The following is a 55,290-nucleotide window of genomic DNA, read 5'->3' on the forward strand; positions in this document are numbered from 1 at the left end:
AAACGGAAACCCTTATTCGGCTTTCTTGTGTTAAGCAATCAACAGCCTTAATGAGAAGGCCATAAGCAAAACAGCAAGTGCTTTTTCAACCAGATTCATCTTGTTCAAGAACCAAGCACGGGAAGATGAGGCTGAGAATAATAAGCTGACACAGATAAACCACAAGGCGTTAACACTGCACATCCAAGCGCCGTAAAAAAGTTGAATATGTAACGGAGTTCCTTGGCTGACGACATTGGTTACCACGGCTAAGAAAAACAGGGTTGCTTTTGGGTTGGTTGCATTAGTTAAAAAACCAAGACTAAAGGCTTTTTTGAGCGACTGTGAGCTTACATCAGCTTGGGCATTTTCTGCATCCAGTTGAATCGCTCCTGCACTTTTGAGCAGTTGAATAGCAATGTAGATAAGATACGCAGCGCCGATTAATTTAGCTACTTGTAAAACCCAAGGTGAGGCCTGCATCAGTGCGCCGACACCAAGTAAGGTATATAAGATATGAACACTAAGTCCAGTGCCAATCCCCAAGGCGGTCATTGCGCCATGTAGTCTGCCGTATTTTAAGCTCTGTCTGACTGTAATAACAAAGTCGGGGCCCGGCAAGATGACTGCAACAAAATGAATGATGGCTAATGACAAAAACTCTGGCCAATACTGCACCATAATAAGCTCCCAATATAATATTGAACAATTGAGAACATTGTATTTTCATTCTCCTAGGAAGATAATAATCTAAGAATAGAAATAACTTTTGCGTATAGCGCACAAATGGGAAGGTTATGACGACCAGTAAACATATTGAACTACTGCAAGAAATGTCGATTTTTGTTTCGGTAGTGAATACTGGAAGCTTCTCCAAAAGCGCTCGGCAATTAGGTGTCTCGCCGTCATCAGTGAGTCGTGCCATAAAACTACTTGAACAGCAATTGGGGGTGTGTTTACTTCAACGTACCACACGTAGCTTAAGATTGAGTGAAACAGGAAGGGCTGTGTATGAGCACTGTACTCAATTGGAACAAGCCGCCAAAGACGTCATCTCGCTTTGTGAAAGCTATCATCAAACGGCACAAGGAACAGTAAAAATCGCAGCGCCAAAAGCGGTCGCACATTCACTAATTCACCCAAATGTGATGGCGTTTCTAGGCGAATTTCCAAATATTGACGTTCATTTGGTGCTAGACGACAACGCGTTGGATTTGATCCGGGATGAAATAGACATTCTATTTAAAATTACCAACGAGCCTCCACAAGGCTTAATAGGTAGAAGTGTAATGACGATAGAACATATAGTGGCGGCATCACCAAAATACCTTGCGACCCACTCAATTCCTACTCACCCTAGAGAACTAGTACAACACAGCTGCATTGCTTTGGGGGAAACGGATGCCGATGCTAAGTGGCGATTCAGAAAAGGCACACAAAAACACACAACCCCAGTTAACGGGCGCTATAAGGCAAATCACACTAGAGTAAGGTTAGATGCTGCGCTGCAAGGGCTTGGGATCACAAGCTTACCTATGTTTGTAGCTAAAGATGCGTTAGCGTCAGGGGAGTTGATACAGGTATTACCTGAATGGCAATTTGATACTCACTATTCAGGCGAGCTGTGGATGCTATATCCTGCAACTCGCCATATCCCCGCAAAGGTGAGTATTTTTGCTGACTTTATTGTACAGCGACTTACAAAGACTTGTTGATCTTTGCAGTGTCTAGGGCCTGTTGACCTTTGATTTTTGTTTCCCCTGAGTGGGGTTTGGTCGCGGCGCTCGACTTGCCGCTTAGTAATCTAAGCAAAAGTTGAGCAACAATGAACAAAGCACACTCAGGGAAACCCAAGGGCAGCGCTTGATTGGCATTTCTACTGCGTTATCGCCTGACTCACATAGAATAACTATGCTACGCAGGCTCTGCCTTGTATAAATACCATTCAAACTGCTGCAAAAACAAACTTGAAAGATAAACAGGCCCTAGTTCTAACTATTAGAGCGAAAAGCGATAACTTAATGTTGCGCTCGCTTGATATTGGCTCATTATTTCGTCGTCGAAGTGCCAGCTACAGGTATTTTGGGTTTCTGGATCGACATCGCAAGTGACTTTAGAGTTGTTGTTGAGGATAGTTGCAATCCATCGTGCTTCAGCACCAAGATGAAAACCTGCGCCAAGGTTATATTCAAAACCTGTGTATAACCCTGATGCAAAGAAAGTGTCAGAGTCGATAAAATTAGGGTCAACAAAGGTCGCACCAATTTGTAAGCCTAGATAAACATCTAAGTTGTCTGTGAGAGGGCGTACCACTGCACTTTGAAATAATAGATATTCCATTTCCACTTTATTTAGCGGATAAGCGGTAAGTTGGGTCTCAGTTTTTCCGTAGTAGAAGCCATAACGGCCTTCAGGTACATATTTATCGATACTTAATCCAAAGTGCGAATCGTCTTCTAATTCATACTTTTGGTGACGAGAAGTTTCGATATCACTGCTGTACGTTTTGCCACCATAAATAGAGACACCAAAGTCTCCAAAATCTGCAGCACTGGTTTTGCACGATGCTGCTAAAGCTAAAATAGTAGCCACTGTAACTAATTTCATATAGTTCATTTCCTTGAGTTGGAAGAGTTTTTTGATTTGGGCTCTAGTATATCAATGATGAAAGAAAATAATAATGAGGTGGGCCTATTTACTTGCATTTCTTTGGTTAGGTTTTTATTATTACTTCGCTTATTTGATTTGGAAAAGTACCTTGCAAGTATTTTTACGTTTACTTATCACATTGTTCGTGGTGGCTACACTAAGTGGTCAAAACGCGGCTGCCTCTATGGCAGCATGTGAAATGCATGGCGCTACCAGTCATGAAACAAGTCATCAAATGCTTCAAAGTAACGTGCAATCGGCAGAGCCTCATCATCATGAAATGATGGTTGAGATGGATTGCTGTGACCCTCAAAACACAACACAATGCAGCGATTGTACTTGTCCCACACATATGTGCTCCACAAATCTTGCAGCGTTTTCGCCAAGAGAGTGGGTAGCGCCTATTGTACTGAAAAACGATAAATTAAGTTTCACAAGTGGCCAGCTTAGCGACTATCCTCGCTCTCTTTATAAACCCCCAATACTTGCCTAACCTCAGGGCAGATCTGCCTTAATTTCAAAGTTTTGTACGATTAATCGTCTTTTTTGGCGTAATTTTCAACGAATTGATTGATACCTGTTGCACTAACGTAATTGGTATTGCATGCGAGGTTAGCATGAAAAAGTTTTATTTAGTGATGTCGCTATGGCTTATGAGCGCCATGGCATATGGTAAATCCAATATAGAATTGGAAGTCTTTAAATCCCCAACCTGCGGCTGTTGTGAGCTGTGGTTAAACCACTTAACTGCGCAAGGTATCGCGCACAAAGCCACCGATTTAAATTATCTTGGCTCACTTAAGAGTAAGCTTGGTATTAAGCAAAATTTTCAATCTTGTCACTCCGGGGTTTCTAAAAATGGTTTTATTTTTGAAGGGCATGTTCCTGCCAAGTTTATTAAACAGTTTTTGCAAAACGAAACGTTAACTCAAGACACACAAAATATCGGCTTGAGTGTGCCGGCTATGCCACTTGGATCGCCTGGTATGGAAGCTGGCGAGCGTTTTATGCCCTATCAAGTATTGCTACTTAAAAAAGATGGGAGCTATGAGATTTTTGCTGAAATCGACAGCTATGAGGAGCAGTTCTAATGACAATTAAAGTTTCCCTGTTTATCACAACACTGATACTGCCACAGATAGCACAGGCCAATATTGCAACGTTAGAGCAAGCGATAGATGCCGCTATCAGTAACGATCCTTGGCTTAAATCTAGCCAATACAAGCGTTCTGCGATGCAATCTATGAGCCGCGAAGCGCTAAGCTATCCTGATCCTCAGGTGTCCATCGGTATGATGAATCTGCCTGTTGATAGTTGGGAGTTTAATCAAGAAGGGATGACTCAGCTTAAAGTTGGCGTGATGCAGATGTTACCGCGAGGAGATAGCCTCGAAATTAAGAGCCAGCAATTGGCACTTGACGCTAAAAAGCAACCGATTTTACAAGCGGATAGAAAAGCGCAAGTGCGCCGCGATGTTTCTCAGGTGTGGCTTGATATTGTGCAAGCCAAAAAGACGTTAGAACTGATTGAACGCGATAGTGTGTTGTTTGACCAAATGGTAGAAATAGCCAATGCTAGCTACTCCAATGCGCTGGGGGCAACACGCCAGCAAGATGTGATCCGTGCTCAACTTGAGGTGATGCAATTAGACGACAAGCGTTCCGCGGCTTATCAGCAGCTTAACACCGCTAAAGCAAAGCTTTCGCAATGGCTATTAAATGATGCATTCACTAATTCAAATGCACTGAGTGTCCTTGAACAAAACGAAGTGACACTGCCGTTGATCCGCTCAATTGCGCCAAAGTTGATGCAGCAACGTCCAGTTGATAGCCAAGCTGTAGTACAACATTTGACTCATCACCCGTTGGTTGTTGCAGCCGACGTTGATACATACCGCGCCAATCAAGGGGTAAAGTTAGCTGAGCAGGCATATAAACCACAGTTTTCCGTCAATGCGAGTTACGCATATCGGGATGATGCGCCGGATCAGATGTCTCGCACTGACTTTTTCAGCGTTGGTGTGTCATTCGACGTTCCGTTATTCACAGATGGAAAACAAGACCAACAAAAAGCGGCAGCGACCGCACAAGTTGAGGCGAGTAAAACCGATCGGTTGCTGGTGCTAAAGCAGCTGTTTTCAAACTTAAATGGAGAAATTCAAACTATCCAACGATTGCAAGAAAGGCAATCGCTATACGCAAAATCAATTGTGGCACAAAGCGCTGAACAAGCCGAAGCTGCATTGACCGCTTATACCAATGACGATGGCGACTTTTCCGAGGTAGTGAGGGCGCGCATCGCGAAACTGAATGCGCAGTTATCAGCGCTTTCCATTGATATTGCATTGTTAAAAGCGGTGGTGCGCAGTAACTATTATTTGGCTCAAATTGAAGAGGGTGCAAGCGATGAATAACAACTTAAAAATGACGCTAGTTGCCGTCACGACATTAACGGCCGGCGTGCTAGTTGGGATTAACCTCTCTTCAAGTAACGAGTCTGCGGTGCCGAAAAACGCTGAGAAAGCGCCACTTTATTGGGTCGCGCCTATGGATCCGAACTATCGTCGTGATAAGCCAGGTAAGTCTCCGATGGGAATGGATCTTGTGCCTGTGTACGAAGATGAGTCTGCGAATGAAAAATTTGGTGAGGGGGTTGTGGAGATAGCGCCTCACGTTGAAAACAACTTGGGCGTTCGCACTGCGTTGGCCATGCGTCAAGCGATGTCTCACCAAATCCGGACTGTTGGGTATGTTCAGTACAACGAAGATAGCTTAGTTCATATTCACCCCCGAGTTGAGGGTTGGGTTGAAAAGCTCTACGTGAAAGCAGCAGGAGATCCGGTGAAGCAAGGCGAACCTCTGTACACCTTGTATTCGCCGCAATTGGTCAATGCGCAAGAAGAATATCTTATTGCTAGAAAGCGTAATAATCAGGCGCTGATAAACGCAGCGCACGAAAGGCTCAAAGCATTGCACCTGAGTGATGACTTTATCAATACGCTTAAAAAAACGGGTGAAGTGCATCAAAGCATTACCTTTTATGCGCGTCAATCTGGGGTGTTGGATGGACTCCAGATCCGAGAAGGGTTTTACGTAAAACCAGGTACAACGCTCATGAGTATCGCCAAACTTGACGAAATTTGGGTCGAAGCTGACGTATTTGAACGTGATGCTATGTTGGTCGCTCAGGGGCAAGCGGTTTCTATGAGGTTAGACTTTTTACCCGGCAGAACGTGGCGAGGGCAAGTCGATTACGTCTACCCCTCACTCAATGAAAAAACACGAACACTTAGAGTAAGGCTCAGGTTTGACAACAGTGATGCGCTGTTAAAGCCGAATATGTTTGCGCAAGTGAACATTCATGCCGACTCTCGTGACGACGTATTGCAAGTGCCGAGTGAATCTGTGATCCGCACCGCCAAACAAAACCGTGTTGTCGTTGAAGTTGCACCCGGTAGCTTTAAATCGGTTGCCGTTGAACTGGGTCAAATTGGTGATGAAAACATTGAAATCCTCAATGGCCTTAACGAAGGAGACAAGATAGTTACGTCAGCCCAATTCCTGATTGATTCTCAATCGAGCATTACTTCTGACTTTATGCGTATGGCGCCAGTTGCAGAGGCTAAGTCAGTTTGGATTGAAGGAGAAATTCAAAGCGTGAACTACCAAAGTCGAGTGGTAAATATCGATCATCAACCCGTACCCGAGTGGGAATGGCCTGAAATGGTGATGGATTTTTCAGTGGCTGACAGTGTCGATGTTGACGAATTAAACGCTGGACAGACTTTGCATTTTGAAGCCACTAAACAAGATGATGGCAGCGTATTACTGACAGGTATTCACATTATGTCTGAAGGCAGTATGACCGAAAATACACTGCCTACAGCAACAGTGGGTGGCGTGATAAACGCCATCAACCCTGACAACCGAGTGCTTAATATTTCTCGCGACGCCATTGAAAAATGGGACCGTCCCGCAACAACGATGGACTTTGTTGCAGCTGAGCACATTGATTTAAGCCAGCTTATGACAGGAATGAAGGTGACTTTCACCTTTGAAGTGGGTGACAAATTTGTGGTGACTGATATCAAACCTGCAGGTGAGATGTCGATGAATATGCACTCAGGCCACTAAGGAGCGTTCGCAATGATCCAAGCAATAATTCGCTGGTCAGTATACAACCGCTTTTTTGTGGTATTGCTGACACTTATGCTGGTGGGGGCTGGGCTATTTACCCTTAAAAACACGCCTGTCGATGCCATTCCGGATTTGTCTGATGTACAAGTCATTGTCAAAACACCTTATCCAGGACAGGCACCACAAGTGGTGCAAGATCAGGTGACATTTCCGCTGACCACGGCAATGCTCTCCGTCCCGGGCGCAAAAACCGTACGTGGTTATTCCTTCTTTGGGGATTCCTATGTTTACGTTATTTTTGACGATAAAACGGATCTTTACTGGGCGCGCAGTCGTGTGCTCGAGTATCTAAGTCAAGTCGCACCACAATTACCTGATGCGGCAAAACCGCAGTTGGGCCCTGATGCCACTGGGGTGGGTTGGGTGTATCTTTATGCATTAGTCGATAAAACCGGCAAACACGATATTAGCCAACTACGCAGCCTACAAGATTGGTTTTTAAAGTTTGAGTTGCAATCGGTTGCCGGTGTGTCAGAAGTAGCGCCGATTGGCGGTATGGTGAAACAGTATCAAGTACAGGTTGATCCCAATAAACTGCGCGCTTACGGTATTCCGCTTACGCATGTGCAGCAGGCGTTGCAACGCGGTAACCAAGAATCTGGTGCTTCTGTGATTGAGATGGCTGAAGCCGAATATATGGTGACAAGTACGGGATATATTCAAAGCGTTAAAGATATTGAAGCTATCCCACTTGGGCAAGCTGTCAAAGGCACGCCATTAACGATAGCAGATGTTGCGTCTGTCAATATTGGACCGCAAATGCGTCGAGGCATTGCCGAGCTTAACGGCGAAGGAGAAGTTGTTGGCGGTGTTGTAGTCATGCGCTTTGGAGAAAACGCGCAAAAAACCATCGACGGCGTAAAACAAAAGCTTGCTGAGCTACAACACGGCTTACCTGAAGGGGTGGAAGTGGTGACGGTTTACGATCGCTCCGAGCTTATCACCAAAGCCATTGATAATCTTTGGTCTAAACTGCTCGAAGAGCTGGTGGTTGTGGCCTTAGTGTGTGTGGTGTTCTTATTTCATATTCGCTCTTCCGTGGTTGCCGTGATCACTTTGCCACTTGGCATTCTGGTTGCTTTTATCGTGATGTATTTTCAAGGGGTGAACGCAAATATCATGTCCCTTGGTGGCATAGCCATAGCTATTGGGGCGATGACCGACGGTGCAATCGTGATGATTGAAAACATGCACAAACACATGGAAAAAACGCCACTCAATGATGAAAACCGCTGGGAAATCGTCGCTAAGTCGGCTTCTGAGGTGGGTCCTGCACTGTTCTTTAGTTTGTTGATTATTACCGTAAGCTTCTTACCTGTGTTTATTCTTGAGGCGCAGGAAGGACGTATGTTTGCACCGCTGGCATACACTAAAACGTATGCGATGGCCGCATCGGCAGGGCTTGCCATTACGCTTATTCCTGTGCTGATGGGGTACTTTATTCGCGGTAAAGTTGTGCCTGAGCATAAAAACCCAATCAATCGAATGTTGGTTGGCGCGTATACGCCCTTGTTGAAACAAGTATTACGCTTTCCCAAGCTGACGTTGTTAGCCGCTGCAGCTATTACTGTCGTTGGCTTTTATCCAATGGATAAAATCGGCAGTGAGTTTATTCCGCCTTTGGATGAAGGGGATTTAATGTACATGCCGACTACATATCCAAGTATTTCGATTGGTAAAGCCAGAGAGATCTTACAGCAAACCGACAAGTTGATAGCGACGGTGCCCGAGGTAAAAAATGTCTTTGGTAAAATCGGTCGCGCGGAAACCGCAACCGATCCTGCCCCGTTGACGATGATTGAGACCTTTATTCAATTAAAACCTACAGATCAGTGGCGTGAGGGAATGACCACTGAAAAGCTCAAAGCAGAGCTCGATAAGCTAGTGCAGTTTCCGGGCTTAACCAATGCTTGGGTGATGCCCATCAAAACGCGTATTGATATGCTCGCGACGGGGATTAAAACGCCTGTTGGAATTAAAGTCGCAGGTCCAGATTTAGATACTATCCAAAATATTGGTCAAGATCTTGAACGTATTCTGAGTCAGGTAAAGGGCACCGCTTCGGTCTATTCAGAGCGAGTAGCAGGGGGACGCTATATTAAGGTCGATATTCAACGTGATAAAGCCGCGCGATTTGGGCTAAATATTGCTGATGTCCAGCAAGTGGTCGCAACTGCAATTGGTGGAATGGATGTCACGCAAACCATTGAAGGACAAGAGCGCTATCCGGTTAGTTTGCGCTATCCGCAAGACTTACGCGATTCTCCCGAAACGCTGCGGAAGCTTCCTATAGTCACCGCCGAGGGATTAAATATTGCCCTAGGTGATGTGGCAACTATCTATATTGAAAACGGGCCGCCGGGCATTAAAAGCGAGAACGCTCGCATTAATGGTTGGACGTTTATTGATTTAGATGGTGTCGATGTTGGCAGCTATGTGGCAGCAGCTAAACAAGTACTGAGCGAGCAGCTGGAGTTACCTGCAGGTTACTCCATCAGTTGGGCTGGTCAATACGAGTATATGGAGCGTGCTAAAGCTAAATTGACTTATGTGGTGCCGCTCACGCTTGGGATAATTATTGTTTTACTCTATTTGAACTTTAGGAGTTTTAGCGAAGTGGCAATCATCATGGCGACGTTACCTATGGCGATGATTGGTGGACTGTGGTTACTATATCTTGAGGGGTTTAACTTTTCGGTCGCGGTAGGCGTTGGTTTTATAGCGCTTGCAGGTGTTGCGGTTGAAATAGGCGTGATCATGCTCGTGTATCTCAACCAAGCCATTAGTGAGCTTAAAGATAAACCGCAAGCATTAACAGTTGAGGCCATTAATAATGCCATTTTAGAAGGCGCGGGCAAGCGTATTCGTCCAGTCATGATGACGGTGGCAACGATTATTATCGGGTTATTGCCAATCCTTTACGGTTCGGGCACAGGTTCTGAGGTAATGAGCCGCATCGCCGCGCCTATGGTGGGCGGCATGGCAAGCGCGCTATTACTTACCTTAGTGGTGTTACCTGTAGTGTATATGTTGATGATCCGTTGGCGTGAGAAAGTTCATAATTAATCGATAGCGGAAAAAGTTTGCCTCAAGCGCAGTAATATTAAGCGCTTGAATGGCAAACTTTGGTTTGGCAAAACCCGATTACATCGAAAAAGTGGTTAAAAGACTCTTAGGACCCTAACTAACCCGAGATCAGGTTAATAACGCTTCCTTGGCGCACTTATTGCTGTACTAGAACAGTCAATGTAACAAGGAGCGAGTATGTACATTCAAAATTCACCCTATTCACAAATGTATGGTTCGAACGATCTTTATAGTCGAAAGAATAATAATGTTGTGAGTGATCAAGACATTTATAATTCGGCGGCAAAAAACTCGGGAACACCTTCGTTTATGGAAGCCGCAAAGGCTGTACAAGAAAAAGCGCCGAACAACACCCAATCGACTTACCTTACCAAACATTTTGAGCAAGCTGAAAAGCTAGCCCATGAATCTTTGGTAAGTTCAAGTCACAAAATAGGCAGCCGTGAATATAACATCGAGATGTATCGTGAAATGATGACGAACATTGTAGAGATGCCGATTGAAGTAGAAATTGCACCAGAAGAGATGAATCAAGCGCTGTTATTTAATCATCTAGGATTAGACTTTAAAGAGTATAAAACCGTTTCAGTGCGTTCAGAGTTGTTAACTATGCTTGAGCAAAAAGTTGAGCAGGACAGTACGCTAATTAGATCAGATAAAGCAAAACTAACCGCAATTATTACCGATACGCAAGATAGGCTAGAAGCTGCGCAAGCCGCGTTACTGGAAGGCGAAGACATTACTCAGCGACTGCAAGATAGCAAAAAAGCTATCTATCATTCTTATGAGCAGCTTAAGCTTGGTAAGGTAAGTCAACGAGATTTGCTTGCGGTTTTATAGTTGACATGAATGTTAATTAAGGCTTGTTGATTGTGCAGTAAAGCGCTGCATAACGACTGAGTCCAGCAAAAAATTGGAATAAATATTTGTATAAATCTTAACTTGTAACAATAATGTGTTAATTGTTACGTAAAGTAGATTTTGAGTATTTATATGGATATTACTGAATTAGATGAAAAGGCATTTGTTGACGTATTTAACCTGCCAGAAAAAATTACCATCAAGACTGCTAGCACCGCAGATATAGAGGAAATGGCATTAGTGACCAAAGTGAGTTGGCAAGCTGCTTTCAGTGGTTTTTTACCAGAGCAAGTGCTAGCAGGGGGAACCGTCGAATTTTTCGCAACCATTTGGTCTGAGATCATTAAGAATTCGGCAACCCAAACGGCTTTGCTCGTGACTGATGGTCGGAAAATACTAGGCTGCGGTGCGGCGGGTAATTACCGTCGAATGTATAATCCAGTTAGCCAAAAAGTATCCAGAATAAATGCGGGTGAACTATATCGCGGTTATATTTTGCCAAGCCATCAAAATCGTGGATTGGGCCAAGCGCTGTTAAAGGCGCGTTTATTAAAGCTTTACGAGCAAGGCTGTCAAAGCGCGTATACCTGGATTTATGAGCAGAACAAACAAGCGAGACGCTTTTACGAAAAGCATGGTGCGGTAAATCTAGACCAAGCTCAAGGGATAACAATGAATCGCTTTATGTTCGAAGAGGTGTGTTATGGCATAGAAGTAAACCGTGTTTTTGATTTTAGCTAAGATTGAGTGAAAGAAAATTCTAAACACGATCCGGTCAAAAGCAATTACCACCAAAAAGTAGTGATCATTGCCTTCATCAATATCAACGCAGATCTGCAGGTGTAGGGTAGTCCGGATGCTCAACGTTTTTGGAGGCCCAAACTGCTGGGATTGCAGGCTCTCGCTTTTGTTTTATAAGCTCAACGAGTGTCTTTAAATCATAGGTGGGGTCACCATAAACGGCTAGCCAATTTTCAGGTATGTCTTCAGGAGCAGCGGCTTTAATAATATGCGCCATCCATTGTTTTCTAAGTTCAGCCCATTCTTTACTTTGATATTGGCTTTCTTCGATCCCTTCAAGCGGCCTAAGTTCTACGTAAATTGTTCTTCTTGGACCGTCGCTACGTTTAGGCTCAGAGCTATGTAAAATCATCATGTCTTGAACGAGAATATCCCCGGCCTTAGCCGGTTGTTGCACGACTCCTGGAATATTCCAGCCATACTGGCTAGAAAGCGAATAGATGTCTACAAGTTCGTGTTGAGAATTTGGTACATAGCGTAAACAACCATCATCTATTTTTGCATCATCAAGATAGATCCCAACATTTAAGTATGCGAAGTTACGTGGGTGAGGTGCACCTTGATGCCAAGCAATGTGCGGGTGAGGATGTGGATATTTGTAGACTAAATCGCACTGCATAGGTACACAACCTATGCCGCAAAATTGATTGCTGATTGCCATCATCGCGGGGCTCGCGAGTAGTTCAATTATCAACTCGGGGGCGTCAAACAGCAAATCGTTGTAACGGAATAATTTTGGTTCGGAAGACTCGCTTGATAAGTAGTATTGGCTACTTATTTTACCTTCACTAAGTTCTTGTTTTGCTGAAAGCTCTAACGTTTCTGATAGCGCAACGAGACGTTTGAGTATCGAATCCGATAGGGCATTTGGTAATAAAACGAAACCATTATCTTTGTAAAAATCGAGATCACACTTGTCTATTTTTCTCATCTGTGCACTTCCTAGTTTTCAAATTTAGTTTGAACGTCGAATAACAAAGTTAGCGAACTTATTGAAAGTTGAGAGCAGAAGTCTCGCTAACAGATTCTGTTCTCGCTTAGTGTTTGTCTCAGTACAGGGTCACGTACTGAAAAACAAATTACATCACTTGCAATTATTTTGAGCTAAAGCAAAGTGTAGAGCAATTACAGGAAGTTACATCACATTAAACCCAGTTTATTTATTCTAGGTCAAAAAGTTGAAAGAGAAACTTCCATTGGCGTGGTCACCCATCCTCAAGTACAATTAGCGTTTTCGTTTGCAACACACCGGAACCTTCCAATGGAAATCAAAGTAAATTACCTCGACAATCTCAGAATTGATGCCAAATTTGACGACTTTTCTGTCATTGCAGATCAGCCAATTCGCTATAAAGGCGATGGTTCAGCACCAAGTCCATTTGACTACTTTTTAGCTTCTTCAGCGCTTTGTGCTGCTTACTTTGTGAAGGTATATTGTAATGCGCGTGAGATTCCAACAGATGGAATTCGTGTGTCGCAAAACAACATCGTTGATCCTGAAAACCGTTATAACCAAATTTTTAAAATTCAGGTGGAGCTTCCAGAAAGCATTTCTGAAAAAGACCGCCAAGGTATCCTGCGCTCAATAGACCGCTGTACCGTTAAAAAAGTGATCCAAACAGGACCTGAATTCCAAGTGGAAGCGGTTGAAAGCCTTGAAGATGATTCTCAGGCGATGTTGATGGTTGATACCAGCGAAAGCGACAGCACTTTTATCCTAGGCAAAGATCTTCCGCTTGAACAGACTATCGCAAATATGACCAAGATCCTGTCGGATTTAGGCATGAAGATTGAAGTCGCGTCATGGCGTAATATCGTGCCACACGTCTGGTCTTTGCATATTCGTGATGCTGCTTCACCAATGTGTTTCACCAATGGTAAAGGGGCAACCAAAGAAAGCGCGCTTTGCTCGGCACTCGGTGAGTTTATTGAGCGTTTAAACTGTAACTTCTTTTATAATGATCAATTCTTTGGTGAAGAAATCGCAAATGCTGAATTTGTTCACTACCCGAACGAAAAGTGGTTTAAGCCTGAAGCTGATGATGCGCTTCCTACTGAGATTTTAGACGACTACACTCGTGAAATTTATGATCCAGAAGGTGAACTACGCGGTTCGCACCTAATCGACACAAATTCAGGTAATGTAGCGCGCGGTATTTGTTCTATTCCGTACACTCGCCATTCAGATGGTGAAACCGTGTATTTTCCGTCAAATCTAATAGAAAATTTATTCCTAAGTAACGGTATGAGTGCCGGTAATAACCTGTTTGAAGCGAAGGTGCAGTGTTTATCTGAGATCTTTGAACGTGCGGTGAAAAAGCAAATCATCGAACAAGAAATCGTGCTCCCTGACGTGCCAGAGTCTGTACTTGCTAAATACCCAGGTATTGTTGAAGGGATCAAAGGGCTTGAAGAGCAGGGGTTCCCTGTGGTGGTGAAAGATGCGTCTCTTGGCGGTCAATTTCCTGTGATGTGTGTGACCTTGATGAACCCTAAAACAGGCGGCGTATTTGCCTCTTTTGGCGCGCATCCAAGTTTCGAAGTGGCACTTGAGCGCAGTTTAACCGAGTTGTTACAAGGTCGTAGTTTTGAAGGCTTAAACGACGTACCAAAACCTACGTTTAACAGCATGGCGGTATCTGAGCCGGAGAACTTTGTCGAGCATTTTATCGATTCAACGGGGGTGATCTCTTGGCGCTTCTTTAGTGCAAAGCATGACTACGATTTTGTTGAGTGGGATTTTACAGGCACGAATGAAGAAGAGTGCGATAAGTTATTTGGCATTTTGGAAGGGTTAGGTAAAGAAGCCTATATTGCGGAATTTACAGACTTAGGGATCGCTTGTCGTATTTTGGTTCCTGGCTTTTCTGAAGTGTACCCTGCTGAAGATCTGATTTGGGACAACACCAATAAAGCGTTGCAATACCGCGAGGATATTCTCAACATCCATTCTCTAGATGACGAAGCATTAGCTAACTTGGTTGAGCGCTTAGAGGACAGCCAGCTTGATAACTATATCGATATTATCACCCTAATTGGTGTTGAGTTTGACGAAAATACGGTGTGGGGTCAGCTTACAATTCTTGAGCTTAAGATTTTAATCTATCTAGCGCTTGGCGATATCGAAGCGGCCATTGAACTAGTTGAGACCTTCTTGCAGTTTAATGACAACACGGTTGAACGTGGCTTATTCTACCAAGCAATGCATGCCACACTTGAAATTGCATTGGATGACGAGCTAGAAATAGAAGATTACATCCACAACTTCACCCGTATGTTCTCGAAAGACGTGATGGATGCGGTTATTGGCTCAATTAATGGTGATGTGAAATTCTATGGTTTAACGCCAACTAACATGAAGTTGGAAGGTCTAGACAAGCACCTGCGTCTTATTGAAAGCTATAAGAAGCTTCATGCAGCAAGAGGGAAATTCGCTTTATAATTGAATGTTGTAAATTAGGGCGCAAAGCGCGCTCTAATTTACACATGATTGCAGGCCAAAGTAAGCTTTTGAGTAAACAGCTCTATTCGGCTCTTTAACCAACTTAAAATCTACCCAAGTCCAAGCTAATTCAAATTTTGACGATGACCATTGTTGTATCAGTGACGACTTCTGTTGAGTAATTAGTCCTGATGATGCGAGCTTCTTACATAGTTTATTCGATAATTCGGCCTTATTCTTTAGGAATGAAAACCTGTTGTTGAGCTCATCAAAATATACGGGGGAGCTGACCAATGCGAAATGGTCAAACAGTGTGTCTCCAATAGCTAAGTCAAAAAATAAGTAGGGGCTATCATTTATATCACGCCAAAACAGTAGCATCTTCTCGACTTCCTTTACATCTCCGGGAAAATGCACTTTTTCCAAGTATTTTATAACCTCATCCTGATGCATAGAAATATATAGTTTTGTTGTGGCGGGCTTACGTTGCTGCATAAATGAGATATGTATGATATGACCCGAAAGCGGTAAGTGTTTGAATAGTCTAGATAGCGTCAAACTCGCTTCTGAGTGATATTGTTGGCACAGACCCATAGAAAAAACATATGGTTTATAGTGGCTAAGCTGTGCATTTTTCTCTGCGAGTTGTTTCGGATAGCCAGATTCTAGACAGTAATGCACACCTGGAGCTGCGATGGTTTCTGGTTTGTTTACCAGAATATTATCAAATTCAAGCCATAAAAATGGAGTAAATGCGTCAAGAGATTTCAATTTAGCGTAGGTGTTTCGTAAATTTTCTATTAAAGGAAGCCAGCGATTATCGAAAATGTTTGTACGTTTTTTAGGGGATTGGTGATCGATAGCGCAGAGTAAATCCAATCGACTAAATTCATGAGTAGCTAGATCTCTTATTTCTAAATAGTAGGATGAAAACAGCTGAGGAAAAAGGCTTGCAATTTCTTGCAAGCCTTCAGTTGTTTTTTTACCTAACAATTCGTGGAGAGATTCATCTAACACTCTGTTAAGTATAGTATTCACCGTATTACCAAATAATATTCGCGTTATCAGCTAAATTTTGCGAGATAATTTTAAGAGAGAATAATTCACGTACAAATTTCTCCTCATTACCTTTTATATCTCCAAACTGAGAGACCAACGAAAGTAGTTCATCTTTAACGTCTGCAGAGAGCTCTGCTTTGGTGTTGTTATACTCTACGCTGAAGTTTGATATATAGTCACTTGGAGATTGAATAAATTCACTGTGAGACGTTTCTTCATATGCTATCGAACGTAAGAAATTAAGTAACGCTACGACTTCAACTCCTTCGGTGATAGAAGCTTTACTGCTTGTTTTCTCACCCTCGAAGTGAGAAAGGTAGTCACTGATAAAATCTTCGTTGTTTAGTGCAGCAGAAAAGTTACTTTTGATAAGTTGATTTTCTTCAGGTTGTTTGCAAAGCTTACTATTACCACCAATAGTCAAGCATTCTTCGGTGATATCTTTGTTGTCTACATAACCATTCAGTGATTTTATTGGGTTGTCCTGACTATTTAATCTGAAGTCTAAATCAATATTTAATCTGTTTAGATAGTCTATGAATGCATTGTTAGCCATTTTACTTTTCCTTAGGGTTTAATGTTATTTCTTTCATTGGTATACCAGGTATTCCACTGTTTATTAAAGTGAAATCTTTGAATCTTTCTGTCCATTTTATTTTATTTTCATTGTAATAATAATTTAGATTGTTATGGCAGCTCGCGCAATCCGACCCTTTATTTCTGATACTTTCAGAGACGGTCCACTGTGATTTGGGAATTTCACATTTGCTATTAACCTGAGCTAGAAAAGGCTCAAAAACCACACTTCTAACATTTTTGTCAAAGCGCTGGTATGACCCTGCGTTATCAATATGTGGATATTGTGAGCCAATAAGCTGGTAATGTTGTAATACAGAGTTTTGTTTTTTTAGTTTAGAGCGGTACTGATCATTATATGTTGCAGCTAGAGTGGGAATTGGTTCATCTCGAACAAGAGGTGTCGGTCTATTGGCTGTATATATATTGGAACAGCTATATTCGTCCTGAGCAATGAAGCTATATTGGATCGTTTTTGGGGTTTCACTTTCAAGCGTATCAACCTGCTCAAATGTCAACCAAGTCCAAGTCGGTTTATCACCTACCAATAGGTTTGAACTGGTACCAACCCCGATATGCATGGCAATAAGACCGAGAGTTTGTTTTACTGCAAAACCATGTAACTTAATGTTTTCCATGGTGATGTATCTCAGTTTATCATCTTTGCTTGTGAGTATGCGCCAACCCAGTTTTAATGCAATCTGAGGCTGTTTAGCGGATGTGTTACCTTGCCCACAACTACCCCACCTAAATGCGAAACCCGCAAGGTCTTTGAGAGCAGGATTGTTATCAATTTCGTTCAGGTTTTCTTTGGTATCCCATAGTGCTTCCATCCATTTACCATTTACCCGCTTTTCAAAAAATACAGGGTTGTTATTTTTATCTCTCAGGCCCAGCATTTTGATTTCGTCGCCATCTAGCTTTAACGACATATCTAAGTCTAAACAACCAGAGTCACATTGCCAGCTATCTGCTGTGGTAATATTTTTTCTGGTATCTTTGCCTTCAACAGAAACGGGCGTGTTGAACTCCTTTAAATAGCCATTTGTGTAGTTGACTTCAGCAAGTGTTGCGGTATTAATCCAGTCAGCCCAAGCGGGTAGTGAAAGCTTACCGAATTGTTTTTGTTGGTTAATCGCAATAAAAGTTTGCCATGAGTATTCGTATAAATGCTCAGGTGTAAGCGTAAAATTGGCAATCGCATTGTTCGTGGCCAAATCACATGAAACGTCCGCAGGAAGCAAAGTTGTTGATGCACTCGCAACCCCTGAACAGCCCAATGCTAACAGTAAGCATGTTCTAGTTATCATTCTTAATTTCCTATTTTAAATACTTGTTGATATATCCAAGTGCCCCTTGCAATTCAGCGACTTCTTTAGCACTTTTTAATTGTTCTTTACGAGCGGATTCTGTAGTACACAGCATACTTTTAAGTCGATAAGCTTCTGGTAAGTAAAACGTATCAAGTTTTTCATTTGCAATATTGATAGCAATATCTAACTGTTCTAAAGCCTCTTGAGTATCTTCTGCAAGCAGTAAGCATTCACCATACATTGTTCGTAGCCAAGCAACATGACCGATAGAGTCCGTTAACAGGTAAGCATCTAAACCAGAACGAACGAGGGGAAGACCTTCAGATACATTGTGATCAAGGCACATCAGCCAGCCTTTTATTACGTTACCAATGGATAACCAAAGCGCGAATCCATGCTTCTCAGAAAGTGAAAGGACCTTTTCAGCGTAATACTCGGCCAGACCGAGTCTTCTGGATATTACTCCAATGTAGGCATGACGGGCGTAAACGTGAACTTGATATGCGGGAATATCATCTAATTCTGTCAGTCTATCAGCTTTAATTCGCTGTTGATCAGAACGTTCGTAATCACCCATGAGCCAAGAAACACCGGCATGAATTGGCAGTGAGGATATTGCACAGTCAAATGGAAATGGGTAGCTTTTGAAGTATTCGTGGTGCTCATCATAGTTATAAAGAGCTAATGCCTGAGTAAAGGTCTTGTCAGCCAATAGCAGATCCCCTTTAGCCCATTCGATCCCGCCTTTTAAATGAAGAGCTGCTATTTCCAAGGCTGCAGAATTTTGCTGCTTAGCCATTTCAAGTAGTTGCTGTATTGTGTTCAATCCTTCGATATGCTCGGCTTTAACGACTTGAATTAATGCAATACTCCAAAAAGCAGAATACAGCTCAGGGGGGTTGTTGAGCTCGCTACACAGTGCTCGGGAACGGTCGATATGTGGTGTGATACTGCTGTTTGCATATCCTAATGTGGTAGCCAAGTGTAGTGCTAGCGCATTTCTTATTAGAATTTCTGTGAGCTTGTTTTCGTAACTGCCTGTACATTGCGTGAGAGTATTAAGTGCGCAAGAGTAATGTTGTATTGCAGAATTTATATCTGCCAACTGTGTACTTTTTTCTGCAGCGAGTTTCCAAAGCACTGTTGCATCAGTGTATTCAAGCGCCTTTTCATGATGAGTTGCTCTTAATGTGTAATCCTCACTTTTGTATGAGTTTAGTGTTTGAGCAACCACTGAATGTAACAAACGTATGCTGGTTTGATTAACACTTTCATAAGCCGCATCCCTCACTAGCGCATGCTTAAAGATATAGCTATCGTTATCAACGCGGCGCTGGTGCACGATAAGGTCGTTTGCTATCAGCTCATTTAGGTCGTTTTGGATCTGGTTTTCGCTTAAAGACGATGCCGCAACGAGTAAATCATATTCAAACTCTCGGCCAATTGTGGCTGCTAGTTGGGCTGTTTCTTTGGCGTGACTAAGGCTATCTAGTTTTTGTTGTAATGACTCTCTTAAACTCGTAGGTACTTGGTCAAGTTTATCTGGTGCGAGGAAGTCAATCTCTCCACCTTTATCTCCAACCAATGCCTTTTGCTTAAGCATGTTGACGAGTTCTTCAATAAATAGCGGGATCCCGTCGGTGCGACTGGTAAGCAACTTGAGAACCCGCTCTGACACTCGGCGGCCATCAAACAGGTTAATGATAAAATCTTCGGTGGCCTTCTCGGTTAGTTTTTTCAGGCAAACATCCACTAAGGTAAGGTCTTTCAACTGAGTTGGCACCGCTTGTCTTGAAGTGCTTAGTAAAACATCACCTGAAGCTAGCGCACCGACAAAGTGATGTAAAAACTCTAAGGTGGTGCTATCTGCCCAATGAATGTCTTCAATAATGTAAAGTTTAAACTTACTGAGCCCGTGACGGTTTGACAGTAACAATGCGCAAAGCCCTTTAAACAACACTTGCTTCTGCTCATCGGGAGAAAGTGTAGAAGGCGTAATTTCATCATCAAGTGAGATATTGAGCCAAACTAGCAACACAGGGATAGCTTGCACTAAATCGAGCTTACTATCCACGTTTGATAATACATAACTAAACACGGTATTGGCTGAATGAGCGTCAAGCTGTTCGGTGTTAAAGAGGTATTTGACCAACGTTAAAATTGGATACAAAGCATTATTTTGGTGCTCTGGTAAACACTGGGCGACTAAATGCTGATATTGCGGTGCATTAGCACGAATTTCTTGCAGCAGCCGAGATTTACCTATGCCAGCTTCACCATGAATATGGGCGATGCGTGTTGCACCTTCGACTTCGTTATTAATGAGTGAAAGTGTCTGTTCAAGCTCAAGGTGACGACCTACAAGTTCATGATGGTTCTTTGTACCACGCATAAAGCCAAATGCTTCGATGCGACGTTCTCCTTGCAAGTTATAAACCGGCGTTAGTTCAAATAACGGGCCTATTTGTACTTGACCGTACAGATTAAATTCTGAAAAAGCATCAAGGAGTGAGCGTGACTCTGCACTACATAAGACTTGGCGCTCGCCAGCTTCACGGGAGAGTGCTGCTGCAATGTTTGCGTGATGACCTTCAGGTACGGCATTGGCGTAGGTAATAAATACACCAGTATGAATACCAATGTGAGCGTTAAGGGCGACTCTGTGGGCTTCTTGCATTAGTGCGTTACGTTTGCCAAGTTCGCTTATCATTTCAAGTGCGGTACGGGCAGACAATCGCGCGTCGTTATCGCTGCTAACAGGGTAGCCAAAATAAAACAAGCTGGTATCGGCGAGGTTACCCACGTGATAAGCGCCGTAACGAGTCGCGATATCAATAAAGTGATTGCGTTGAGATTTATAAACCGTGTCGATGACATCGAAGTCTTTATCTTGATTGTCGAGTGCTTTAACACTTAACCTTACCGCAAGAACGGTGAGCTGTTTGCGTTCAGTAAGCGCCGTATATTCTTGAATGGCACGATGGTTAGGATCGTCATCACGGATCATTACTGTGGTTTCGTCGTAACCATGTTGAGCTTTAACATCATTTAGCACACCAACAAGGTTCGATACGTTCATTCGTGCCAGTTCAGAGAATGCCTCGGTTGCGGTGATCACGCGCTCCAACGCGCTTTTATTGAGTACGCGTCTGAGAAGCCCAGCAAGAGGGTGGCCAAGTAGTGCGCTTGGAATTGGAATATGTACATCGCTTAATTGCTTGTGATAAATCGAGGCGACACTTGTGCCAGTTACCGCAGGCACGCCGGTTAAACATTCTAAAAATACCAAACCCCAGACATAGAGATCCGATTTGGCCGAGGCTGGCTCACCACGTAATTGTTCTGGTGCGCTGTAAGAAGGTGTGCCTAATGTTTCTTGCGTAAGTGTGATCGTTTCAAAGTCATGCTGGCGAGTTTCTTGTGCCAGCGTACCAATACCAAAATCAAGTATTTTGGCATAAGTCTTTGCACCAGACTGGCTAAGCATAATATTGGTTGGCTTTATGTCTCTGTGGATAATGCCTTGTTGATGAGCGTGAATGAGCGCGTCTAACACTTGCAACATGATGTCGGTTGCATACACTGAATCAATTGCACCATTTTGACTTAGATAGTCCCGTAGTGTTTGCCCTTCCACATACTCGAATACCCCGAACATTAAATTTTCATTTAATTGTCCTTTATCTAATAATCGTACGATATTTGGGTGATTTAATTGACTACAAAGCAAGGTTTCGCGATTGAAACGTTCCGCATATCTGTGTTTTTTCGTCGCTTCCAGTTGTGGTTCTAACGCCAAAAATTTTAGTGCAACGATTTGCCCAGTGTTTATTTGGCGTGCTTTGAAAACTTTACCGAATCCACCTTCTCCAATTTTTTCAAGTAGTTGGTATTTGTCAGACTGGAAAACATCGACAATATGGCTATCCGAAAATTGTGTCAGAGACATATGATTACTAATTCTTATTTTTTGTTAATGGTATAGGGTAATTGGAATGTAAATACATGTCTACCATCAAGATTTCAATTATTTAAAAAAATCAAATAGCTATGCGCTTTTTTTGAACAATGTAACAGATTTGAGCAAATCTATGGTTTTCAGAAGCAAGAATTTTTTGTGAAAACGCTATTACATCTTGCTGTAATGTTGTGTAATTCTTTATTCTTCATGTTTTTGGCATAATCAGTGTGTAGTAACAGAAGTGTTATGGTAACTACTTAATATTTCAGATTTTTAATTGTCTTTGGTTTTATTAAATGAGATGTGCAACGTACCGTTTTTTTGTGTTCAACAGATCTCACTTCATTACTACTAAATCGAAGTGATGACCTATTTTTTACGATTTTTACATCGGCCTATCTTTGTAAGCCGAAGTTTTATCAAAAAATTAGCAGATTACTTGTGCTTGACTACACTCATTAGAGAAACAGTTAGGAGACACCGGCTGAGCGCTTAAAAAAGCATCAGCCAAGCCGACATTTAAGGATCTGTGGAGCTAATAATATCTATGGAAAAGCAGCAGTTAGCAAACAATACAAAGGTAGATTTCATTGACCCTCAGGTTGATGATTTATTAAAGCACTCAATTAGAACTCAGCTTCAATCACTTTTAAAAGCAAAACTTTCCGTATGTGAACGTCAAAAGCTGTTGCAAAAGAGCTTTGTTGACGCAATAACATTGGTTTTAACAGATCTTAATACTGTTACACACCAAGAGTTGGTCAGTGCCTTTGAGACAATGTACGATAATGCGGTGCAATCTATGGCAATGGCAGAATTAAGCCAAGAGGTGCTCACTCATCAGTATATTTCTGCGACGGGGTTGATTATGTCACCCTATAACTGTAAGCACACAATAAAGGATGTTTACCGGATCAAGGGATATGCACGCGGACTCGACAAAGCGATTCAAGGTAAGTTAAAAAATAAGCCCTCAATTAATGTGTTGTACCCTGCCTGTGGTCCTTTCGCCCCTTTATTACTGCCTTTACTTAGCTATTACAAAGACACCCAAACCGTCAAGCCGAGCCAAATTCAAGTGACGTTTGTTGATATTCAGCCTGGTGCAATATTAACACTTAAGCAGCTCGTCAGTGACTTGCAGCTTGAAGAGTATGTATCGCTTATTGAAGAGGCTGATGCGACCTTATTTGAGCCCCAAAATGCCATTGATCTTTTAGTGTTAGAAGCGATGCAACATGGCTTTACTAAAGAGGGCCAATTAAGTATTGCCAAACATTTAGTAAAGTACTTATCCCTAGATGGTTGGATGATCCCGCAAAATGTGTCAGTAAAAGGCATGATGGTTGTTGGAGAAACTGAATTTAATCAACAATGGAAAACTCAAGAATATAGTCACTCGAGCAATGTAGGTAGTGAGGCACAACAAGATCGAGTGGAATTAGGCGAAATCCTTAAGATCAATAAATCTACTTTGTTAGAGATGCAAGAGCTTGAACTTGAAGATGGCATTAAAGTGATCCCTGCGAATCAAATTGTACTACCTACGGGCGTTGAAGACATGGGCAAACGTATCTTTGCAGTATATGCCCACATAGAGACATTCGCGCAAGAAGAGGTTGGCCAATATGATTCAGGGATCACACACCCAAGACCTGATATGAGCGTTTATATAGACCTTAAACCTAAAGACATTGAACACACTCACTTTGTTGCTAGTAGCGGGGATACGGTTCAGTTTTACTATCAATTGACTGGATTACCGGGTTTTGTGCCAGTAAAAGTACAGGGGATTGTATAATGCAAAAGTATGCGGTGTTTACTGGCAGCTGTCAGAGTTTATCAGCGATCCAATACCTCCAACAAACCAATAAATTAGCATGTGTAGTTTTAGTGGACGCTGAGCCAAATCCGGATTTAATACAATTGCAGCAGCTACTGCATCAAGCGCAGATCCCCACTTTAAAGTATAACCAGTATGACGATACGACCCTTATCGCGGATTTAGACAGGCTAGGCGCTAATCACGGCGTAATTTACCTATTTAGACATATTATAAAACAAAAGTTGATCAGTTATTTTGATGGCAGCCTAGTCAATATTCATCCTAGTCCTCTACCTGAATACCGCGGACCATTTCCCCTCTATTGGCAAATTAGAAACGGTGAACAAGCCACTAAGCTTACGTTGCACCGTGTTACATCAGAAGTAGATAGCGGAGATATCGCTACCGATATTGACCTTGCTATTCATCCTTTCGATACGATTAGCATAGTAAATCAAAAAATCTCGCAAGCTTTACCTCATTTACTCGACACATTTTGTCAATTGGCAGAGCAAGAAGCTATTACTTGGCGTGAGCAAGACACATGCTTTGAGCATTTTGCACCTATGATCGAACCGCAGCAGCTGGCTATTAACTGGTGTAAACAACCTACGTTGGAAATTGTGAACATGTGCCGAGCTGGCAATGTAGATGTTGGTTGTGCCACCTTTCGTCTAAGAGAAGAGATGTTTCAAGTGTTACAAGCGAGTGAGGTTAGATGTGATGTTAAAGGCGTGCAAGAAGGAACTGTTATTCAACTAAGCCGAAGAGAAGGCTTAGTTATTAAAACGCTGGATGGTGCTGTGTGTTTGGATGTTATTGGTACACAGCAAGGACTCTTTGATGGTTATAGATTTGCTGTGCTTTTTGGGCTAGATGCAGGCTTTTCTTTGATCTAGCTAAGTTGGCTTCACAGTCAACAAGTTAATGATAAAAATAATATTAAAGATGGTGAGCAAAGTCGCATGAAAGGAAATAGAAGTTGGGCTGTTATCGTAATTCCATGTGTGCGGTGCTCTGGATAACACTTCAGATGCGAGATAACAAATGAAGATAAAGATAGAACTTACCAATAATTATGGCTATGACCTAGCGGCATATCCATATAACGATGGCGCCTTGCCTAGCCCCGAATCGGCCCAAACCATCGCCAAGCTTGAAGGTAAAGGAGAGTTAATAGTAGAGCGTGGACAGTCCGCAATTTTAACTGTTCCAGGAATGGGGAGTCTGTTGGTGCAGTTTTTAGGTGAGCAGCGATTGTCTGAATACCACGATAAATTTTGTGAGCAGGCTGATGAATTTGATCAATGTGGGCAAATGGTATTGATTCGCTATAAAACCTCAGAGCTGTATTGGCGGTTTTCCACATCAGATGAAGTGGGCTCAGTAGAACTAACTGTTAATCAAGTAGGAACGGTATGTATTGGTAAGGTATCAAAAGGCAGTGTACGGCAGATTTCTTTGCAAGAGCTGTTTATTCCGCCAGTTTTTTTAGTCAACCCAACTGAAGCCATGCAAGAAGAAAGTGCACAGGAGCAACCAGAGTCATGAGGTGTGATGGTAGTGCGTAAGCGCATCTTTCACCCTCAAAGCAGTAGAACAGTGAGTATATAGTGGCACCCGAGAAAAGTAGTTGCACTTCGATTGCCATACAAAGTAACTAAATAAATATATAAGGACTAATAACATGTCTGCAGATTCATATATCGGTACTATGAGACCTTTTGGCGGTATCTTTGCGATAAGAGATTGGGCGATTTGTCAGGGGCAACTATTAGCAATATCTCAAAATACCGCGCTTTTTTCATTAATTGGTGATAACTATGGCGGTGATGCTCGCACTACCTTAGGTTTGCCTGATATGAGAGGGCGTAGTCCCGTTGGGATGGGGGTTATGCCAGGGGGGAGAGATTACCGGTTAGGGATGCGTTTTGGTATGGAAGATATAGCGTTGACCTCAACTCAATTACCAAAACATACGCATAGCGCAGTTTTTGTCGCCACAGGTGGTGGCGTTACAGGTTCTCTTCAGGCAGCAACAAATGATGCTAACACTGACACTCCGGATGGAACGGCTTATTTAGCGCGTAACCCGAATAGCCAAATATATTACAAGCAGCAAGGTCTCTCACCTGCGCCCACACTAACGGAGCTTGGTGGATTAAGTGTAGATGGTGGCAGCGTTGAAGGTAGTGTTGTGGTTAATGATACTGGTGCATCACAAAGCTTTAGTATTCTTAACCCATTACAAGTTGTTAATTGGCAAATTGTATTGGATGGTATCTATCCATCACGAAGTTGATAGGGCTGAACAGGTCCCGCAGTCAATACTGCGAGGCCTGTTTCTTCTGAGAGCATTTTGATTTGCGGTATGTTTGAACCTAAGAAGTTCAATAACTCGACAACTTATAAACAAAACGCTTTTTTAATCTTAGGTACTCTGGAATATACCAAATCAGTCATTTGGAGTGGGACATGAAGTTGAATCGAATCACAGCGGTTATTAAAGGTACTGTTTTTACAGGGCTATGTATATCTAGCCTGCCAGTCACGGCAGCCTCTATTGATTACAAAGTGAAGTCAGGTAGTGGAGTTGCGAACATTTCGCATACAGAGAGCTCAGTCACATATTTGCTAGATGCAGGTACAGCAACGTCCTATACGTCATCAACGATGACTGTGTATGGAGGTACGGCTGCGGTTGCAGACGATTTCATTTTTACATCGCCATCGTCGACGCAGGCGGGATTCATATTTTATACCAGTGACTCTAGTAACAACTTTAGTTTTGACTCCATTGTTGTCTACTCAAACAACACAATATCAAACAATAACTACCGAATTACTATAAAAGGGTATGATGGGGGAACAGCTGCGACGCCAGTAACAGCGACCATTACCATGCCCCAAGTGACCTCTGGAAATACATTTACACTTACGAGAGACGCTGACTTTTCAGGTAGCGAGTGGCAAAATGTAGATACCGTGGTATTTGAGTTTTATGATTCTGGTAGTAATCCTATACTTTATGATAATCGATTTGGGGTAGATACAATTACTTATTCTGCTGCGGCCGCGGTTGATAACACCCCTCCAACAATTAGCCAGGTGACAGCGGTAACTACCCCGACCAACGATAATACACCCAATTATACGTTTACGACTGATGAGGCGGGTGAGTTGTCGATGGGAGGCAGTTGTGGCACATCTAGCTCGACCACAATCAGCACCACAGGCAACCAAACCATTACCCTGACTCAAACAGATAACTCGACAGCATTAGCTGATGGCACTTATACCGATTGTACGGTTACTGTTACCGATTCATCTAGCAATGCTAGCACTGCTTTGAGTATTACGGGCTTTACAGTAGATACCACAGCGCCAACGGTCGCAGAAGTGACCGCAGTGACTACGCCAACGAATGATACAACACCTAGTTATACGTTTAGCACTACAGAAACCGGCGAATTGTCTGTGGGTGGTAGTTGTGGCACTTCAAGCTCAACAACAATTAGTTCGACTGGCAATCAAACCATCACTTTGACCCAAACAGATAACTCGACAGCGTTAGCGGATGGTACATACAGCGATTGTACTATTACGGTGACGGATTCTGCGGGCAATGCTAGCACGGCACTAACAATCTCGAGCTTTACGGTGGATACGTCTGCACCAACAGTTGCAGAAGTTACCGCAGTAACAACCCCAACTAATGACAGTACGCCAAACTATGCTTTTAGTACGACAGAGACTGGGACGTTAGCTGTAGGTGGAAGTTGTGGTACATCAAGTTCAACTACAATTAGCTCAACTGGCAACCAAATAATTACTCTGACTCAAACGGATAATTCAGCGGCATTAGCGGATGGTACATACAGCAACTGTACCATTACTGTGACAGACTCCGCGGGAAATGCAAGTACTGCGTTGGCAATATCAAGTTTTGTAGTAGACACTGCTGCGCCGACAGTTGCGGAAGTTACCGCTGTAGCGACTCCGGGGAATGATAGCACTCCTAACTATACGTTTAGTACTACAGAAACAGGTACATTGGCTGTAGGTGGAAGTTGTGGCACTTCAAGCTCGACCACAATCAGTTCGACTGGCAATCAAACCATCACGCTGACACAAACCGATAACTCGACGGCGCTAGCAGATGGCAGTTACAGTGACTGTACCATTACAGTCACTGACTCCGCTGGGAATGCAAATACAGCATTAACAATTTCTAGTTTTACGGTAGATACTTCAGCACCAACAGTTGCTGAAGTAACCGCAGTGACTACTCCAACCAATGACAGCGCGCCTAGCTACACATTTAGCACAACAGAAACAGGCACATTGTCCGTGGGGGGGAGTTGTGGCACTTCAAGTTCAACAACCATTAGTTCAACAGGCAATCAAACCATCACGCTGACACAAACCGATAACTCGACCGCGTTAGCAGATGGTACATACAGTGATTGTACTATTACTATCACTGACTCTGCAGGGAATGCGAATAGTGCGTTAAGTATTACTTCTTTTACTGTAGATCCCACGCTCCCAACATTTGATAGCGCAAATTCGACGCCAAATGATGACGCTACCGGTGTAGTAAGTAGCAATGACATTGTGATCGATTTTAGTGAAACTATCGTGTTGGGAACCGGTAGTATTACGATTCGTGACGTCAGCGGTAGTAGTGATTTTGAAGTTTTTGATGTAGCAACAGAAAGTGATGGTACCACCACCAGTCCTGGTGCGGGCCGCATCGGTATTACAAACGATAAAATTTATATAAATCCAACCAGTGATCTGACGGGCAACCGTAATTATTCAATTCGAGTTGACTCAACGGCGGTTGATGACACCGCTGGTAACAGTTTTGCGGGGATCAGTGACGATACGACATTTAATTTCTCAACGGCTAATACCGCTCCTGCAGTTGATTTAGATTCAACGAGTGGTAGTGACGATAGCAGTGTATCATTCTCTGAAGGTGGTGGTGCGGTAAACATTGCAGCGAATGCTGCTGTGACTGAAACAGATGGCGACACGATAACAACCATTACCGTAAGTCTCACGAACGATCAAGATGGTGCATCCGAAGGTTTGAATATTAGTGCATCTGCCCAAGATGCATTGACGGGAGTTTCGGGATCTTCAGATATTACGTTACAAGATACAATTTCTATAACTGGCGCAACGGCTTCAGCGTCAGAAGTGCAAACCTTCTTACAAGCTATCACGTACAACAATACTTCCAGTACGCCCAACGAAACCGCAAGAACTGTCACTGTCGTGATAAATGATGGCACAGATAATAGTACCTCTCGCACAGCTACTATTTCCGTGAGTAATGTCACTGCAGCAAGCAGTACCGCAGCCAGTTTTGATACTACGAGCGGAACGAATTTATCTCCAGCAATTACCTTCACTAGTGACGATGAAACACTGTCTATTGCTGATACTAGCCACATTGCTGGTTCAACTGCGGATGGGGGCGCGGGAACTGATACCTTATTTGTAGTGACTGGCTCTAATTTAGCTAACTTTACGTCATTAACTAATTTCGAGACATTAACCCCTGATAATGACGGTTCTTTAACGCTTACTGAAACACAGCATGACGCATTTACTACCATTAATGGTTCAGGTACAAACCAATTTACAATATCTAGTGCTGATGGAGATCAAACCCTAACCGGTGATAGCGATATTGAAACCTATGTGTTAGGTGCTGCAATGAACTTCACCATGGCAGTAGCATCACAGAATGTCACTGGTAGTAGTGACGACGATACAGTTAATGTTGCTGGGTTTACTGCTACAGGTACGCTTTCTGGTGGAACCGGCACCGATACGTTACAGGCTGACTCAGGCGCTAATATTAGCGGGGCATCACTAAGCGGCTTTGAATCATTAACTCTAAGCGATAATGCATCAGTCACTATGACTGAAGCACAACATGATAGTTTTACAACGGTGACCGCTGCGGGAACTGAGAACGTCACTATCAGCGATAGTACCGATGGTTTAACTGGTAATAGTGCGATTGAAACTTATATACTTTCAGCGGCTAACACCTTTACGCTCGGAGCTGCTGGGCAAAGCGTAACAGGAAGCAGTGGTAATGACACAATAAATGTCGGTACATTCACAGCTACTGGTACTCTAGCTGGAGGCAGTGGTACAGATACGCTTTCAATCAGTAATGGCGGAAGTATCGCAGGGGCGACAGTGAGTGGTTTTGAGAACCTTTCTGTAGCCACTGATGGATCTGCCACGATATCAGTATCTCAGTTGTCGTCGTTTACAGGCACGGTGTCAGGCGATGGCACTAATTCTCTAACTATTTCTGGCGATGGTGATATTACAACGGTTTCTGCGCTTGAAAATTATACCTTATCAGATGATTCAACCAATTCAAGAACGGTGACCGTTAGCAGTGCAAGTCATTCTGTTACTGGTACTTCAACTTCAGATGCAATTACCTTCGATTTAGGTTCACTTACCTACACAGGTACTATTACGGGTGAAAATACAACTGCAGATACGCTATCTTTGAGTTCTGGCGCAGATATAACAGGTGCAAGTATTAATGCAGTTAGTAATTTGACACTGGCTTCTGGCGCATCTGTTTCCATGACTGCAACTCAACATGAAAGCTTTACTGGTAATATTTCAGCGGCTGGAACAGAAACTATCAATATTTCTGGTGACGGGGATATCACTACTTTCTCTTCGGTTGAAGTTTATAGTGTTGGCGACGATTCTAGCAATACTAGGACTATTACCATCAGTAACGGTACCACAGATGTTTCAGCAACGTCGAACGATGATGCTGTAACGTTTAACATTGGTGGTAGTACCTATACTGGTGATTTAACAGGCGACTCTGACGTGGCCGACTTGGTTTTAGCATCAGATGGTGCGGACGTTACTGGAGGCGGGTTCTTTAATATAGGAAATCTCAGTCTATCAAGTGGTGCAACTGTCGCGATTGATGCTGCCAACCTGAGCGATTTTGCGACCGCTATTTCTGGCGCTGCGGGCAGTGAGACATTAAAACTCATGGATGGTGGAACATTTGATTTCTCAACCACCTCGGTTTCTGCCGTTGAAGGCATTGCAGTTGGCACAAATAACGCGGCAACGATCACCCTTACTGATAACTTTAATGCCGACGGTCAAACTGTGTCGGTTACAAATGCCAGCGGCAGTGCAATCACGTCTGACTTAGTCATAGATGCTTCTGCTTTTTCTAGTGATGTGCTAGAAATAACGGCAACAGATTTGAATGGTTCAGACACCATGACTGGTGGTAGTGGTGCGGATACTCTGCGTCCAGGTGGTGGTACAGATACCATGACGGGTAATGATGGCAATGACAATTTTGAGGGCGCAGCAAGCGATCTCAATGGTGATACGATTGCCGATCTTGCAGTCGGTGACACGATAACAATAACAGGGGTTACGGGGCTATCTACCAGCAACGTGCGGTTTAACGGTTCGAGTACGCTAGAAGTTGATACTGATGCAACCGATTTTTCAGGCGTAGAAGTATCACTATCGCTTACAAACTCCCCTAGTAGTGATCTCGCATATACCGTAGCTGACTCTGGTAGTGACACATTGATCACATTTGAAGCTGCTAATGAAGAGCCAGTATTTACAAGCCTCAATGGTGGTAATACCTTTACTGAAAATGGCACTTCGATTGCTATAGATAGTGATGTAACCATTGCAGATACTGAACTTGACGCACTTAATAGTGGGAACGGTAACTATGATGGTGCGTCGCTAACAATCTCACGTTCAGGTGGTGCTAATAGTGAAGATGTCTATAGTAACACAGGGCTACTAGGTACACTGACTCAGGGAGGCGCGCTGAGTTACAATAGTACAGAAGTCGGTACAGTTACCACTAACTCTGCAGGCACACTCGTACTCACTTTCAACAGCAGTGCTACTTCCGCGCTAGTTGATAATGTGTTGCAATCAATTGGCTACAGTAACAGCTCTGAGGATCCAAGCTCGTCAGTAACACTCAACTATACTTTTAATGATGGAACAGTAGACAGTACTGGTACAAATCAGGCCGCAGTTACTATTACTCCCGTAAACGATGCTCCTACCGATATTGCATTGACAGCTACAAGCATAGATCAATCGAATACAGGAACTGCTGCGACCGTGGCGACAGCCAGTACCACAGATGTGGAAAGTGGCGATAGTCATACCTATAGCTTGGTTACTGCTGGCAGTAGCGATGGTGGTACATGTAGCGCAAATACGGGTAACGACAGTTTCCAATTTTCAGGCAGTACGTTACAAACGCAAGCATCAACATCTCCTGGTGACTATGTTATTTGTATTCAAACGAGTGATGGAACCGCAAGTTATCAAGAGTCATTCACGATAACAGTCAACGATGACGTGGCCCCAAATGCGCCTTCGACACCAGACTTGGATGCGGCTTCAGACTCTGGGGCTTCAAGCTCAGACAATATTACCAATGACACCACACCAACCTTCAGTGGTACTGCTGAGAGCGGAGCGACGGTTAAATTATATAGTGATCAGGTGGGCGGAGGCACAACGGTCATTGGTACTGGCACAGCAACGGGTGGTAATTGGCAAATTACAACGGATCCGTTGACTGCAGGGTTATCACATGCGATTTTTGCGACCGCCACGGATGCGAGCACGAACGTAAGTAGTAGCTCTAGTTCTTTAAGCGTAACGATCGATAATACAGCCCCTACCGCACCAAGCACGCCAGATCTGATCGCTGGTAGTGATACCGGCTCTTCAAATGCAGATAACATTACTAATGATACAACGCCCACATTCACAGGAAGTGCATCTACGGGCGACACAGTGACACTCATTTCTGATCTTGATGGCGTTGTTGGTTCAGCCACAGCTGCGGGAGGTGCATGGACTATTACTCCTAGTTCGGCGATGACCAGTGGTACGCACGCAATCACAGCGCGATCAACGGACACCGCCGGTAATATTACCAATAGCAATAGCTTATCAATGGTCATTGATACGAGTGTTTCAGTGCCTAGTATTACAACTCCAATTGAGGGAGATGGTCAAATTAATGCCGCTGAAGACAATGATGTCTTGATTGCTGGCTCTGGTGCCGATGCTAACGTGACTGTTAGCGTGAGTATTACTGACGGTTCAGCAACGCTGAGTCAAAATGTAACTTCTGATGGTAGCGGGAACTGGACTATCAGTGGCAGTGAGTTCAATGTTAGTGGATTTAGTAATGGCGAATTAACTGTATCGGCGACGCAAACAGATTCAGCAGGAAATATCTCTGGTGCAGCAAGTACGACTGTTACACTCGATAATACAGCACCTTCTGCACCGACAATTACGACACCAATTGAAGGTGATGGCCGAGTAAATGCGGCGGAAGATAATGATGTGTTGATTGTAGGAACGGGCGCTGAAGCGGGTAATAGTGTAACCGTTACTATTCATGACGGTGCAAATAGTTTTAATCGAACGGTCACTGCGGACAGCTCAGGGGCTTGGACTATAAGTGGCTCGGAATTTGATGTCAGTACGTTTAACAATGGCACATTGACGGTCTCAGCTACTCAAAGTGACGCAGCAGGTAATACTTCAAGTGCAGCTAGCACCACGATCACATTGGATAACTCAGCACCGTCAGCACCTGCTATCACAACGCCTATAGAAGGTGATGATTTAATAAATGCATCAGAAGATGATGATGTTTTGATAGTAGGAACGGGAGCGGAAGCTGGAAATAGTGTAGTTGTTACTATCAATGACGGTGCAAATAGTTTGGATCGCACTGTCACTGCTGATAGTTCCGGCGAATGGACAATAAGTGGCTCAGAATTTGATGTTAGCACGTTTAACAATGGCACATTGACGGTAACAGCATCGCAAAGTGATGCTGCTGGCAATACCTCAAGCGCAGCGAGCACGACAGTCACGCTAGATAACTCAGCACCAAGTGGGATTTCAGCTGCGATTGACCAAGATTTAATCAATGCGGGTAATGAAACTGCATTTAGCTTCACATTAACGGGCTTGGAATCAGCGGGTAGTTTTACCTATGAAATCTCAGACGGTAGCAGTTCAGTAACTAGCTCAAGTGCAGTATCTATAACGGGTACTACCCATCAAGAAGCCGGAATAAATGTCACCTCATTAAACGAAGGAACATTGACGTTATCAGTTACTGTAACTGATAACGCTGGGAATGAATCGAGTGCGGTAACTGACACAGTCACTAAAAAGTATAACGTTGCGCCGGTGCTTTCTGGTACACCGGCAACGAGCGTTAATGAAGACAGTGAATACGACTTTACGCCGACCTTGACTGACTCTGACACTGGCGATACTCATACCTTTAGCATTACGAATAAGCCAAGTTGGGCAACGTTTGATACGCAAACGGGTAAACTTTCAGGTACACCAAATGACTCTCATGTTGGCACGACATCTAATATTGAAATTTCGGTGAGCGATGGTACGGATAGCGATACACTCACCGCATTTAATATTGAAGTAGTTAATACCAATGATGCGCCAACGGGGCAAAGCACTAGCTTCACTATAGATGAAGGCGCAACATTAACGCGGGACTTCAACAATGGCTTACTGTCGCTTGCGAGTGACGATGATCTTGATTCCAACGACAGTCTAACGATAGTGAAAGACACAGATCCGCAATACGGTACGTTAACCCTCAACACCGACGGTAGCTTTAGCTATGTTCATGGGGGGAGTGAGAATCATACCGATAGCTTTACCTATCATGTTGAAGACAGCGCTAATGCCAGCTCGCCGGTGTACACCGTAACAATCAATATGAATGCAATTGAAGATGCACCAACGGCTGTGAACGATACGCTGACTACGCTTGAAGATGCTTCTAACTCGGTGAATGTGCTGACCAATGATAGTGACCCTGAAAACAATATGGTTGCTTCATCGGTTACGATTAAAACTCTGCCGACTAAGGGGCAGTTAAGCGTTAATAATGGAGTAGTGACCTTTACACCAACTGCCAATGCCAATGGTTCGGATTCATTTACTTATACGGTTAAAGATTCGACTCAGGCTGAATCAAATGAGGCAACGGTTAGTATTACTATAACGCCGGTAAATGACTTACCAGTCGCGGCTAACTTTACACCGAATATCGATGAAGACACGCCAACATCTGCATTGGCGATTAGGACAAATGCAACGGATGTCGAAGATACCAACCCAACAGGGGCTATTGCACTTGAGTCTCAGCCAAGTAAAGGTCAAGCGGCAATAGACTTGAATAATGGCACCATTACTTATACGCCAAATGCCAATGAGACGGGGAGTGATAGCTTTACTTACTCGATTCTTGACAGTGAAGGTGGTAAGTCAAATATTGCCACGATTTCCGTTAATATTGGTGCTGTAAACGACCGACCTGTGGCAGGAAATGACACGGTAACAACAAACGAAGATACTGCAACGACATTGGCAATTCTTGCAAATGACTCTGATGTTGAGGATCAAGGTTTTGATGGTTCGGATGTTGCGCTTGAAGATAAAGGCGATGGTGCAGGCAACTACGATCTCGCTACCGTTACGGTTGGTTCTGATGGTGTGCTCGCGATCACACCAAAACAAGATCAAAATGGTACATTGACCTTCACTTACACCATCGAAGATAGTGAAGGGCTGCGTTCTGACCCTGCAACGGTTACCGTTAATATCACAGCCGTTAATGATGCGCCAGTTGCTGTTAACAACACGGCTCAATTACTTGAAGATGGCAACATAGAAATCAACGTATTGGGTAATGATACGGACGTAGATAGTCAGCTCAATGCCGCAAGTGTTGCAATTGTTAGTCAGCCTCAAGGCGGTTCACTGCAAATACTAACGACTGGTAATATTGTTTATACGCCGAATGCTAATTTCTTCGGAAATGATAGCTTTACTTATACGGTACAAGATGCCGAAGGTTTAGTGTCGAACGCAGCGACAGTCAATATTACAGTGACATCAGTGAATGATGCGCCAGTTATTTCTGGAGTTCCAGCGACGTCTGTCAATGAAGATGTTGCATACAACTTTACTCCTTCGGCATCGGATACCGACGGTGATAGCTTAACATTCAGTGTGGCGAACCTGCCTGTATGGGCAAGTTTTAATGATACAACAGGCGCGATCACTGGCACGCCAAGTGAAGGACAAGACGGTACTTATAGCGGCATCGTAATTACGGTGTCGGATGGCCAAGCTGAAGCATCCTTGCCTGCGTTTAGCATAGTGGTGAATGCTGTGAATGACGCACCAATTATCTCAGGTACACCATCAACTACTGTCAAACAAGACGAAGCATACAGCTTTACGCCGACAGCATCCGATGTGGATTCTCAAGCATTGACGTTCTCTGTGACCAACCTACCAGCTTGGGCAAGCTTCGATACTTCCTCAGGTAATTTAGCAGGTACGCCGACTAGAGATGATGTGGGCACTTACAGTAATATCATCGTCAGTGTCAGTGATGGTGCATTACAAGCAAGCTTACCGGCATTTGAGATTGACGTTGAGCCGGTTAACGCCGCGCCTGTAGCAAACAACATGCAAAGAACGGTACTTGAAGATGGCACGACAAGCTTCTCAGCAGAGGTGAACGATCCAGACGGTGATGCATTGACCATGGAGTTAGTGTCGCAGCCACAAAATGGGGTAGTTCAAATTCAAGGTACTGTGTTTAGCTATACACCATTGCCGAACTTTAATGGCTCTGATGTATTTACTTACACCGTGTCAGACGGTGAATTTAAGTCAAATACGGCTTCTGTTGCGATGACGGTAACGTCCGTAAATGATGCACCTATTGCTGTTGATGACAGCTTTGCCTTTGATGCTGTGGCTTCTAATCAGTATGTGCTTCCTGTATTAAGCAATGACAGTGACCCAGATGGCGGAACGCTCAGAATTATCGGTGCTAAAGCCTCAATTGGCTCTGCGTTTATAGCCAATAACACCTTGACTTACCAAGCTGTGCAAAACTCACAAGTACCAATAGTCGTTACTTATTTGATTGAGGATGATAGTAAAGCGAGGGCAAAGGCAAATGCTAGTATCATGATTAATGGTACGGGTACGGGCAATGCGCCATCAATTACTGCACCGAGTGACTTAACCGTGAACGCAACAGGCTTATTCACCAAAGTGAATCTTGGAACTGCGGTCGCATCAGATAGCTCAGGGAACCCTCTTCCGGTATCTTTAGTGAGAGGAATTCCTATCTTTGCGCCTGGTAAACACATCGTTTATTGGCAGGCAACGGATAGTCAAGGACAACAAGCCACTGCGAGCCAGAACCTTAATGTCAACCCTCTAGTTTCGCTGCAAAAAGATAGTAGAGTTGCAGAAGATCGCAGTCACTCCGTTAAGGTGTATCTAAATGGCCCTGCACCAAGTTACCCAGTAACCGTACCTTATACCGTTTCGGGTTCAGCGGATAGCAGTGATCATGACTTACAGTCGGGTGAAGTAGTAATAAACTCGGGCACGAGTGCTAACATCAGCTTTAATATATTTGCTGATGGTATAAGCGAAGATAACGAAACCATTGTGATCTCCCTGAGTGACTCAGTAAACAGAGGCGCGAAATCTACTTCAACAGTAACAATTGTTGAGCAGAATGTGGCACCAAGTTTATCGGCAGTTGTGCAGCAAAGTGGTGAAGAGCGTAGCTTAATTACCGCCTCTAATGAAGTGGTTACCATAGAAGCTTTAGTCGCTGATCCTAACCCGAATGATCTTGTGAGTGTGAGCTGGCAGCCGGATGCGGCGTTAGTCAATACATCGAATGATCCATTTATCTTTGAATTTAACCCTGCCAATGTCCCGGCGGGTATTTATAAAGTAAGGGTTACGGCTGAAGATAATGCGACACCAAGTCTGTCAACATCTCGCAATGTCTTTATAGAAGTTGTTGACTCTTTAGCACCGTTGACCGGAGAGGATAGTGACGGTGATTTAATTCCGGATGATCAAGAAGGCTATGCCGATGAGGATGAAGATGGTATTCCTGATTTCATGGATGCGATCACTGATTGTAATGTGGTGCAAGAACAAGCGTTAGAATCTAGCCAGTTCTTGGTTGAAGGTGACCCAGGTGTATGTTTGCGTAAAGGCGCCACTGTGCCACAAAATAATACGGGTGGTCTACAGCTGTTGGAAACAGAGCTGCCTTCAGATCCAAATGCCAATAATGCAGGTGGTTTGTTCGACTTTATTGCGACGGGGTTACCACAACCCGGTGATGTATATAGTATCGTTTTACCACAACGCAAACCTATTCCACTTAATGCGGTTTATCGCAAATTAATTGGCGGTGAGTGGCAAGACTTTGTGATTGGAGAAGGTAACGAGTTGCTCTCAACTCAAGGTGAGCCAGGTTTCTGTCCTCCTCCAGGAGCCAACGAATGGACCGCAGGCCTTAGCGATGGTGATTGGTGTGTGCAACTACGTATTGTTGATGGGGGTCCAAATGATGATGATGGTATTGCCAATGGCAGTATTGTCGACCCTGGTGGAATCGCAGTACCAATCTCAAATAACGCACAACCTGTCGCTAACGCTGATAGTGTGACAATTGTCTCTGGTCAAACAATTATAATTGATGTGCTCGAAAACGATACGGACAGTGACAATGATACACTTACCATAACGGGTGCGAGTGTCGATTTCGGTGTTGTTAGTATCGAAAATAATCAATTGAACTATACGCCACCAGCTGCATATATAGGCAATGCGACTATTCAATATAGTGTGACTGATGGACAGGGCGGATCAAGCAATAGTACTGCGACAGTTTCTATTATCGCCAATCAACCACCGCAAGTGTCGAATGACACCGCAACCTCAAATGGTGCGCAAATCATTATCGATGTACTTGCAAATGATAGTGACCCTGAAGGTGGAATGTTAAGCATTGTTTCTGCAACTGCAAGCCAAGGTACAGTGGCCATTAATATTGATGGTACGCTGAGTTACACACCAAAAGTTGGGTTTGAAGGTGTTGATACAATTAACTATGTTGTTAAAGATGAGTTTGGCGCTATGGCTGAGGGCCAGGTAAGCGTCACGGTATCAGTTAAACAAGTTACATCCATAACTAATAAGTCCTCAGGGACTATGGGAGGCATGTTGTTACTATTAATCAGCGCGCTGGTACTGCGCCGTAAAAAATCACTTTTACCCGCTTTTGCATTGGTGAGTACGAGTTGTTTATTAAGCACACAAGCACAGGCGAGCAATTGGCAAGTGGAGGCAACGCTCGGACAATCTACAGCAGATAGTGAAATTAACGCTTCAGACTTAAACATCGTCAACTTAGATGAAGACAGCAGTAGTTGGTCAATAGGGGCGTTTTATGAATTAGTCCCTAATTGGCAAGTAGGACTTCGCTACATTGACCTTGGTCAGGGAAGCGTAGAGTTTACAGGCTTGAGTACAGATCCTGAGCAAAGCCAAATGGCTTTGGCGCGAGTTGCCCCGGTTTTGCCTGAAGGTCCTGCATTACAATTCAACTACTCAAAATCATTTGCAGATAAGTTTGTTGGTAAAATGTTCTTGGGTGCGTTTAATTGGGATTACAAGATTAACAGCGTTCGGGATGGTCGATTTTCCACTCGTTACGAAGACAGCGGTACTAGCGGTTACATAGGCGGTGGTGTTCATTATCAACTCAGTGAAGCTTTGACATTAGGAGTAGATTTTAGCCACTATTTCATTTCTGCAAATGATGTAAACGACTTAGCACTGAATTTGAGCTATCGTTTTTAAGTTTAACTACAAGTTTTAGCATTAAAAAGGCCTCAACTACATGTTGAGGCCTTTTTATATTGGACGCCACCCGGTGCCAGTGTGTTTTATGATGGAGACATTTTGATGCGAGGCAAGCTTCTTCAATAACTTATTGGAAATCTTCATCTGCTTTTAATCGGAAAGTACAATTGGAAAGTACATATGAGGGATGGGATAAACATTAAAGAAAAAGCTCTCTTGCGAGAGCTTTGGGCTATGTTTACTCTTAATTAGTTTTTTAAAATAACTTTTAGAAGAGGGGGGAAAGTTATTGAAATTAACTAGTTAAGAGTAATTTGGAACTTTTCAGATTGTTTTTCCTGAATGGCATTTATTCGACTGCCGGATTTAAATTTGGTATCGATAGCGCCTTTTCGGGTACGGAACAATGTTACAGTCGTGTCGCATGGCTTTGTTTTATCCAGTGCGTCATCATCAAAGCCTGTTAATTCACTCAATAGAATTTTATATTGCCCACCAGACTCTAATATTTCAGATTCGAAGCTTATAAGGCTTGAGTCGCCAGTCGTCTTTGTACAAAACGATTTAAATTCGAGAAAAAGCTTGGTATTGATGTCGCTTTCCTCTCTCCACTCGACCAAAATGTCATCATTACGGTTAAATTGTTCAGAAACTGGAGCGTAAAGTTTTATTGGTGCAGGAAGTTTCACTCTAGAGGTTAATTTTTCATTCTCTTTATCACGAATGAACTCAAGTGTTAGCTCAGAATTTTTTGCAGTTGCTGTAAAGTAACCTTGATAATCGACATCGAATAGGTCGTGATCTTTTACCAATATCTTCCTTTCATTACCGAGTGTTGCTCTAACACTATCACCATCAGAAAGGATGACGTTCGCACCAGAACTACTATTTAAATTGAACTCAGTAACAACTCGGGAGCCTTCACCATTTGAAGTAACACGAATATCCGCCCAAATCCCTTCTGTTTTTACTACATCTGATTGTGTTGATTCAGTTGAACAACCAATTAGTGATGCTAAAGCAATGCAGCTCGATAAAACGCTGGCTCGTTTCACGAATATTTCCTTTTCTTCAATATGTGCAAAAAGAGTGTAGCGCTATTTTAATGTTTCTAGAATAGGGTTTAACAATTTATAACAATTTGCTTTTTAAATGCATGAAGCACTACGTAAGTGGATATCTAAAAGAAATTATGTAAAGGAGACGTCCATGTCTCTAGTAAACGCCGATATACTATGTCGCAATTGTGTACGTAAAAAGGATGAGGCTGCAAATGATACGACTTAAATCAAATGAGTTGGCTTAATTCAGTATCGGGATGTAAAACAGCTCAGTTGCGTTAATAGTAACGACATAAACACATCATTTCTCTGTTACATTATTTGTACATATTATGGGTTCATTCAACTCATAATAAGGAAAGTGAACGTGAAAGACACCTGTAAACTTGTTGGTTTGATTTTGATTGGTATTACCACACTAAGTGTTAATGCCGGAGAGACAACACTTAAGTTATCAAAACCAAGCGGCCTGCCCTCACCGGTGGAGTCTGCTCGCTCAATAAATATTGGCTCAGTAGCCGACAATTTGTTTTCTGATCTGAGGAGCTTTGAGCTAGAAACTGAATCGGGTATGCGTCGTGATATTGCAGGCATGAGTAAAGTGAAAAGTATTTATGCGATAGACGTTGATGCCAAGCGAGTGTCAGTAACCTTTTCGGGAACAACTAACTACAAAGTAAAGTTGACGCTCAAGAATATAAACTTATATGCCAAGGTCAAATTTTCCGGCATTGATATCCTTTGCCCCAGCGTAACTGTGACGGCACGTTTAAATAACTTAGCTCCTACCGCAACATATAATTACTATACAGGGGCTTTGGAAGACCTTGCGATTAACTACAATCGAAAGGTTGATGCAAGTTGCTCAACGGGATTATTTTCCATACCAGGCGTAAGTATATTTGTTGATTACTTTGCAAGTGATTACGCAAAAGCGAAAGTTGATGATTTGATCAAAAGTAATTTAAGAAAGTTCAGTGAGCTAGAGCAGCCAGGGGCATTGTTTGGAATGCAGAAAGTTTTAGCGGATAGGCGCGTATCTGCAAATATCAGCAGTGCTGAACGAGCGTTAAATATCGATATTGAAGAGACTATCGCTAACTTGGTTACAGGTATGAATATTTATATTGATTTAAAGCGTGATGCAAATGGCTATGGCAAACATTTTGCTCAAATTGGAGTGTACCAGAGTACTCCGACTATAAATTCTTCTTGGGGAGGTAACTTCAGTGTTGCTGCCAACGGTGCGAATCGTATAAATAAATACGCGTTAACAAGCGGTCGCTGGCATAGCAGTGATTGGACTCCAGGTATTTTATATGATGGGCAGTTTATCGGCGCGATTGCGTTTAATCGAGTATATGGCGTTGCGAGCTATATGGGCCAGAAACAAGTCACAATAAGTAACTGCGGTAAGGCGTGTGAGTAGTTTATATATGTAGTAGCTAATGATAGAGCTAGGAAAGCTCTATCATTTTATAGACTTTCTACGAGAATTGTTTTTTGGTTTGCTACATAAATAAATCCAGCATTGTTGTCCAGAAACAACAGTTGCTGAAATACGTTGATAGTCATCCACTTCGTACTCATCTGCATGAGCTAATTCAGCTTCAGTGATTAAAAATACAGTGCCCTCGACTTCATCCTCTACATTACCTGTCGCGATTAGAATGGGGTGAATATCTTTTTGGCTACTGATAATAACAGCAGGATCCGTTATTTTTACTTGGCCAACTTTAAATCCACAAAGTACCGCTTTTTCGCCTTCTAATCTTCTGCCGAACGTATCTAGTTGCACTTACTCCTGTTGCAATGTGCCGTACGAAAATAATGCTTGCATCACTTAATTCTAATCCGTTTTTCTCCTGCGAGGTCTAAGTCTGAGCTGCGACATTTTCATGGTCAATCAAGATCTTGCGGTCTACCCATATCGGACTGACTATAATCGCATACGCCTTGTGGATAAATTTGTTTAAGTGTGGTGAGTTGTGTTGAGATATCTACATCCCCGTAAACCCCTTTGGCAAGCGCCTCTTCAATCGATATTTTATGACACTTAAAGATATCACCAGCCCAGTTTGCACCGGCTTGAATTCTGCTGGTAGAAAACATCGGATATCTAGCGGTACAGGTCCCTTGCGGCTGGTTATTCCAGATACCATTAAACACTGCTTTGCCGCTGGCGATGACTTTACCTTGTTCGTCGAAACACGTATCAGCAAGTGTCTTCGGTTTTGCGTCTGTAACGGATAAATTTGGCTGTGCTTTGAGGTTGAGTAACCATTCATCCATTTTTTCAAATGCTAGTTGAGTTGGATTAAACGCTTGATGTGCGACCCAAATCACTTGATTCTCTGGGTTTGAATCTGCGGCGGACATTCTCAATCGAGTATAAAATGAAGCAGACATATGATGCATATCTAGCTCATTCTCAAGATAATGTCTGGCGTCAATGATAGGAATATCAACTTTGCCAATAAATACCTGTCCAGAGCGATATGCTTTTTCCATCGCCGCAAGGTTACCGCTGTGCCTCGGTGCGACACCATTATCATCTGGCGTGGTGATATTATGATTGCCCCAAAGAGTGAGCCAAATAGGTACTTTGTGGCCAAACGGTAATACAATTTCTTCTTGTTGCATTTGGTTTTGGGGCTTCCATCCGCCTATTTTTTTGTTGAGATCAATAAATTCAGCCATTGTGATCTGCTGAGCCTTTAATGCTTCGAGCCCGTATTGAACGCCTTCGTTATCCCAAGTGCTTAACCCTAAGCCTGATTGGTCTGTGCCAAATACGTTGGCCATGTCCTGCCAGTAACTCCAGTTTGTTCTCTCTACTACCTCATCCTCAAAAAAGGCTCTTAAAAACCCTTGCCTCGGGTTATTAATAAAAGTAGATAATCCAAAGTAGCCATTAATACATTCACTATTGCCATCAGGAAAGGAGGGCACAAATCCTGACATTAATTGGTTGAGTGGTTGCAAAAAACCAGCTCTTTGCGGAAAGTCGTTAATTGCATTCATGCCTTCAATATGACGGCGGCGGGTCCAATCACGCCATGCTTTTCTGTCATTAGCTCTAAAAGTAAAGTAGTTATTTAGTAAATCACAATCTAACGCGTAAGTGGTTTGGGTGATCATATCAGGGTAACTATAAAGTGGAATAAGGCCATCTAAGATCCCTTGGCTATTTTGTGCAATCAAATATTGTGCGAGTCCACCGCCGGAGCCGCCAATTCCGACCGTATAGAGCGGCTCTCCGTACAAACTAGTGAATTGCTTTTTCACCCGCCTTGCGGTGTCTTCGGCTAGTAACATGTTGTAGGTGTAGCTGGTTTTATTGCCACTAGAGCTTATGACTGCGTAGCCAAGCTTTAACTGCTCAAGCTGTCTATCTATCACACGCTCCGGTTTTTGCCTGCCTTGTCTAAAGCCAATCCCAGAACCACCATTAAATTGGTAGATAAGTCGGTTATTCCATTGAGACTTTGCCTGTCTATCACCCATTTCGTCAACTGTGATTGGCATTACTATGGTGTAAATGAAGCGATTTATGGTGCCTTGCTCTACGCGTAACAGTAAGTTTGTGTCTATCGCTTTATTTCTTTCGTCTAGCGGCTTGATTTGATTGTTAGAGGTTATCGCAAAGTAGCGTAACCGCGTTTTTGCCATGCAATCTTTACTAAAACCAAGTACTTGGTTTGATTGCTCATCCATCACCGGCACGCCGAGTCCCGAGTGGTTGTCTATCTCTGGCTGACCAAGGCCTGAGTCCAGGGTCATACAGTAAAAAGGATATTGGTTAGGGCCAGAGTATAGGTTAGTGTCAGGACCAATACCTCCTATTGCAATCGGAAATACGAAGGTATCGACGGGTCTTGTAACTTTTGAAATATGCGGATAAAACTCAAGAATAGGGTTACTTTCGCTGCTTGCTATTCTTTCTACGCTGTATATTTCTTCTTGCTCACTTGTTAGCCAAAACAAATAACCACAAGCGCCAAGAACAATCAAAGATAAGAATGCGGTGAGCCAAGAAAATAAGGATTTCATATGAGCTCCTTCGAGTGCCAAGCAAATGGATAAGCGGATATTATAAGTGTAGGACTAGATAATCACAGTGTAGTTATTTGTTTGTTATTTGAACATGAAATTATTGCATTAGAAGTTAAAGATCATCGCCTAAGTATTTAATCTCAATAGCTTTAATTGTTTTATCCGGAACTTTTTCTAAGAGCGCCTCGATACGCTTCGCCATCGCTTGGTTAGCGATGTTGTACCCCATAAATTGCTGCTCAGCATGAAAGGGACGTGGTAGAAAAGTGACTTCAAGTTGATGGCGGCGGATCATCTCTAAAGCCCACACTTTATCGACTAAAATGGCATCAACTCTGTTGTTGTTGAGTACGCTAAAAAACTTTTTGCCGTCGTCATGGTTTTGCTCATAAAACGAACGTCTGACAATGGCGGCGTTGATTTTTTTCAGCCCTTGTACTGCCGCTTCCGGGTAGCTGTAATCCTCTGAGATCATGACTCTTGGGGCGGCAAGTTGATAAAAGTCATCAGGGTTGCTGAAGCGGCCTTGTTTTACCGCAAGAGAGAGCAGCCAGGTGGTGAATGACACATCAATAATTGGAAAACCATCGGCCTCATCTACATGTAAGGTAAAATCAAATGTACCATCGGCAACGCCTGCTAAACAGCGACGATAAGGAAGTTCATGAAATGTCACTCGATAGGGAGTGCCAATAAGTGCTGATTTAATTATATCAACCTCTATGCCTCGAACTTGTTTTTGCTCATTAACAAAGCTATAAGGCCACCACCGTTCAAAGCAAATATGTACCGCACGACTATCCGTTTTTGCCAGCGCGTTGGTACCAAGTAGGGCGAGTAGCAATAAGAGAACAATGTGCATCGGTGCGTTTATCCTAAATTACCTTCTCTAAGCGTAATGATAGATTGGAAAAAGCGCAACAAAAGAACATATTATGGGCGTTTCATGTTTATACAAAAATCAATTCAGTGTGGCTGCTCTTAACATGCCTTTGCACACAGAAGTATCAGGATATTCACTATAATTTTTTTGTGTAATATAAATGATTATCATATCAATTGTATTTTGTGTTGCTGAAAATAAAACATTCGCTATAATCTTAACCTCACCTTAATCCTCAATCTAATTGTAAAACGGAGTTTTACCTTGTTAAGTGTGTTTTTTGTCGCTCTTCTGAGCCTTGCAATTACGTTAATTTACTGCACAAACAAGCATCAGCGCTTGTTAAAGCGACCTCTGCCAAACAATGCCAGATCTGCTGGCTACATTCTTCTGGCAATTACATTCATTTTTGCAATACAAATTTTTGCAGGTGCAGCGGTCGTATTTAGTTGGCTTATCGGTGTCATGGTGCTTACTGCGCTTATTCCCTTCACCATTTTAATACTTTTTAGGAAGTCACAATGAGCCGGTTGTCACAAGCTGAAAAGGTTCAACCCGATTGGCTAGGTAAATCGCTGGCAGGCATTATTTTAGGCCTAGCGTTGAGTTTTGGTCTAGTTGGCCTTTTCGCTTGGCTTGGTAGCGACGGCCTAACCCAAACTATAAGTGTCGAGAAGCAGAGTTGGCGCACCCAGTTCAATATGTGGATGGTTTCACCGATTTGGCTGTTAATTTTAAGCCTTGTATTTATGTTTAAAAATTATAAGCAAGCAGTACTTTGGTTGGGTGGGGCGAATATCGTTGTGTATGTATTATTGTATTTTGTAAGAGGGATGGCATGAAGATCCGCGCTGATATTTTAAGGATTTACCAGAGCGTTCATACTTGGACGGGGATCACCACAGGATTGCTGCTGTTTATCGGATTCTTTGCCGGTGCTATTACGATGTTTGCGAGCAGTATCGATAAATGGGCGACTCCCCCATCTCATCAATTGTCGCAAGTAGAAACCACCCAGTACGATGAGTTGCTCCGACGTGCTTTTGTGCAATATCCAGAGTCACAAAATGGGATTAGAGTCAGTTTTGAGGAAGGACAATCTCCCATTACGTGGTACCAGCAAGGTAATGCGAGAGGGTTAAGCTTAGATAAGCAGCTATGGCATGGCACCTTGAATGAGTCCGGTGAGCTTGAAGCCCATACCAGCTATATCAATGAGCTGTCGTCATTGGTTGATTACCTTCACCGCAGCGCAGGTATTGTAGGTGAAATCGGTCACGACCAAGCTGGAGTTTATGTACTTGGAATAGCTGCAATCTTGTATTTCGTAGCATTGGTATCAGGGGTGATCTTCTTATTGCCAACCCTAGTGAAGAGCTTCTTTGCATTAAGAGACAAAAAAGGGGCTAGCCGTTTTTGGTTAGACACGCATAACTTAATTGGGATCACCAGCCTACCGTTTCATATTATTATCGCGATTACAGTGATCGTATTCGCATTTCATGATTTCTTATACGATGGTCTAGGCAAACTTTACGGTGATAAACCACTATTTGGGCGTGAAGCGCCGTCAGCGGTTGAGTTTAAAGTTGATAACTTACCCAGCATTGAAGAAATCATGGAAAAGGCACGTGCTTATGCACCTGAACATCAAATTAAAGAAATTACCCTCAGTCGCTTAAATAGCAAAGGACCTTCAGCTTCTATACAACTCGTAAGCGATGAGCACTTAATGCGCGGACCTAAAACTGACTTCTTGTTTATGAATCCTTATACGTTTGAGATTTCTACAAGCAGTGTCATGAATGGCGATCAAGGTATCTGGGGTGCGGTAGTGACTACATTATTCGGTCTTCACTTTGGGAGTTACGGCGGTGAGTTTGGTCGTTGGGCTTATTTTATTATGGGTATTTTAGGCGCTGTGTTGTTTTATACGGGTAACTTATTGTGGCTTGAGAAGCGCCGTAAGCAAAAACAACCAGAGCAATCAAAATCAAGCCGAGTGATGGGGAAATTAACTATTGGCGTGGCAATGGGCTCATTATTGGGTGTAGCCGCGGCGTTTGCCCTAACAAAATGGACAGCGTTGACCACAATGAACATCAATGTTGTGTATATGTGGGTCTATTATCTGTGTTTTGGATTTACCTTGATTGCGGCATTCGTTATCGGCATGAGTAAAACTGCAATTTGGTCACAAAGGGCGATTGCCATTTTGTGCTTCTCGTTGCCACTGACTTCAATCATTGCGTTTGCAATCCCAAGTCTTGGCATTTGGCCAGCGACAGCTTGGTCTTCTATTGGTTTGGAGTTAACCGCCATGATCTTAGGTGTTATTTTTTGGCGAATGGCAGATAAGACAAAGTATAGGGCTTACAATGGCGAAGCCAATAGCATTTGGTTTATTGGTCAGCATAAAACAGAATGTGAATTACAAACGCAGTCTGTATAAAAAACACGTAGAAAGGGGCTGGTAGCTCCTTTTTACTTACAAAGTGTCATCTATTTTTTCAAATCTGTTATCCTACTCGTTTTGCAATTCTCTACGGAAAAATTATGGAGCTTACAGCCTGGTTAAGTCTTGCTGCTATTTGTGCTTTTGGTGCGATGTCGCCAGGCCCAAGTTTAGCGGTTGTCTTGCGTTATAGCCTATTTCATAGTGCCAAACACGGTATTGTCGCAAGCCTTGCGCATGGTTTGGGAGTTGGAATTTATGCCAGCCTAGCAATCTTAGGGTTGTCAGGGCTTATTCATCAATTTCCGATTGTATACCAATTTTTGGTTTACGGTGGTGCTGCTTACTTGGCATGGATGGGGATAAAAATCCTAATGAGTAAGAGCCAAGGGTTAGCGGTATCACAGTCTCAAGTGACAACGTCGTATGCCAAAGCAGCGCAGGATGGTTTTGCAATTGCATTTTTGAATCCGAAGTTAGCTATTTTCTTCGTTGCGCTCTTTTCGCAGTTTATTGACCCAGAAAAGATGACTTTAACGGTAGGTTTTATCATGTGTATCACCGTGCTAACGATAGATGCGTTGTGGTATTTTATTGTCTCAGTTTTGAGTGCTTCAGCAAGAGATAAATTCGATTTAACGGCCAAGCGTGCTGTAATTGATAAAATACTGGGCTGTGCCTTTTTACTGCTCGCCGTGCGAGTGATTTACCAATCCTTGTAGCCATTGTAAGCACTTCTTGGTAGGCGTTCTATCGTTGCGCCCATCAGGGATGATCGCATAATATGCATAGGGAGCGGGGATCGCCAGTTCGCGCTTATCAAGCTGAACTAATCGACCACTAGAAATTTCTCTAGTAGCCAGTTTAGGCTCAACTAGGCCAATTGCATTCTCATCTTGTATATACTGGATCAATTGTGTCATTTCATCGAACGAAATTTGTTCAAAACTGCTGAGTTCGTTGTTGGTGATGCTTTCGTACCAAGTTGACCAACTAGGCCACTCTAAAGAACCGACGCGACACTTAACTGAACACAACAAAAATTGAGGAAATGTTTTAGGATTTTCCAACAAGGCTTGATGCTGTTGCCAAAAAGCCTTGCTGCAGACGGCGATAAGGCTGGTACTCATCAATTTTTTTATTTCAACAGCTCCTTCCAACACACCATCACAAAAGCGTATCGCAATATCAAAGTCGCTCTGTACCAATGGTCGTATTTTATCCGAAATATCGATTTCAATGTCGATATCAGGGTTTGATGATTTAAAACGAGCTAAATTAGGTAACAGTAGTTGAGTGGCAAAGCGCGTACTGGCGGTAATGCGTAATGTTTTATTATCTTGGTTGAGCTGCTTGGCTTGCGCTATTGCCGAGTGCATTTGTGTAAGCGACTTAGAAGCTTGTTGGCAAATGAGTCGCCCTTCTTTGGTCACTTCAAGACCTCCACTTTGTCGTGTAAATAACAAAAAACCAAGTCGACTTTCAAGTTGTCTAACTTGGTAGCTCACGGCTGCAGGTGTAAGTCCAAGTTCTTCTGCTACTTTTGAAAAGTTGTTAAGCCGCAAGCTTGCATCTAAGATTTGTAAGAGAGAACCACTTAAGTACTTCATTTAATACCCTGCAAATTAAATTTGTAGTGTTTGAAAAAACTATTCGTTTTTCAAAACCCCCTAGTTTCGAGAGAATAATACCACACAGAGGTATTTGGACTAGTGAAATGAAAGATAAGTTTTCTACTTTTATCAATGGTAATGTAGCGAAAATAGAGGAGTTAGAAAATCTGGCATTTGCAGGGCATGCACATTTTACTGCAATGCAAATGCGAGAATATGGAGTAAAAGGATTTGAGTTTCATATTGCAAGGTTACGGCAAGCTTCACAAAAAATATTTTCAATGGAGTTGAAAGAGACTGATGTGGTAGAGCAGCTACAAGCTGCGGTAAAGGAAGCCCCAAAGGATGGCTCAATCTTAATCACGGTATTTAGTTCAGATGGTGAATTTACGCAAAAATCAAAAGATGCGGATCTCAATATTATGATTAAAACAAGTGCTGCATATGATGGTCCAGCGGGGACGATGAGCCTTAAATCTTATGATTATCAGCGCCCACTTGCTGACATTAAACATGTAGGTGAAATCGCAAAAACTTATTTTTTGCGTGAAGCAAACAAAGCCGGGTTTGACGACGCACTTTTCGTTCATGACAATCGAGTATTGGAAGGCAGTATTTGGAATCTTGTTGGCTGGGATGGCGAAGGGTTAGTATGGCCAAAAGGGGCCAAATTACACGGTACTATGATGCAAACAATAGAAGCAATGGCGTATCAAACCGGTATAAAGCAAAGAAGTGTTGATATTTCAATCAGTGAAATAGCTCAGCTAGAGGGGCTTGCACTGCTCAACTCTTGGACACCCTGTGTTCCGGTTGCTGCGCTTGATGGTATACAGCTAAACCTAAACCAAGACTTTTATACATTACTACGAACGTTACACGATAAGGCGCCTGTGACTAGCTTGGTCTAACTAATCTAACCCTTTGCGCTGTATGTAGTTATGAAGAATAAATGCTTTGAGTTTTTCGTTATCGGTTTTATTCATTGCAAAGGATACGGCGAGCTCCAATGGGCTTGCCACTTTTATTGAGTGGACGTTTGCAAACAGTGGAATAGGGTCAGCGAGATATAATTTAGCGATCCGACTGATCACATTAATTTGGATTGCATTTGCTTGGTAGGGAAAAGTATTAATCAGTCCACCGGATTGGGATATGGAGACCATGTTAAACGGCATCATTTGAGGGGATAATCTAAATCTGACCGGCGTTGATGGGCAGGTACGCCAGCTTCGCGGTGCACTAGAGTTAGCGGCTTCCACGATATTAGGTGCTTCTAAGTTGTTGTCTAAAATCTCCATCAATGCCGATAGGTCGCTAAGTGGAAACTCGACCTGCTCGTTGGCATTTTTGGCAACGAGACTAAACTGAGAACTATTTGAAATACTCGCAAGTAACTTTTTAATCTCACTGTGCGTTTGCTGTTTTTGATCCCTAGCTTCCGGCAATAGCGAGCCTGCAACGCGATTACCGGCTAGGGTTCGGTTAATGAATTGTAATTCTTCCTTCGTTAATTTCATGATTAAGCACATCCATTGGGTGGTTGATATTTATACAGCAAGGTTTATACCAAATTCCGCTTTTGTTGCTATTGCGGCGTTTCTTTTTTAAGTACGGGCTTTGCAATTTGTTCAGCAGTAGACTTGTTGCCATTTAGCCTTCAAATAGGGCAACCTAACGTACCTAAGCGGCAATGAATTGCCCATGAAGCTGTACGAGTTATTTAAGAAAATGAAATATTTCCGTGTTCAGTGGATATTGATATGAATTCATCGGCTGATTGTTGAAAATATTTATTTGGAATAATGCTTGCAAAGGTCTAGCACCGAGATTGTTTTTTAGACTTGCCCAATGCCAACGCTTTTAACTGGACATCAAGTATCGCTGATTGAGCCTACTTCACTGAACTTTTCACCTGTAGAGCGAGAGAAATTAGTGATCCCGAGTGCTCATAATCAGCTTACAGCAAATGACAATCACCTTGCTGGTGGGGGGCGTGCTCACACCTTTAAACAAAACTTTATGAATGCCATGAGCAGTGGCTTGTCTAGCGAAACGTCGCAACATGACAAAAGTAAAGCGTTACTGCAGTTCCAATTTGCGGATCATGAAGTACTATTCGACCTTACAAGCATCGCCTCTCATGATGAGGCTGCTTACGAAAAGCTCCGAGCGTTGTTGGCTGATATGATGACAAGGCCTGTAAAGGTTGATATCAGCAGTAAAGATCAAGCGCAGCAATTACTGTTTAAAAATTTAGAGTTAGATTTTTTAGCGTACAAGGAGCTCTCTGAGCGGCTGGAAATGTTAGCAAAGCTTGACCATGAAACTGAAAGTCAAAAAGCATTGGCGCAGCAAGATAGAGATCGCATTCGTGCAGTAATTGCAAGTTTACATGCACGCCTAGAGAAGGGCCAAGAGGCGTTACTTGGTGGAACAACATTAAAAGCGTTGGATGTAAATCGCAAAGATTTTGAGCTTGAATTAGATAGCCTATTTACCAGTGTTGGCTTTGATTCGGATATGCCAGTAACTGGCGCGACTTGATTGCCGTGATCATTATTGTTTGCTGAGATTTGTACTTTTTACCAGGTATAAAGTGTAGTAGCCCATACCCGAATCTCACCGTTTAAAAAGAACGGGGCTAGACTTTACCTGACATGCGCTTTGTGGGAAAAAAGACGGTCGTCAACGTTACTTTTGTTCCACAAAGCGCACGTTCCACTAACTCATTTATGCCCCAAAATGAGCTAGAAAATTTTGCTCAAAGGGCTTACAACACCGTTTGCGCCTTGCTGTAAAACATGGGTATAAATCTGAGTGGTTTTAACGTCTGAATGGCCTAACTGAGCTTGTACTGTTCTAATATCTGCCCCACTTTGTAACAGGTGTGTAGCAAAAGAGTGGCGAAAAGTGTGGGGCGTTATAGGTTTTGTTATTTGTGCTTTTTTGGCTGCCTCTTTAACCGCTTTTCGTACTCCTGTTTGATGAAAATGATGTCGGCGGATCTCCCCAGTTTCAGGATCTGCACTTAACTTATATGAGGGAAATAGATACTGCCAAGCAATTGACTTATTGGCGCTAGGATATTTTCTTGCTAGTGCGTTTGGCATCCAAACACCTGCATATCGTTCATTCTGGGAATCTAATTTTAAGTATTCATCAGCCTGAGCAATTTGATTTCTTAGCAAAGGTATAAGTTCTGTGGCGAGAGTAACCACCCGATGTTTATTCCCTTTTCCATTCCAGATCCGAATGCACTTGTAGTCAAAGTCAATGTCCTGAACTCGTAGTTGAACAGCTTCCATTACACGTAAGCCGCTACCATACATTAAGCCTGAAATTAAATAATATCGTTTACTTAAAAACGACATGAGACGTTTAACCTCCTCGGGGGTCATAACAATTGGCAACTTAGATTGGCGCTTGCTTCTGATAAACGTTAGATTGGGGCACAAATCCTGTTTAATTATTTGCTTATACAGAAAAGATAATGCATTTAACGCTGTCGCTTGTGTTTTAGGCGACACATTACGTTTAAGCACAAGGTAGTCGAGATATTCGACAACCTCGTTATCGCCCATTGAAGCTGGGTGACGCTTATCATGAAAATGAATATAGGAAGAAATCCACTTAAGATATGTATCAACTGTTCTGAGCGAATATTGCTTAGTCAGCATAAACTCTGCGATGTGGTTTAGAAATGGTGAACGAGTTCTCATTGAATTAGCTCTAAAAAACTGTATTTATATACAGTATTGGCATGTTTCTCCTATAGTCAAGAAAACGACCCACTGGGTCGTTTTCATCCTTTTCATAATGATGAAAAATATATCTGTAGCAACAAGTTAGTTATTGTGATAAAACTGGTACAATGAGAATAATGACCCATGACTCGGTAGATAAACGACCCATTGGGTCGATATTAAATTGTTAGCTTTACAAGGAGTAATCTATGTCACTCTCAATCAATGAACGATTAGATTTTTTTGAAACAAACTATGATCCTATAGCAACATATCACCTTGATAAGGGTGGAAAACTGTATATTGGGAATGATGATAAAAAATGTCGTTTTTGTGGAGAAACGGAGCCGAATGTAACGTTCAGTAATGTAGCCCATGCTGTTCCAGAGTTTCTCGGAAATAAGCAATTAATTCTTAAAAATGAGTGTGACACTTGTAATACATTCGTATCCGAAAACCTTGAAAATGATCTTGATAAATATACAAAGCCTTTTCGGTTGGCAGCTCAAATAAAAGGCAAAAAGAAAGTGCCTAGTTATAAAACCAAAGATAAAAAATCTAGGTTTGAATTTTCATCGTCCGAAGGAGCTAAAATTATAGATAGAGAAGATAGTAAATTTGCGAATCTTGATATTGAAAATAAATCAATCGAAACAAATTTTCATCTCGAACCACATAGACCGAGTGCCGTTTTTAAATGTTTGGTAAAAATTGCACTTTCAGTAATTGATGATGTTGAACTGTCTAAATTTACCAATACGATCTCTTGGTTATTGGAACCTGATCATTCAAAAACAATTTGCAAGCCACAAATTCTTCTTAATGCATTTATTCCAGGCCCCAAACCAAATAAAGCTGTTACGATTATAGTACTCAGAAGAAAGGCTGAGTCAGTTGTTGCCCCATATTGCCACTTAGTTATTTGTTTTGGGAATATTGCTTATCAAATAGTGGTACCGTCCGATGTGGATATTACTAATGGAACTCAAACAGTGAAGTTGTATCGCTTCCCTTTACCATTCGAAGATAACAGGAAATATGGCAACATTAAATTCGGACAAGAAGATCTTACAAATCATGAAGTGGTAAGAGATAAAATGTTACCGATGAGTTTCAGCTTCGACGAAGCTATTAAACTCGACCCTTCGACTGTGAGTTTATAAAAGTAAAGCTAACAAGCAACTCAACGCGGATTCGGTTTACGGTCACGCGTTTTGCAAAAATACGCAAAACAACGTTCCAGCAAACCTTACCGGTTAGTTGGGCGTTAGGTGTTTTGAGGATTATATGAGATTTCCAGACTTACGTTTGCATGATTCGGTCGTTCAATCCATCGAGTATTTGTGGGAGCAAAAGTCAGTTCGAATAACTGGATTACTATGCTCGAAAGAGAGCGTGCAGTTCGAAATTAGTTTCTCAGCGGTATCAGCCGTGAATATAACCCAAGCTGAGCCGTGGGGACCATCGGTTTCAGTTAACGAAGTAAGAGTGTCAGAGAAAGGAGCGTACATTATAGAGATGCAATCAGGAGACGATATCCAAGTATTTGCTAGTTCCTTTGCCTATAAAGAAGTACACACATAACAAGCAATTTAAGAGGGATTCACAACGCTCGGCATTTTTGCTTCTACTTCAAATTTAGTGTTTATGGCACAATGTTTTGGGTTGGGTGGAGGCGTTGTTCACCCCTTAATTGGGCGTTGAGGCTGTAGAATTACTCTTTTCAGGTACTGGATTCTTGGTTTTGGATTGACTATTTCTTAACCTTGAATCGAGTTGGTTACTGTGATCTAATAGCTATTATTCACTCACGGTAATCTGTTATGGCCAACTATAAGCCAGACTTATCCCGCCAAAATAAATTCATTCCAATCAATTTCGCTGAGCAAA

At 42.7% G+C, this 55,290-nt stretch carries 36 protein-coding genes; 22 read left to right on the top strand and 14 right to left on the bottom strand.

Going from position 1 to position 55,290, the window contains the following annotated elements; genetic code table 11:
* Window positions 1-30: 30 nt before the first annotated feature.
* The gene (locus EXT48_RS18925) at window positions 31-660 is read right to left on the bottom strand and encodes a LysE family translocator (RefSeq protein WP_130165382.1); all 630 of its coding nucleotides are present in this window, start codon (window positions 658-660) and stop codon (window positions 31-33) included.
* 116 nt (window positions 661-776) lie between these two features.
* Here EXT48_RS18925 and EXT48_RS18930 point away from each other — a divergent pair, with 116 nt between their 5' ends.
* Window positions 777-1,694 (top strand): LysR family transcriptional regulator, encoded by a 918-nt coding sequence (locus EXT48_RS18930; RefSeq protein ID WP_130165383.1) that lies wholly within the window; start codon window positions 777-779, stop codon window positions 1,692-1,694.
* A gap of 283 nt (window positions 1,695-1,977) precedes the next feature.
* Here the strand turns inward: EXT48_RS18930 and EXT48_RS18940 are convergent, their stop codons facing one another.
* Window positions 1,978-2,586: an outer membrane beta-barrel protein gene (locus EXT48_RS18940; RefSeq protein ID WP_130165384.1), complete on the bottom strand. Its 609-nt coding sequence runs from the start codon at window positions 2,584-2,586 to the stop codon at window positions 1,978-1,980.
* 151 nt (window positions 2,587-2,737) lie between these two features.
* Between EXT48_RS18940 and EXT48_RS18945 the strand changes: the two genes are divergently transcribed.
* The 7 genes from EXT48_RS18945 (at window position 2,738) to EXT48_RS18975 (ending at window position 11,513) form a co-directional block, all read left to right on the top strand.
* Window positions 2,738-3,121 carry a hypothetical protein gene (locus EXT48_RS18945; protein ID WP_240703406.1) on the top strand — a complete coding sequence of 128 codons (384 nt, stop codon included), beginning with the start codon at window positions 2,738-2,740 and terminating at the stop codon, window positions 3,119-3,121.
* A 124-nt stretch (window positions 3,122-3,245) separates the two neighbouring features.
* Window positions 3,246-3,719 (top strand): DUF411 domain-containing protein, encoded by a 474-nt coding sequence (locus EXT48_RS18950; RefSeq protein ID WP_130165386.1) that lies wholly within the window; start codon window positions 3,246-3,248, stop codon window positions 3,717-3,719.
* Complete coding sequence (locus EXT48_RS18955) at window positions 3,719-5,041, top strand: TolC family protein (RefSeq protein WP_130165387.1); 1,323 nt, start codon at window positions 3,719-3,721, stop codon at window positions 5,039-5,041. The genes EXT48_RS18950 and EXT48_RS18955 overlap by 1 nt, the downstream gene beginning before the upstream one ends.
* On the top strand, window positions 5,034-6,761 hold the full coding sequence (locus EXT48_RS18960; protein WP_130165388.1) for an efflux RND transporter periplasmic adaptor subunit: 1,728 nt from the start codon (window positions 5,034-5,036) through the stop codon (window positions 6,759-6,761). Before EXT48_RS18955 ends, EXT48_RS18960 begins: the two co-directional genes overlap by 8 nt.
* 12 nt (window positions 6,762-6,773) lie before the next feature.
* Window positions 6,774-9,890, top strand: coding sequence for an efflux RND transporter permease subunit (locus EXT48_RS18965; RefSeq protein ID WP_130165389.1), 3,117 nt, complete (start codon window positions 6,774-6,776; stop codon window positions 9,888-9,890).
* Between the two features lie 198 nt (window positions 9,891-10,088).
* Complete coding sequence (locus EXT48_RS18970; RefSeq protein WP_130165390.1) at window positions 10,089-10,751, top strand: hypothetical protein; 663 nt, start codon at window positions 10,089-10,091, stop codon at window positions 10,749-10,751.
* 153 nt (window positions 10,752-10,904) lie between these two features.
* Window positions 10,905-11,513, top strand: a complete 609-nt coding sequence (locus EXT48_RS18975) for a GNAT family N-acetyltransferase (RefSeq protein ID WP_130165391.1) — start codon at window positions 10,905-10,907, stop codon at window positions 11,511-11,513.
* An 82-nt stretch (window positions 11,514-11,595) separates the two neighbouring features.
* Here the strand turns inward: EXT48_RS18975 and EXT48_RS18980 are convergent, their stop codons facing one another.
* The gene (locus tag EXT48_RS18980; RefSeq protein ID WP_130165392.1) at window positions 11,596-12,504 is read right to left on the bottom strand and encodes a phytanoyl-CoA dioxygenase family protein; all 909 of its coding nucleotides are present in this window, start codon (window positions 12,502-12,504) and stop codon (window positions 11,596-11,598) included.
* A 330-nt stretch (window positions 12,505-12,834) separates the two neighbouring features.
* Between EXT48_RS18980 and EXT48_RS18985 the strand changes: the two genes are divergently transcribed.
* Complete coding sequence (locus tag EXT48_RS18985; protein ID WP_130165393.1) at window positions 12,835-15,015, top strand: OsmC domain/YcaO domain-containing protein; 2,181 nt, start codon at window positions 12,835-12,837, stop codon at window positions 15,013-15,015.
* A gap of 33 nt (window positions 15,016-15,048) precedes the next feature.
* On the opposite strand, the gene EXT48_RS18990 is transcribed toward EXT48_RS18985, so the two are convergent.
* From EXT48_RS18990 to EXT48_RS19005, 4 genes are read right to left on the bottom strand one after another with little or no spacing between them, the layout of a single operon-like run.
* Window positions 15,049-16,053, bottom strand: a complete 1,005-nt coding sequence (locus tag EXT48_RS18990) for a hypothetical protein (protein WP_130165394.1) — start codon at window positions 16,051-16,053, stop codon at window positions 15,049-15,051.
* A 4-nt stretch (window positions 16,054-16,057) separates the two neighbouring features.
* Window positions 16,058-16,630, bottom strand: coding sequence for a hypothetical protein (locus tag EXT48_RS18995; RefSeq protein ID WP_010377775.1), 573 nt, complete (start codon window positions 16,628-16,630; stop codon window positions 16,058-16,060).
* A gap of 1 nt (window position 16,631) precedes the next feature.
* Window positions 16,632-17,960: a hypothetical protein gene (locus tag EXT48_RS19000; RefSeq protein ID WP_130165395.1), complete on the bottom strand. Its 1,329-nt coding sequence runs from the start codon at window positions 17,958-17,960 to the stop codon at window positions 16,632-16,634.
* A 10-nt stretch (window positions 17,961-17,970) separates the two neighbouring features.
* On the bottom strand, window positions 17,971-21,912 hold the full coding sequence (locus tag EXT48_RS19005) for a TOMM system kinase/cyclase fusion protein (RefSeq protein WP_130165396.1): 3,942 nt from the start codon (window positions 21,910-21,912) through the stop codon (window positions 17,971-17,973).
* Window positions 21,913-22,471: 559 nt separating this feature from the next.
* Between EXT48_RS19005 and EXT48_RS19010 the strand changes: the two genes are divergently transcribed.
* The 5 genes from EXT48_RS19010 to EXT48_RS19030 all read left to right on the top strand — a co-directional run bounded on the left by EXT48_RS19010 (window position 22,472) and on the right by EXT48_RS19030 (window position 39,583).
* Window positions 22,472-23,725: a hypothetical protein gene (locus EXT48_RS19010; RefSeq protein WP_130165397.1), complete on the top strand. Its 1,254-nt coding sequence runs from the start codon at window positions 22,472-22,474 to the stop codon at window positions 23,723-23,725.
* On the top strand, window positions 23,725-24,648 hold the full coding sequence (locus EXT48_RS19015) for a methionyl-tRNA formyltransferase (protein ID WP_130165398.1): 924 nt from the start codon (window positions 23,725-23,727) through the stop codon (window positions 24,646-24,648). The genes EXT48_RS19010 and EXT48_RS19015 overlap by 1 nt, the downstream gene beginning before the upstream one ends.
* A 148-nt stretch (window positions 24,649-24,796) precedes the next feature.
* Entirely contained in the window at window positions 24,797-25,300 is a 504-nt protein-coding gene (locus tag EXT48_RS19020; protein ID WP_130165399.1) for a hypothetical protein, read from the top strand.
* 136 nt (window positions 25,301-25,436) lie between these two features.
* On the top strand, window positions 25,437-26,051 hold the full coding sequence (locus tag EXT48_RS19025; RefSeq protein WP_130165400.1) for a phage tail protein: 615 nt from the start codon (window positions 25,437-25,439) through the stop codon (window positions 26,049-26,051).
* Window positions 26,052-26,224: 173 nt separating this feature from the next.
* The gene (locus tag EXT48_RS19030) at window positions 26,225-39,583 is read left to right on the top strand and encodes an Ig-like domain-containing protein (protein WP_240703407.1); all 13,359 of its coding nucleotides are present in this window, start codon (window positions 26,225-26,227) and stop codon (window positions 39,581-39,583) included.
* A gap of 302 nt (window positions 39,584-39,885) precedes the next feature.
* On the opposite strand, the gene EXT48_RS19035 is transcribed toward EXT48_RS19030, so the two are convergent.
* Complete coding sequence (locus EXT48_RS19035) at window positions 39,886-40,641, bottom strand: hypothetical protein (protein WP_130165401.1); 756 nt, start codon at window positions 40,639-40,641, stop codon at window positions 39,886-39,888.
* Window positions 40,642-41,014: 373 nt separating this feature from the next.
* On the opposite strand from EXT48_RS19035, the gene EXT48_RS19040 reads away from it, so the two are divergent.
* Window positions 41,015-42,076, top strand: a complete 1,062-nt coding sequence (locus EXT48_RS19040) for a hypothetical protein (protein ID WP_130165402.1) — start codon at window positions 41,015-41,017, stop codon at window positions 42,074-42,076.
* Window positions 42,077-42,118: 42 nt separating this feature from the next.
* On the opposite strand, the gene EXT48_RS19045 is transcribed toward EXT48_RS19040, so the two are convergent.
* From EXT48_RS19045 to EXT48_RS19055, 3 genes are all read right to left on the bottom strand, one after another.
* The gene (locus EXT48_RS19045) at window positions 42,119-42,445 is read right to left on the bottom strand and encodes a gamma-glutamylcyclotransferase family protein (RefSeq protein ID WP_240703408.1); all 327 of its coding nucleotides are present in this window, start codon (window positions 42,443-42,445) and stop codon (window positions 42,119-42,121) included.
* 104 nt (window positions 42,446-42,549) lie between these two features.
* On the bottom strand, window positions 42,550-44,700 hold the full coding sequence (locus EXT48_RS19050; protein ID WP_130165403.1) for a DUF6351 family protein: 2,151 nt from the start codon (window positions 44,698-44,700) through the stop codon (window positions 42,550-42,552).
* A 115-nt stretch (window positions 44,701-44,815) separates the two neighbouring features.
* Window positions 44,816-45,565: an ABC transporter substrate-binding protein gene (locus tag EXT48_RS19055; RefSeq protein WP_130165404.1), complete on the bottom strand. Its 750-nt coding sequence runs from the start codon at window positions 45,563-45,565 to the stop codon at window positions 44,816-44,818.
* A 542-nt stretch (window positions 45,566-46,107) separates the two neighbouring features.
* On the opposite strand from EXT48_RS19055, the gene EXT48_RS19065 reads away from it, so the two are divergent.
* The 3 genes from EXT48_RS19065 to EXT48_RS19075 all read left to right on the top strand — a co-directional run bounded on the left by EXT48_RS19065 (window position 46,108) and on the right by EXT48_RS19075 (window position 48,763).
* Window positions 46,108-46,428, top strand: a complete 321-nt coding sequence (locus EXT48_RS19065; RefSeq protein ID WP_130165406.1) for a hypothetical protein — start codon at window positions 46,108-46,110, stop codon at window positions 46,426-46,428.
* The gene (locus EXT48_RS19070) at window positions 46,425-48,038 is read left to right on the top strand and encodes a PepSY domain-containing protein (protein ID WP_130127351.1); all 1,614 of its coding nucleotides are present in this window, start codon (window positions 46,425-46,427) and stop codon (window positions 48,036-48,038) included. The genes EXT48_RS19065 and EXT48_RS19070 overlap by 4 nt, the downstream gene beginning before the upstream one ends.
* A 104-nt stretch (window positions 48,039-48,142) precedes the next feature.
* Window positions 48,143-48,763, top strand: a complete 621-nt coding sequence (locus tag EXT48_RS19075; protein WP_130165407.1) for a LysE family translocator — start codon at window positions 48,143-48,145, stop codon at window positions 48,761-48,763.
* Here EXT48_RS19075 and EXT48_RS19080 read toward each other — a convergent pair.
* Window positions 48,725-49,651, bottom strand: a complete 927-nt coding sequence (locus EXT48_RS19080; RefSeq protein WP_130165408.1) for a LysR substrate-binding domain-containing protein — start codon at window positions 49,649-49,651, stop codon at window positions 48,725-48,727. The two genes, EXT48_RS19075 and EXT48_RS19080, sit on opposite strands and share 39 nt — an antisense overlap.
* Before the next feature lie 107 nt (window positions 49,652-49,758).
* Here EXT48_RS19080 and EXT48_RS19085 point away from each other — a divergent pair, with 107 nt between their 5' ends.
* Window positions 49,759-50,565 carry an aminotransferase class IV gene (locus tag EXT48_RS19085; protein WP_130165409.1) on the top strand — a complete coding sequence of 269 codons (807 nt, stop codon included), beginning with the start codon at window positions 49,759-49,761 and terminating at the stop codon, window positions 50,563-50,565.
* Here the strand turns inward: EXT48_RS19085 and EXT48_RS19090 are convergent, their stop codons facing one another.
* Window positions 50,566-51,174, bottom strand: coding sequence for a hypothetical protein (locus EXT48_RS19090; RefSeq protein WP_017216656.1), 609 nt, complete (start codon window positions 51,172-51,174; stop codon window positions 50,566-50,568). It abuts the gene before it with no gap.
* Window positions 51,175-51,505: 331 nt separating this feature from the next.
* On the opposite strand from EXT48_RS19090, the gene EXT48_RS19095 reads away from it, so the two are divergent.
* Window positions 51,506-52,201 (top strand): hypothetical protein, encoded by a 696-nt coding sequence (locus EXT48_RS19095; protein ID WP_130165410.1) that lies wholly within the window; start codon window positions 51,506-51,508, stop codon window positions 52,199-52,201.
* Window positions 52,202-52,404: 203 nt separating this feature from the next.
* Here the strand turns inward: EXT48_RS19095 and EXT48_RS19100 are convergent, their stop codons facing one another.
* Window positions 52,405-53,376: an integron integrase gene (locus EXT48_RS19100; RefSeq protein ID WP_130165411.1), complete on the bottom strand. Its 972-nt coding sequence runs from the start codon at window positions 53,374-53,376 to the stop codon at window positions 52,405-52,407.
* Window positions 53,377-53,609: 233 nt separating this feature from the next.
* On the opposite strand from EXT48_RS19100, the gene EXT48_RS19105 reads away from it, so the two are divergent.
* Together EXT48_RS19105 and EXT48_RS19110 are read left to right on the top strand one after the other, a co-directional pair.
* On the top strand, window positions 53,610-54,563 hold the full coding sequence (locus EXT48_RS19105) for an HNH endonuclease (protein WP_130165412.1): 954 nt from the start codon (window positions 53,610-53,612) through the stop codon (window positions 54,561-54,563).
* Window positions 54,564-54,687: 124 nt separating this feature from the next.
* Window positions 54,688-54,984 (top strand): hypothetical protein, encoded by a 297-nt coding sequence (locus EXT48_RS19110; RefSeq protein WP_130165413.1) that lies wholly within the window; start codon window positions 54,688-54,690, stop codon window positions 54,982-54,984.
* Window positions 54,985-55,290 lie beyond the last annotated feature (306 nt).

The organism is Pseudoalteromonas sp. CO348, assembly GCF_004208845.1.
GTDB classification, from domain to species: Bacteria; Pseudomonadota; Gammaproteobacteria; order Enterobacterales; family Alteromonadaceae; genus Pseudoalteromonas; species Pseudoalteromonas maricaloris.

Coding starts and splice junctions, on each gene's coding strand:
- EXT48_RS19070 (WP_130127351.1), top strand. CDS start 46,425: ATGAAGATCCGCGCTGATATTTTAAGGATTTACCAGAGCGTTCATACT.
- EXT48_RS19055 (WP_130165404.1), bottom strand. CDS start 45,565: ATGCACATTGTTCTCTTATTGCTACTCGCCCTACTTGGTACCAACGCG.
- EXT48_RS19000 (WP_130165395.1), bottom strand. CDS start 17,960: ATGATAACTAGAACATGCTTACTGTTAGCATTGGGCTGTTCAGGGGTT.
- EXT48_RS19020 (WP_130165399.1), top strand. CDS start 24,797: ATGAAGATAAAGATAGAACTTACCAATAATTATGGCTATGACCTAGCG.
- EXT48_RS19075 (WP_130165407.1), top strand. CDS start 48,143: ATGGAGCTTACAGCCTGGTTAAGTCTTGCTGCTATTTGTGCTTTTGGT.
- EXT48_RS19095 (WP_130165410.1), top strand. CDS start 51,506: ATGCCAACGCTTTTAACTGGACATCAAGTATCGCTGATTGAGCCTACT.
- EXT48_RS19065 (WP_130165406.1), top strand. CDS start 46,108: ATGAGCCGGTTGTCACAAGCTGAAAAGGTTCAACCCGATTGGCTAGGT.
- EXT48_RS18925 (WP_130165382.1), bottom strand. CDS start 660: ATGGTGCAGTATTGGCCAGAGTTTTTGTCATTAGCCATCATTCATTTT.
- EXT48_RS19085 (WP_130165409.1), top strand. CDS start 49,759: ATGAAAGATAAGTTTTCTACTTTTATCAATGGTAATGTAGCGAAAATA.
- EXT48_RS19110 (WP_130165413.1), top strand. CDS start 54,688: ATGAGATTTCCAGACTTACGTTTGCATGATTCGGTCGTTCAATCCATC.
- EXT48_RS19015 (WP_130165398.1), top strand. CDS start 23,725: ATGCAAAAGTATGCGGTGTTTACTGGCAGCTGTCAGAGTTTATCAGCG.
- EXT48_RS19005 (WP_130165396.1), bottom strand. CDS start 21,912: ATGTCTCTGACACAATTTTCGGATAGCCATATTGTCGATGTTTTCCAG.
- EXT48_RS19090 (WP_017216656.1), bottom strand. CDS start 51,174: ATGAAATTAACGAAGGAAGAATTACAATTCATTAACCGAACCCTAGCC.
- EXT48_RS18995 (WP_010377775.1), bottom strand. CDS start 16,630: ATGGCTAACAATGCATTCATAGACTATCTAAACAGATTAAATATTGAT.
- EXT48_RS18940 (WP_130165384.1), bottom strand. CDS start 2,586: ATGAAATTAGTTACAGTGGCTACTATTTTAGCTTTAGCAGCATCGTGC.
- EXT48_RS19080 (WP_130165408.1), bottom strand. CDS start 49,651: ATGAAGTACTTAAGTGGTTCTCTCTTACAAATCTTAGATGCAAGCTTG.
- EXT48_RS18985 (WP_130165393.1), top strand. CDS start 12,835: ATGGAAATCAAAGTAAATTACCTCGACAATCTCAGAATTGATGCCAAA.
- EXT48_RS18970 (WP_130165390.1), top strand. CDS start 10,089: ATGTACATTCAAAATTCACCCTATTCACAAATGTATGGTTCGAACGAT.
- EXT48_RS18965 (WP_130165389.1), top strand. CDS start 6,774: ATGATCCAAGCAATAATTCGCTGGTCAGTATACAACCGCTTTTTTGTG.
- EXT48_RS18930 (WP_130165383.1), top strand. CDS start 777: ATGACGACCAGTAAACATATTGAACTACTGCAAGAAATGTCGATTTTT.
- EXT48_RS18960 (WP_130165388.1), top strand. CDS start 5,034: ATGAATAACAACTTAAAAATGACGCTAGTTGCCGTCACGACATTAACG.
- EXT48_RS18955 (WP_130165387.1), top strand. CDS start 3,719: ATGACAATTAAAGTTTCCCTGTTTATCACAACACTGATACTGCCACAG.
- EXT48_RS18980 (WP_130165392.1), bottom strand. CDS start 12,504: ATGAGAAAAATAGACAAGTGTGATCTCGATTTTTACAAAGATAATGGT.
- EXT48_RS19025 (WP_130165400.1), top strand. CDS start 25,437: ATGTCTGCAGATTCATATATCGGTACTATGAGACCTTTTGGCGGTATC.
- EXT48_RS19100 (WP_130165411.1), bottom strand. CDS start 53,376: ATGAGAACTCGTTCACCATTTCTAAACCACATCGCAGAGTTTATGCTG.
- EXT48_RS19030 (WP_240703407.1), top strand. CDS start 26,225: ATGAAGTTGAATCGAATCACAGCGGTTATTAAAGGTACTGTTTTTACA.
- EXT48_RS18950 (WP_130165386.1), top strand. CDS start 3,246: ATGAAAAAGTTTTATTTAGTGATGTCGCTATGGCTTATGAGCGCCATG.
- EXT48_RS19010 (WP_130165397.1), top strand. CDS start 22,472: ATGGAAAAGCAGCAGTTAGCAAACAATACAAAGGTAGATTTCATTGAC.
- EXT48_RS19050 (WP_130165403.1), bottom strand. CDS start 44,700: ATGAAATCCTTATTTTCTTGGCTCACCGCATTCTTATCTTTGATTGTT.
- EXT48_RS18975 (WP_130165391.1), top strand. CDS start 10,905: ATGGATATTACTGAATTAGATGAAAAGGCATTTGTTGACGTATTTAAC.
- EXT48_RS19105 (WP_130165412.1), top strand. CDS start 53,610: ATGTCACTCTCAATCAATGAACGATTAGATTTTTTTGAAACAAACTAT.